The 45,482-nt window shown below is 73.5% G+C and carries 37 protein-coding genes; 22 read left to right on the forward strand and 15 right to left on the reverse strand.

Annotated elements, in window-relative coordinates:
* Nucleotides 1-206: 206 nt before the first annotated feature.
* Complete coding sequence (locus tag AB0D45_RS25895) at nucleotides 207-1,640, reverse strand: radical SAM protein (protein WP_361602059.1); 1,434 nt, start codon at nucleotides 1,638-1,640, stop codon at nucleotides 207-209.
* 996 nt (nucleotides 1,641-2,636) lie between these two features.
* Between AB0D45_RS25895 and pucD the strand changes: the two genes are divergently transcribed.
* The 9 genes from pucD to AB0D45_RS25940 all read left to right on the forward strand — a co-directional run bounded on the left by pucD (nucleotide 2,637) and on the right by AB0D45_RS25940 (nucleotide 14,910).
* Complete coding sequence (gene pucD / locus AB0D45_RS25900) at nucleotides 2,637-4,988, forward strand: xanthine dehydrogenase subunit D (protein ID WP_362463132.1); 2,352 nt, start codon at nucleotides 2,637-2,639, stop codon at nucleotides 4,986-4,988.
* Nucleotides 4,985-6,214: an ATP-grasp domain-containing protein gene (locus AB0D45_RS25905; RefSeq protein ID WP_362463135.1), complete on the forward strand. Its 1,230-nt coding sequence runs from the start codon at nucleotides 4,985-4,987 to the stop codon at nucleotides 6,212-6,214. Before pucD ends, AB0D45_RS25905 begins: the two co-directional genes overlap by 4 nt.
* The gene (locus tag AB0D45_RS25910) at nucleotides 6,211-7,515 is read left to right on the forward strand and encodes an ATP-grasp domain-containing protein (protein WP_362463138.1); all 1,305 of its coding nucleotides are present in this window, start codon (nucleotides 6,211-6,213) and stop codon (nucleotides 7,513-7,515) included. Before AB0D45_RS25905 ends, AB0D45_RS25910 begins: the two co-directional genes overlap by 4 nt.
* A 48-nt stretch (nucleotides 7,516-7,563) precedes the next feature.
* On the forward strand, nucleotides 7,564-8,292 hold the full coding sequence (locus tag AB0D45_RS25915) for a 2OG-Fe dioxygenase family protein (RefSeq protein WP_361602047.1): 729 nt from the start codon (nucleotides 7,564-7,566) through the stop codon (nucleotides 8,290-8,292).
* 118 nt (nucleotides 8,293-8,410) lie between these two features.
* Nucleotides 8,411-9,763: a hypothetical protein gene (locus tag AB0D45_RS25920; protein ID WP_362463142.1), complete on the forward strand. Its 1,353-nt coding sequence runs from the start codon at nucleotides 8,411-8,413 to the stop codon at nucleotides 9,761-9,763.
* A complete protein-coding gene (locus AB0D45_RS25925) occupies nucleotides 9,760-11,079 on the forward strand; it encodes an MFS transporter (protein WP_362463144.1) in 1,320 nt (439 codons plus the stop codon). Before AB0D45_RS25920 ends, AB0D45_RS25925 begins: the two co-directional genes overlap by 4 nt.
* Entirely contained in the window at nucleotides 11,076-12,425 is a 1,350-nt protein-coding gene (locus tag AB0D45_RS25930) for a PLP-dependent aminotransferase family protein (RefSeq protein ID WP_362463147.1), read from the forward strand. The genes AB0D45_RS25925 and AB0D45_RS25930 overlap by 4 nt, the downstream gene beginning before the upstream one ends.
* Before the next feature lie 7 nt (nucleotides 12,426-12,432).
* Entirely contained in the window at nucleotides 12,433-13,662 is a 1,230-nt protein-coding gene (metK, locus tag AB0D45_RS25935; RefSeq protein ID WP_362463149.1) for a methionine adenosyltransferase, read from the forward strand.
* Nucleotides 13,663-13,707: 45 nt separating this feature from the next.
* On the forward strand, nucleotides 13,708-14,910 hold the full coding sequence (locus AB0D45_RS25940) for an MFS transporter (protein WP_361608815.1): 1,203 nt from the start codon (nucleotides 13,708-13,710) through the stop codon (nucleotides 14,908-14,910).
* A gap of 36 nt (nucleotides 14,911-14,946) precedes the next feature.
* Here the strand turns inward: AB0D45_RS25940 and AB0D45_RS25945 are convergent, their stop codons facing one another.
* On the reverse strand, nucleotides 14,947-16,008 hold the full coding sequence (locus AB0D45_RS25945; protein WP_362463152.1) for a GNAT family N-acetyltransferase: 1,062 nt from the start codon (nucleotides 16,006-16,008) through the stop codon (nucleotides 14,947-14,949).
* Nucleotides 16,009-16,308: 300 nt separating this feature from the next.
* Between AB0D45_RS25945 and AB0D45_RS25950 the strand changes: the two genes are divergently transcribed.
* Together AB0D45_RS25950 and AB0D45_RS25955 are read left to right on the forward strand one after the other, a co-directional pair.
* Nucleotides 16,309-17,553 carry an ATP-grasp domain-containing protein gene (locus AB0D45_RS25950; protein WP_362463155.1) on the forward strand — a complete coding sequence of 415 codons (1,245 nt, stop codon included), beginning with the start codon at nucleotides 16,309-16,311 and terminating at the stop codon, nucleotides 17,551-17,553.
* Nucleotides 17,553-18,917, forward strand: coding sequence for a hypothetical protein (locus AB0D45_RS25955; RefSeq protein ID WP_362463158.1), 1,365 nt, complete (start codon nucleotides 17,553-17,555; stop codon nucleotides 18,915-18,917). Before AB0D45_RS25950 ends, AB0D45_RS25955 begins: the two co-directional genes overlap by 1 nt.
* 33 nt (nucleotides 18,918-18,950) lie before the next feature.
* Here AB0D45_RS25955 and AB0D45_RS25960 read toward each other — a convergent pair whose 3' ends face one another.
* From AB0D45_RS25960 to AB0D45_RS25970, 3 genes are read right to left on the reverse strand one after another with little or no spacing between them, the layout of a single operon-like run.
* A complete protein-coding gene (locus tag AB0D45_RS25960; RefSeq protein ID WP_362463161.1) occupies nucleotides 18,951-20,150 on the reverse strand; it encodes an FAD-dependent oxidoreductase in 1,200 nt (399 codons plus the stop codon).
* Nucleotides 20,147-21,544 carry an FAD-dependent oxidoreductase gene (locus AB0D45_RS25965; protein ID WP_362463164.1) on the reverse strand — a complete coding sequence of 466 codons (1,398 nt, stop codon included), beginning with the start codon at nucleotides 21,542-21,544 and terminating at the stop codon, nucleotides 20,147-20,149. Before AB0D45_RS25965 ends, AB0D45_RS25960 begins: the two co-directional genes overlap by 4 nt.
* Nucleotides 21,541-22,977 (reverse strand): FGGY family carbohydrate kinase, encoded by a 1,437-nt coding sequence (locus tag AB0D45_RS25970; RefSeq protein ID WP_362463167.1) that lies wholly within the window; start codon nucleotides 22,975-22,977, stop codon nucleotides 21,541-21,543. The genes AB0D45_RS25965 and AB0D45_RS25970 overlap by 4 nt, the downstream gene beginning before the upstream one ends.
* Before the next feature lie 407 nt (nucleotides 22,978-23,384).
* Here AB0D45_RS25970 and AB0D45_RS25975 point away from each other — a divergent pair, with 407 nt between their 5' ends.
* The gene (locus tag AB0D45_RS25975) at nucleotides 23,385-24,356 is read left to right on the forward strand and encodes a hypothetical protein (RefSeq protein WP_362463170.1); all 972 of its coding nucleotides are present in this window, start codon (nucleotides 23,385-23,387) and stop codon (nucleotides 24,354-24,356) included.
* A 103-nt stretch (nucleotides 24,357-24,459) separates the two neighbouring features.
* On the forward strand, nucleotides 24,460-25,995 hold the full coding sequence (locus AB0D45_RS25980) for an amino acid permease (RefSeq protein ID WP_362463173.1): 1,536 nt from the start codon (nucleotides 24,460-24,462) through the stop codon (nucleotides 25,993-25,995).
* A 37-nt stretch (nucleotides 25,996-26,032) separates the two neighbouring features.
* Here AB0D45_RS25980 and AB0D45_RS25985 read toward each other — a convergent pair whose 3' ends face one another.
* The 4 genes from AB0D45_RS25985 to AB0D45_RS26000 form a co-directional block, all read right to left on the reverse strand.
* Nucleotides 26,033-27,322, reverse strand: coding sequence for an NAD(P)/FAD-dependent oxidoreductase (locus AB0D45_RS25985; RefSeq protein WP_362463176.1), 1,290 nt, complete (start codon nucleotides 27,320-27,322; stop codon nucleotides 26,033-26,035).
* Between the two features lie 100 nt (nucleotides 27,323-27,422).
* Complete coding sequence (locus tag AB0D45_RS25990) at nucleotides 27,423-28,793, reverse strand: MFS transporter (protein WP_362463179.1); 1,371 nt, start codon at nucleotides 28,791-28,793, stop codon at nucleotides 27,423-27,425.
* A gap of 106 nt (nucleotides 28,794-28,899) precedes the next feature.
* A complete protein-coding gene (locus tag AB0D45_RS25995) occupies nucleotides 28,900-29,214 on the reverse strand; it encodes a metal-sensitive transcriptional regulator (protein WP_362463182.1) in 315 nt (104 codons plus the stop codon).
* Between the two features lie 75 nt (nucleotides 29,215-29,289).
* Nucleotides 29,290-30,252: a hypothetical protein gene (locus tag AB0D45_RS26000; RefSeq protein WP_362463184.1), complete on the reverse strand. Its 963-nt coding sequence runs from the start codon at nucleotides 30,250-30,252 to the stop codon at nucleotides 29,290-29,292.
* 193 nt (nucleotides 30,253-30,445) lie between these two features.
* On the opposite strand from AB0D45_RS26000, the gene AB0D45_RS26005 reads away from it, so the two are divergent.
* The 8 genes from AB0D45_RS26005 (at nucleotide 30,446) to AB0D45_RS26040 (ending at nucleotide 38,187) form a co-directional block, all read left to right on the forward strand.
* Entirely contained in the window at nucleotides 30,446-30,733 is a 288-nt protein-coding gene (locus tag AB0D45_RS26005) for a cation transporter (RefSeq protein ID WP_362463187.1), read from the forward strand.
* A 95-nt stretch (nucleotides 30,734-30,828) separates the two neighbouring features.
* On the forward strand, nucleotides 30,829-33,087 hold the full coding sequence (locus AB0D45_RS26010) for a heavy metal translocating P-type ATPase (protein WP_362463190.1): 2,259 nt from the start codon (nucleotides 30,829-30,831) through the stop codon (nucleotides 33,085-33,087).
* A 245-nt stretch (nucleotides 33,088-33,332) separates the two neighbouring features.
* On the forward strand, nucleotides 33,333-33,722 hold the full coding sequence (locus tag AB0D45_RS26015; protein ID WP_361608622.1) for a BlaI/MecI/CopY family transcriptional regulator: 390 nt from the start codon (nucleotides 33,333-33,335) through the stop codon (nucleotides 33,720-33,722).
* A complete protein-coding gene (locus AB0D45_RS26020) occupies nucleotides 33,719-34,627 on the forward strand; it encodes a M56 family metallopeptidase (protein ID WP_362463193.1) in 909 nt (302 codons plus the stop codon). Before AB0D45_RS26015 ends, AB0D45_RS26020 begins: the two co-directional genes overlap by 4 nt.
* A gap of 162 nt (nucleotides 34,628-34,789) precedes the next feature.
* Nucleotides 34,790-35,269: a GNAT family N-acetyltransferase gene (locus tag AB0D45_RS26025; RefSeq protein ID WP_362463196.1), complete on the forward strand. Its 480-nt coding sequence runs from the start codon at nucleotides 34,790-34,792 to the stop codon at nucleotides 35,267-35,269.
* A gap of 202 nt (nucleotides 35,270-35,471) precedes the next feature.
* Nucleotides 35,472-36,380 (forward strand): class I SAM-dependent methyltransferase, encoded by a 909-nt coding sequence (locus AB0D45_RS26030; RefSeq protein WP_362463199.1) that lies wholly within the window; start codon nucleotides 35,472-35,474, stop codon nucleotides 36,378-36,380.
* A gap of 59 nt (nucleotides 36,381-36,439) precedes the next feature.
* A complete protein-coding gene (locus tag AB0D45_RS26035; protein WP_362463202.1) occupies nucleotides 36,440-36,910 on the forward strand; it encodes a transcriptional repressor in 471 nt (156 codons plus the stop codon).
* A 224-nt stretch (nucleotides 36,911-37,134) separates the two neighbouring features.
* The gene (locus AB0D45_RS26040; protein WP_362463205.1) at nucleotides 37,135-38,187 is read left to right on the forward strand and encodes a helix-turn-helix transcriptional regulator; all 1,053 of its coding nucleotides are present in this window, start codon (nucleotides 37,135-37,137) and stop codon (nucleotides 38,185-38,187) included.
* Nucleotides 38,188-38,370: 183 nt separating this feature from the next.
* Here AB0D45_RS26040 and AB0D45_RS26045 read toward each other — a convergent pair whose 3' ends face one another.
* The 4 genes from AB0D45_RS26045 to AB0D45_RS26060 form a co-directional block, all read right to left on the reverse strand.
* Nucleotides 38,371-38,496: a hypothetical protein gene (locus AB0D45_RS26045; protein ID WP_362463208.1), complete on the reverse strand. Its 126-nt coding sequence runs from the start codon at nucleotides 38,494-38,496 to the stop codon at nucleotides 38,371-38,373.
* 171 nt (nucleotides 38,497-38,667) lie between these two features.
* The gene (gene mshA / locus AB0D45_RS26050; protein ID WP_362463220.1) at nucleotides 38,668-39,984 is read right to left on the reverse strand and encodes a D-inositol-3-phosphate glycosyltransferase; all 1,317 of its coding nucleotides are present in this window, start codon (nucleotides 39,982-39,984) and stop codon (nucleotides 38,668-38,670) included.
* 169 nt (nucleotides 39,985-40,153) lie between these two features.
* Nucleotides 40,154-41,728 carry a class I tRNA ligase family protein gene (locus AB0D45_RS26055; RefSeq protein WP_362463211.1) on the reverse strand — a complete coding sequence of 525 codons (1,575 nt, stop codon included), beginning with the start codon at nucleotides 41,726-41,728 and terminating at the stop codon, nucleotides 40,154-40,156.
* A gap of 173 nt (nucleotides 41,729-41,901) precedes the next feature.
* On the reverse strand, nucleotides 41,902-43,698 hold the full coding sequence (locus AB0D45_RS26060) for an asparagine synthase-related protein (protein WP_362463214.1): 1,797 nt from the start codon (nucleotides 43,696-43,698) through the stop codon (nucleotides 41,902-41,904).
* Between the two features lie 145 nt (nucleotides 43,699-43,843).
* Between AB0D45_RS26060 and AB0D45_RS26065 the strand changes: the two genes are divergently transcribed.
* Nucleotides 43,844-44,587 carry a PIG-L deacetylase family protein gene (locus AB0D45_RS26065; RefSeq protein WP_361608640.1) on the forward strand — a complete coding sequence of 248 codons (744 nt, stop codon included), beginning with the start codon at nucleotides 43,844-43,846 and terminating at the stop codon, nucleotides 44,585-44,587.
* Between the two features lie 78 nt (nucleotides 44,588-44,665).
* Here AB0D45_RS26065 and AB0D45_RS26070 read toward each other — a convergent pair whose 3' ends face one another.
* Both AB0D45_RS26070 and AB0D45_RS26075 read right to left on the reverse strand, forming a co-directional pair.
* Nucleotides 44,666-45,382, reverse strand: a complete 717-nt coding sequence (locus tag AB0D45_RS26070) for a maleylpyruvate isomerase family mycothiol-dependent enzyme (RefSeq protein WP_362463217.1) — start codon at nucleotides 45,380-45,382, stop codon at nucleotides 44,666-44,668.
* Between the two features lie 5 nt (nucleotides 45,383-45,387).
* Nucleotides 45,388-45,482: adenosylhomocysteinase (locus AB0D45_RS26075; protein WP_361608646.1), on the reverse strand; the 95-nt coding region annotated here is incomplete at its 5' end.

Raw genomic sequence — 45,482 nt, forward strand, 5'->3', positions numbered from 1 at the left:
CCCTTTTTTAATCACCCGGCCACCCCCTATATAAACACCACCACAAACACACTCTGCCCCTCCCCGCCGCTCTCCCTATCTCCGGGGGGGTGGTGTGGGGGGGGGGCCCGAAGCGGGCACGCCGCCACCGCCCCGGCGCACCTGTAGCGCGAATGAGGGGGTGCGCCGGGGGCGGTGGAGAGGGCCGGTGTTTCCGGAAGGGACCGTCAGGCGCCGGCCGTCTTGAGACCGGAGATGCGGATCGGCTCGCCGCCCATGTGCTTCTGGGCGCGCTTGTTCTGCTGGTGCAGCCCCTCGTAGTACGTGCGGTCGAGTTCGATGACGTTCTTCGAGAAGAACATCCAGGACAGGACGTCGCGGTACTTGAACCCGTCCGCGGTCAGCTGGATCCGGTCGGTGGGCAGCCGGCGCAGCAGGCCCAGCTCCTCGCCGGCGGCCAGGACGGGCTCGAAGAGGTGGGCCTTCTCCCGGTAGCCGAACCGGTCCAGCTCGTTCAGGTCCAGGTCGAAGGTGTCGAGGACCAGGCGCTTGCGGATGATCTCCTCGTCGTCGAGGACGAAGCCCGTCTGCGGGGTGAGCTCGTGGTTGCGGGCCTGCTTGATGTAGTCCGCCACCTCCCCGAGGCTCGGCTTGACGTTGCCGACCATGTAGTCCACGGAGCTCGTGTAGCTGCGCGCGCCGGCGCCCAGGCCCAGCAGCGGAACGCCGTGGAAGGTGAGCACCTTCTGCTGGTAGCCGCCGCGGCCGAGCTTCTTGTAGCGGACGTTCGACTCCTGCACGTAGCCGGCCTCGCGGAAGGCCGCGTTCGCGTAGTCGTAGCGCTCGTAGAGGTCCGGGTTCCACATGTACTGGTAGGCGCCGGTCTTGGAGAACCACGCGTCCGGGCGGACGGTGAGGAAGTACGTGCTGATCGTCTCGGGGGCCAGCGCCACGAGCTCGTCGACGGAGTGCCGCCAGCTCTGCGGGGTCTGTCCGGCGAAGCCCATGATCAGGTCGGTGCTGAGGTTGGGCAGCTGCTTCTCGCGGGTGATCTCGATGGCCTCGCGGATGACCTTCTCGTTGGCCTGGCCGCGGCCGGCCTCGCGGATCTCGGCCGGCACCAGCGACTGGATGCCGATGTTCGCGCGGGTCAGACCCATCGCGATCAGCCCCTCGAGCGTGCCGGGCTCCTTCACGATGGAGTCCGGCGTGGCTTCGATGGCCACCTCCTCGACCGTGCTGCGCCAGTTCGGGTAGACCTCGTCGAAGGTCGCGAAGAGCTGCTCGAAGTGACGCGGGCTCAGCAGGCTGGGCGTTCCGCCGCCGATGTAGATGGTGCGCAGCCGGCGGGCCTGGATGATCTCCGCGTGGTCCCGGATCTGGGTGCACAGCGCGTCCATGTACGCGTCGTAGACGTCCATGTCCTCGGAGATGACGGTGTACAGGTTGCAGAAGCCGCACTTGTAGCGGCAGAACGGAACGTGCAGGTAGAGGTTGAGTTCCGGAACGCCGTGGCGTTTCAGGTCTTCATCCCATATGTCTTTGATGTTCCAGGAGCCGTTGAGAGGACGGTAGGCACTACGCGAGGGGTAGGCGTAGTTGAAAGGCGGAATAACTCCTTGCTTGATGTGGTGGGCGAGCTCGTCGCGAATTTCACTCATGGTGATTTCCCTCAATCCGTTTGCGGGACCTGGGCAGCAGTGGACAACCCCATGGGGCCGCCGGGCCGATGGGCCGACGAATGCCGCTACGAGGCGGTGCGACGGGGGCCGAAGGGCGAGTCCGGATGAAAGGAAACGGAGGGTGCATTGCCCCCCTGGTATGTACAGCTCCCCCGCTGCGACGCGATCCGCCGAGAACTCCTGGCCGTTCGCTCACTCAGAGCGCAGAAACAAGGCCGGGCAGACGCTCCAATAAGTAGATGGGTAATTCCACGCCGAGCGACAGGACCGTATCCTCCAAAGCCGGAGGGTGGTTTCCGACACGCACCTGGGTGATCGTCCAAGACCGTCTTGGTGGGTGAGATGTTTCGGCTGGGTTACGGATTCCTCCAGCGGTCCTCTATTAGCGTCACCCACTCATGCACCAGAACGGGGGTTCAGATGAGGCATGAGTTCCGGTTAACGCTGTCCCGCGGGGATTTGACGGGACGTCAGTCCCGCGACGGACAAGAGAAGCCGCCACCGGCCGTCACGGGTGCCGACGCGACGGCCGTCTCCTTCGCGAACGTACGGTCCACCCGCCCGGAAGCGGCCGGGTCCGCCAGCACCGGGACGCCCGTCGAGGCAGACGTCCTCCGGGCGCCGGAGTCCTGCGCACCACAGCGGACGACGTCACGGCCCACGTGGCGGCGGACCGGCCCGCGCGCCACCTCTCCATCGCCGCTCGCCCGGTCGGCGGCGACCACGTGCCGGACGCCGCGTCCGGCGTCATCGACGGCGGACCCCTCGACGGGGCCAACTCCATTGCGCGGCACGCCGCATCCACGCGTCCGCCACACCCAGCCGATCACCATGCGGTAGCGGACCGGCAGCGTCCGGCAGATCGCCCCCCAACACCAGCTCTGGCCTCGAAGGCTCCGAGGCACCTTTGGCGCGCCCCTGGCCGACTCGGCCCTGCGCTCGCTCGAGCCGGCCAACTTCGTGGATAGGTTTTCCTTGAGTACCACTCCATCGGGCGCCCCTGAGGCGGTCGACCTGCACCAGGCCATCGGGATCGGTGGCACACCCCCGCGCCCGGACGGCGCACAGAAGGTCCAGGGCTCGTTCGCGTACGCGTCGGACCTGCGCGCCGAGGACATGCTGTGGGGCGCGACGCTGCGCAGCCCGCACCCCAGTGCGCGCATCCGCTCGCTGGACACCAGCAGGGCCCGCGCCCTCCCCGGCGTCGCCGCGGTCCTCACCCACGAAGACCTGCCGGGCCGGAAGCTGTACGGCCTCGAACGCCGCGACCAGCCCGTTCTCGCCGTGGACGAGGTCCGCTACCAGGGCGAGCCCATCGCACTGGTGGCGGCCGACCACCCCGAGACCGCCCGGCGGGCGCTGGCCCTGATCCGGGTGGACTTCGAGGTGCGCGAGCCGCTCACGGATCCCGCTCTGGCGGCCTTCGATCCCGACCAGCCTGCCGTGCACCCGCAGGGAAACCTCGTACGCCACCAGCCGATACGGTCCGGTGACGTGGAGGCCGCCCGGCGCCGCGCCGATCTCGTGGTCGAGCGGGCCGAGTTCGAGATCGGCATGCAGGACCAGGCGTTCCTGGGACCGGAGTCGGGGATGGCCGTTCCCGACGGGGACGGCGGCCTCGACCTGTACGTGTCGACGCAGTGGATGCACCACGACAAGCGCCAGATCGTCCCCGTGCTGGGCCTGCCCGAAGAGCGGGTCAGACTGACCCTCTCGGGAGTCGGCGGGGCGTTCGGCGGCCGCGAGGACATCTCCGTGCAGATCCACATGGCGCTGCTGGCCCTGGCCACCGGTCTGCCGGTGAAGATGTCCTACAGCCGCGACGAGTCCTTCCTGGGACACGTCCACCGCCACCCCGCCAGGATGCGGTACGAGTACGGCGCCACCCGGGACGGCCGGCTCGTGTACGCGGACGTCAGGATCGTCTTCGACGGCGGCGCCTACACCTCCGCGACACCCGGCGTGGTGGGCATCGGCTCCTCCCTCTGTCTCGGGCCGTACGAGGTCCCGCACGTCTCGGTCGACGTGTACGGCGTGTTCACCAACAACCCCCCCTGCGGGGCGATGCGCGGCTTCGGCGGCGTCCAGGGCTGCTTCGCCTACGAGTCCATGATGGACCGGCTCGCCGCCCGGGTCGGCCTGACACCGCTGGAGATCCGCCGGCGCAACGCGATCCGGCCGGGTTCCAGGATCGCCAACGGCCAGGCGGTGGACGCCCCGCAGCCGTTCCTCTCGCTGCTCGACGAGATCGAGGCCATGCCCCTCCCGGCGGCCCTCCCCGCGGTCACCGATCCCCGGGACATGCCGGGAGGCCTGTCCGGCAGCACCCGCGCCGAGAGCGTGGTGCGCGGCGTGGGCTACGGGGCGGGGATGAAGAACGCCTGCTTCTCCGGAGGCGACGACGACTACTCCACCGCCCGGGTCGTCCTCGCCGTGGCCGACGGCGAGCCCACCGCATACCTCCACACGGCCGCCGCGGAGGTCGGCCAGGGCCTGGTCACCGTGGAGGCCCAGATCGCCCGCACCGAACTCGGCTTCGAGCGCGTGGTGCTGCTCCCCCCGGACACCTCGATCGGCGACTCCGGCGGGAGCTCGGCCTCCCGGCAGACCTACATGACCGGCGGCGCCGTGAGGACCGCCTGCGAGGCGGCGCGGGAGGAGCTCTTCCAGCTCGCCGCCCGACGCATGGCACTGTCGGAGCGGCCGGCCGGCGACCTCTGCGTCAGCGGGGGCAAACTCGTCTCGCGCCGGGACGGGGTCCTCGCCGACGTCCTGGACGTACTGGGCGCGGACACCGTCGACGTCACCCGCGAGTACCACCACCGGGCGACCAGCGCCGTCGACCCGCTGACCGGTCTCGGCGACTCCCACGTCCAGCTCATCATGTGCGTCCACCGCGCCGTGGTCGACGTCGACGTGGAGCTGGGGCTGGTGCGGGTGGTCGCGCTGGACGCCGTGCAGGACGTCGGCCGCACCATCAACCGCGGCGGCCTGGAGGGCCAGATCCACGGCGGTTCCGCGCAGGGACTCGGGCTCGCCCTGATGGAGGAGCTCGTGGTCGAGGGCGGCAAGGTCCAGAACGCCTCGTTCACGGACTACCTGATCCCGACGGCCCTCGACGTCCCGCGGATGAACCTCACCATCGTGGAGCACCCGGACCCGCACGCGCCCTACGGCGTACGCGGGGCGGGAGAGGCACCGACCCTCTCGGCGACCCCCGCCATCGTCGCCGCCGTCCGCGACGCCACCGGCCTCGCGCTGACCCGCGTCCCCCTGCGCCCGCACGACATCGCTCTCGGCGCACGATCCACAGGAGTACGGACATGAAGAGGGTTCTGCTGATCGAAGCCATGGGGTCCGCCGAGGACCTGCTCGACGCGGGCCGCGACCTCGGCGTGCGGATGGTGGTCGCCACCCACCCGGAGATCTACGACTCCTACGCGCCGGCCGTCAGGGAGAAGATCCCCGAGGTGGTCTTCACCGACTTCTCCGACCCCGCCAAGGCCCTGGACGACCTCACCGAGTACGCCAGGACCGAAGGCGTGGACGCGGTGGTGGGCTGCTGGGAGTTCCTCACCCCCACGGCGGCCCGGCTCGCCGCCCGGCTCGGACTGCCCGGCAACGACCCCGAGCGGGCGGACGGCTGCCGCAACAAGCGGATCATGGCCGGGCTGTTCGAGGAGTACGGGGTCCCGGCCCCCGTCACGATCCTCGCGCAGGACCACGGCCAGGCCGCCGCCCGGCTGGCGGCCGGCGGTCTGCGCTACCCCCTGGTCGTCAAGCCGGCCGAACAGGCCGGCTCGTGGGGCGTGTCGGTGATCCAGGGCGAGGACGAGCTGGCCGACGCGTTCGCCGCGGCCCAGGCCTGGCCGTACGAGTCTCCGCACGGCTTCCCCCTCGACACCACCGTGCTCATCCAGGAGTACGTCGACGGCGTCGAGTACAGCGTCGAGAGCGTCGTCTTCGAGGGGCGGGTCTCGCCGCTCACCGTGGTGCAGAAGTTCACCACCGACGGTGTGTTCCGGGCCGAGACCGGCCAGACCGTGCCGGCCGCGCTCGGCGAGGACGACACCGCGACGCTCTTCGAGACCACGGTCGCGGCGGTCCGCGCGCTGGGCATCACCAACGGCGTCGCCCACACCGAGCTGAAACTGCTGCCCGGGGGCGGCGCAAAGATCATCGAGGTGGGGGCGCGGCTGCCCGGCGACCGGGTGCCCGAGCTGATCCGCCTCGCCCGCGGCATCGACGAGGCCCGCGCCTTCATCCAGGTGGCCCTGGGCATCGAGCCCGACCTCACGCCGCGCGCCGAACGGGCCGCGGCCATCCGGTTCTTCGTCCCGCCCCGGGCGGGCCGCTTCCGCAGCATCGACGGAGTCGTCCGTTCCCCGCAGGTCCACCGCATCGCGGTCTACCCCGAGCCCGACGACGAGGTCCGCGGCCCGGGCGACAACGACGGCCGGGTCGGCTACGTGATGCTCACGGCGGCGACCCCCGAGAAGGTCAACACCGCGGCGGACGCCGCCATCGCCAAACTCACGATCGAAGTGGAGTGACCACCGTGACAGAGTCGGACATCAAGCGCATCGCCTACATCCGGTCCATCCCGATCTCACGGGCCGGACCGTACATCCCGGAGCTGGCGCGCACCGTCACCGCCCAGGGCATCGAGGCCCGCATCTTCTTCACCGACGGCGAGTGCGGCCCCGGCGACTTCCCCGGCGGAACCTGGGAGAAGCTGCCCGAGGACGCACGGCCCGACCTCATCGCCGAGCGGATCCTGGCGTGGGGGGCCGACGGCGCGGTCTCCCTGTCCTTCCCCGACGAGGCGGGCCTGCGGGACGCGGTCGTCAAGGAGAAGCTGGCCGCGCACGGCATCCCCGTCGTCACCAACGGCCTGGAGCCCAGCCGCCTGCTCGCCGACAAGTGGGAGACGAAGAAGATCCTGGCCGACTACGGCCTGGAGACCCCCCGCGGCATGCTCGTCGACGGCACCCTGCTCAAGAACGGCGGCGCGGACGTCCCCGTCTACGCGGACATCATCCGCTGGAAGGCCGAGGAGATCGGCTACCCGCTGCTGAGCAAGGCCGTGTGGGGCAGCTCCGGCAACGGCATGCGCTTCATCCGCGACCGGGAGGAGCTGGAGGCGTACCTCGCCACCCCCGACGAGGGCAACTTCGTCCTGGAGGAGTGCATCACCGGCGAGCTGTGCACCGTCGAGCTCGTCGGCTCCGACGGGGAGTACGCCGTCCAGCCGCTGTGCTTCACCGGCCCGACCGGCGGCGAGCCGACCTTCGCCTTCTGGGAGCTGCGGTCCTCCGCCCCGCGCGCCGCCGACGACGAGGCGTTCCTGCCGGTGGCGGAGAAGCTCAAGAAGCTGTGCGCCGGCCTGCGGATCACCGGCGTGATCAACCTCGACATCATCTACAGCGGTGGCACGTACCACGTGCTGGAGATCAATCCCCGGGTCTCCGGGGCCACCGCCCTGGGCGTGGCCGCGTCCGGGCGCAACACCTACCTCTGCATGACCGAGATCCTCCTCGGCCGGTGGCAGCCCCAGCCCGAGCCCGTCCTGGAGCGCCGCCGCTGGTCCCTGGAGTTCCCGGTGAACGGCGTGACCGACGCCTTCACCGAGGCTGCCGGGAAGCTGCTCGACGTGGTCCAGGTGACGCCGACCCTGGTGGTCGACGGCAAGGAGTACGGCGGGCTGCTGATCGCCACCTGCGAATTCGGCGCCGAGGCCGCGTTCCTGGAGGCCATCACCGCCCTGGACGCCGAGCACGGCGTGCTCTCCGCGGACATGGCCGTACAGCTGAAGCAGTTGCTGACCCGCCCGGAGGCACAGGCCGTCCGCTGACGCTCCGCCACGATCTCGTTCCCTCAGAAGTGAAAGGTCACCCGCACCATGTCCCAGCCGTACGTCCACATCACCGCAGCGGAACTGCTCGGCTCCCTCGCCGGACACACCGAGGCCGAGGTGAAGCTGCTGCGTGAGTCCTGGAACGGCATGCCGGTCGACGCCTACCTCCACGACGGTGCCGACTACCGCCGCCGCCGCTACAGCGAGTTCCGGCTGACGGCCACGGGGCTGGAGCGGGCCCCCCACGGCGCCTTCCACCAGTCCGTCGACGTGAACCCCCTGCACGGCGGCGTCGCCCGGGAGTTCGAGCCGATCGAGGACGAGATCGCGGACTCCCCCCTGCTGGCGACCCTGGTCCGGGCCCTGGTGGCGCGCCTCCCCGGCACCTTCGACGCCACGCGGGCCGCCATCGGCATCCACCAGATACGCATCACCGCCACCAGGGGCGCGGCCGGACAGCCGGCGCCGGAAGGCATCCACGAGGACGGACACCATTTCGTCGCCCAGGTGCTCATCCGCCGCGACAACGTCGAGGGCGGCCGCTCCCAGCTCTACGACCGCAACCGGGAGGCGATCTTCAGCACCCTGCTGACGGAGCCGTTCGAGACGGTCATCATCGACGACCGGCGGGTGTTCCACGGTGTGTCGGCCATCGAGCCCGGCCCCGACCACCCCTTCGCCGTCCGGGACATGCTGCTCGTCGACGTCTTCCCCGTGCCGGCCGCGGCGTCCGCCGCCCCGGCCGGCGCCGAGCGGGGCCCGGTGGCCGCATGAGCGGGGCCCTGCGGCCGGCAGCCGCGGACGGCACCGGACCGTACCCGCGGCCCGGAACCGGGCCGGAGGACCACCGGGCCGCTGCCGTCACCGTGCCCGTCGAGACGGAGCCCGGCCGATGACCAACGCCCTGACCCTCGCGTACCTCGCGGGCTCCCGCCCGGGCACCGCCCTGGCCCGGGCCTGCGCGGACTCCGAACTCCTGCGCACGGCACTGGGCGAGCGGTTCCTCAGCCGCCCCGTGTTCCTGGAGGCCGACCAGGTCCAGGACGTGGGAAGCCGCCTCAGCGACCTCTTCGACCTGCTCCTCTCGCTGCCGCACCGGCTCCACGGCGGGGACGTACGGGCCTTCGCCCGCGCCGTGGGCTGGTCACCGCTCCAGATCGCGACGGCGCTCGGCGAGGACGGCATCCCGCGCGAGGTGCCGCGGTTCGCCCGTTCCGACCTCTACCAGGAGGAGAGCGGACGCTTCCGGATCCTCGAACTCAACGTCGGCAGTCCGCTGGGCGGTTTCGACACCCCGCTGATCGACGACGTGCTGCTCGCCGACCCGTACGTGTCCTCCTTCGCCCAGGAGCACGGCGTCGACACGACGGACACCACCTGGATGCTGACCAAGGTGCTCGGGGAAGCGCTCCCCGGCCTGGACCTCGGCACCGGGCCGGTGATCGGTCTCGTCGACTGGCCCGCCAGCTTCACCTTCCTGGAGCCGCGGCTGCGCGTGATGGCCGAACTGCTCAGGCCCTACGGGATCGAGGCGGTCCCCTGTCACGCGGGCCAGGTCGAGTCCCGCCACGACGGCCTGTACGTACACGGGCGCAGACTGGACGCCGTCCACCGCTTCTACGTCATCGACGACGTGGTCGCCCCGCAGGACGCCGAGCTCCTGAGGCCGATCCACGAGGCGGCGCGGGACGGGAAGACCGGCCTCTTCACCCCGCTGGAGCCGGAGGTCTACGGCAGCAAGGGGTGCTTCGCCGTCCTCAGTGACGAACGCAGCCGCCACGCCTTCACGGACGGGGAACTGGAGGTCATCGACTCCTTCCTGCCGTGGAGCAGGACGCTGCGGGACGAGAAGGTCCACGTCCAGGGGGAGGTCGTCGACCTCCTGCCCTACGTCCGCGCACACCGCGAGGACCTGGTCGTCAAGGCGACGGGCTCGCACGGCGGCCTGGACGTGGTACCGGGCTGGTCCACGGACCAGCGGGAGTGGGAGCGGATCGTGGACTCCTTCGCGGGGGGCCCGTACATCGTCCAGCGGCGGGTACGGCCCGTGGCCGAGCAGTTCCCCGTCGGCGACGGCACCCGGGACACCGAGTCCCTCGTCCTGAACTGGGGCGTCTTCCTGGTGGGACACGGCTACGGAGGCGCGTACATCCGGGGCACCGCAGACCTGGACGGCGGCGTGATCAGCCAGGCGAACGGGGCCCTGATGGGGACCTGCTTCCACGCCGGCACGGGGCGGCCGTGAAGGGCCGGGGCCTGTTGGCCCGCTGGGGCATGCCGGACCTGACCGGGAACGGACGCTTCGTCGGTGCGAACGTTCTCGACAGCCTCGGCAACGGGCTCGTCCTCGCCTTCACCGTCGTCTACTTCAGCGCGACCACCACGCTCTCGCTCGGCAGCATCGGTGCGGCGCTCTCCCTGGCGCAGCTCCTCGCGCTGCCCTCCCCCGTCGTCGCGGGCCCCCTCATCGACCGGCTCGGCCCCCGCAAGGTGGTGGTGGTCGCCAACCTGATCTCCGCGGTCGGCTTCGCCGGGTTCCTGTTCGCCGACAGCGCCTGGAAGATCGTCCTGGTCCAAGTCGTCGCCCAGGCGGGCTCCAGCATCTACTGGACGTCCAGCCGGGCCCTGGTGATGCTCGCGGCGGCCCGCCAGGGCGACCGCGCCCGGTGGTTCGGCTTCATCGGAGCACTGCGCAACACAGGCGCCGGCTTCGGCACGGCCGTCGCGTCCGTGGCGATCGCCCTGGGCAGTGTCACCGGTGTCCGGGCGCTCGTCCTGGCCAACGCGCTGACCTTCGTCGTCGCGGCCTGGCTGGTCGGCACCTGGCGGCCGGCCGAGGCGGCCGGCGCCGAGCAGCCGGCCGAGGCCCCGGCCCCGCGGGGTGCGGCGGACCGGCCACCGGGAGGCTACGCCCAGGTCCTGCGCGACCGCCGCTACCTGCGGCTGACCCTCGCGAACCTCGCCTTCGTCCTCGCCGCCAGTGCGGTTCCCGTCCTGCTGGCCGTGTACACCACCGAGGTGCTGGGCGGCGCAGCCTGGCTCGTCGGGGTGTGCGTCGTCGGCAACATGGTCCTCGTCGCCGGGACGCAGACCCTGGTCGCGAGCTGGACCGAACGCCACCGGCCCGCCAGGGTCCTGGCGCTCGCCGCCGTGGTCAACGCCCTCGCGTTCGCGGTCTTCGGCCTCCTGCTCGCCGTGCCCGGATGGGCGGTGGCGGCAGGCCTGGTGGCGGGGATGGTCGTCTTCACCGCCGCCGAGATGCTCAGCCTGCCGCCCAGCGGGGAACTGAGCGTCTCCCTGGCCCCCGAGCACATCCGCGGACGCTACCTGGCCGCCTTCCAGCTCTCCTGGACCCTGGGCAACGCCCTGGCTCCCGTCCTGCTCACCGCCCTTCTCACCCAGGGGCCCGCCTGGCCCTGGATCGTTCTGGGAGGACTGAACGTGATCGCCGTGCCCCTGGTGCTCGGCCTGGACCGGGCCGGCCCGCAGACCGGGCCCCCGGCCGGTGCCGGGCCGACCGCCCCGCCCGTCCAGCTCCCCGCGGACGAGGCCGCCTCATGACGGCCACCGCCCTGCCCGAAATGCGGCCGTACCCACAGGCACCGAGCGACCCGCTGCGCCTGGACACACTGCACGGCTCCCTCTCCGACCCGGTGCTCGGCTCGATGACCCTGCTCAACGAGATCACCGGGCGCTACCCCGAGGCGATCTCGTTCGCCGCGGGCCGTCCGTACGAGGACTTCTACGATCCCGGCCAGCTGCACTCCCACATCACCCGGTTCACCCGCCACCTGGCGCAGGACCTCGGGCAGACCCCGGCCCAGGTGCGCACCACCCTCTTCCAGTACGGACACACCAAGGGGATCCTGACCGACCTGCTCGTCCAGAACCTCGCCGTGGACGAGGGCATCACGGCCGACCCGGACGCGATCGTGGTCACCACCGGCTGCCAGGAGGCGATGGTCCTGCTGCTGCGCGCCCTGCGCACCGACGAGCGGGACGTCGTCCTGGCCCCCGCCCCCACCTACGTCGGATTCCTGGGTGCGGCCCGGCTCATGGACATGCCGGTACACCCGGTGAAGGAGGGCACGGGAGGCATCGACGTCGACGACTTCGTCGACCGGGTACGCGCCTGCCGTACGGCCGGGCTGCGTCCGCGCGCCTGCTACGTCGTGCCGGACTTCGCCAATCCCAGTGGTCTGAGCATGAACCTGGCCGACCGTGAGCGGCTGCTCGAAGCCGCCGCCTCGGAAGGCGTCCTCGTCATCGAGGACAATCCGTACTCCCTCTTCAACGCGGGAGCGCAGCGCCGGCCCACCCTCAAGTCCCTCGACCGGCACCGCAACGTCGTCTACGTCGGCTCCTTCGCCAAGACGGCGTTCCCCGGCGCGCGCGTCGGATACGTCGTCGCGGACCAGCCGGTCGAGGGGGCCGGGGCGGCGGAGGGAGGGCTGCTCGCGGACCAGCTCGCGAAGCTCAAGAGCATGCTGACGCTGAACACCTCGACGGTCTCGCAGGCCGTCATCGGCGGCAAGCTCCTGGAGAACGGGGGCAGCATGGCCGCCGCGACGCGGCGCGAGAGCGAGGTCTACGCCCGCAACCTCCGGGCCGTCCTCGACGGACTGCGGCGGCATTTCCCGGGCCCCGGGACGCAGGTCAGCTGGAACGTGCCGGGCGGCGGCATGTTCGCGGTGGTCACCCTGCCCTTCGAGGCCGACGACGCGGTGCTCGAGTACTCCGCGGCCCGGTTCGGTGTCCTGTGGACGCCGATGCGGCACTTCTACGCGGGGGCCGGCGGCACCCACCAGATCCGGCTGTCCTTCAGCGTCCTGACCCCCGAACGCATCGACGTGGGCCTCGCCCGCCTCGCCGACCTGGTCCGCGACCGGACCACCAGCAAAGGATGAGCCACACATGACGAAGCGCCTGTTCACCTCGGAGTCCGTGACCGAGGGGCACCCCGACAAGATGGCCGACCAGATCAGCGACGCCGTCCTCGACGCGCTCCTCGCCGAGGACCCGGCCTCGCGGGTGGCCGTGGAGACCCTGGTGACCACCGGCCTGGTCCACATCGCGGGCGAGGTGACGACGCGGGCGTGCGCGCCGATCGCCCGGATCGCGCGCGAGAAGGTCCTCGCCATCGGCTACGACTCGTCGAAGAAGGGCTTCGACGGCGCCTCCTGCGGCGTGTCGGTGTCCATCGGCGCGCAGTCCCCCGACATCGCCCGCGGTGTGGACGTGTCGGGCGGCGACGGCGAGGACGCCCTCGACCGGCAGGGCGCGGGCGACCAGGGGCTGATGTTCGGCTACGCCTGCGACGAGACGCCCGAGCTGATGCCGCTGCCGATCCACCTCGCGCACCGGCTCTCCCGCCGGCTGACGGAGGTCCGCAAGGACGGCACCGTCCCCTACCTGCGTCCGGACGGCAAGACGCAGGTCACCATCGAGTACGACGGGGACAAGGCGGTGCGCCTGGACACGGTGGTCGTCTCCGCCCAGCACGTCGGCGCCGACGAACTGGAACTCCTCCTGGGCGCCGGCGCCGACCTGGAGAGCATGCTGGGTTCCGACATCCGGCAGTTCGTGGTCGAGCACGTGCTGGCGCAGCTGGCGCAGGACGGCATCAAGCTGGACACCGAGGGCTACCGGCTGCTGGTGAACCCGACCGGCCGCTTCGAGATCGGCGGCCCGATGGGCGACGCCGGCCTGACCGGCCGCAAGATCATCATAGACACCTACGGCGGCATGGCCCGCCACGGCGGCGGCGCCTTCTCCGGCAAGGACCCCTCCAAGGTCGACCGCAGTGCCGCGTACGCGATGCGCTGGGTCGCCAAGAACGTCGTCGCCGCAGGCCTGGCCACACGCTGCGAAGTGCAGGTCGCCTACGCCATCGGCAAGGCCGAACCCGTCGGCCTCTTCGTCGAGACCTTCGGCACCGGCGTCCTCCCCAACGAGCGCATCCAGGAAGCCGTCTCCGCCGTCTTCGACCTCCGCCCCGCCGCCATCATCCGCGACCTCGACCTCCTGCGCCCGATCTACGCCCAGACCGCCGCCTACGGCCACTTCGGCCGCGAACTCCCGGACTTCACCTGGGAGCGCACCAACCGCGTGCCCGAGCTCCGCAGGGCCGCCGGCCTGGCGTGATCCCACGCCCCTCCCCCACTCACCCCCCTCGCCAAGGAATCCCCGTTGTCCGCTGCCACCAGCCTTCGCTCGTTCGTCTCCATAGCGGGGCCCGCCCTGCCCACCATGTCCTTCCTCGCTCGGCTGCCCGCCGCGATCTGCCCCATCGGAACCCTGCTGATGCTCACGGAGCTCAACGGCATCGGCCGCGCGGGCCTCGCCGCCGGGATGCTGTGGACCGGGCAGGCCCTGGGCGGACCCCCGATCGGCAGGATGGCGGACCGGCTCGGACACCGGGTCGTCGTCCTGAGCGCCTCCCTCGCCAACGGCGCCGCCATCGCGGCCTTCGTCGCGGCCGTTCTCGCCGATGTCCCGGCCGCCGTGGAAGCCGTACTGGCGTTGCTGGTGGGGCTGACCGTTCCGCAGATCGGGCCCCTGTCGCGCACCCGCTGGATCGCCCTCACCGCGGGCAAGTCCGATCTCACCGGCCGGGCCCTGTCCGCCGACACCACCATCGACGAGATCGGCTTCATGGCGGGACCGGCCCTCGCAGGGCTCGCGGTGACCCTGGTCCACCCGGTCGCCGGACTGCTGCTGGCCGGAAGCCTGATCGTCGTGTTCGGCACGCTGTTCGCCGTCCATCCGACGGCGCCCGGCGGTAGCCGGTCCCGCCCGGGCACGGGCACCACCGAACGCCTGCTGACCCCTCCCCTCGTGGTGCTCCTGGTCATGGCGCTGCTCCAGGGGATGATCTGGGGCAGCGCCAACGCCGGGGTCAGCGCCCTGGCCCAGCAGCTCGGAGATCCCGGAATGGCCGGCTTCGTCTGGGGCGCGATGGCGGTCACCAGCGCCCTGGCCGGGATCGCGGTCACCCTCCGCCCCGGAAAGCGGGACCTGACCGTCAGGCTGCGCATCGCGATCGCCGCCCAGGCGCTGCTGCTGCTCCCCCTGCTGGCCGTGGACGGCTTCCTCGGCGCGGCGGCGGCCGTCGCCGGCATCGGGGCGGCCGTGGCCCCTCACCTCATCGCCGTCTTCGGCCTGGCCGAGCGTGTGGCACCCCAGACCCGTATGGGCGAGGCCATGTCGCTCCTGGGCAGCGGACTGATCGTCGGGCAGGGGATCTCGGCGCTCGTCGCCGGCCAGCTCGCCGAACGCTCCGGTCACCAGACGGCCTTCACCCTGACCTGCGCCTCGGGCCTGGCCGCCGTCCTCGCGGCCGTCGTCCTGGTCCGTACGGCGCCCTTCGCCCAAAGGGTCCGCACGGCGTGATCCGGGGGGGGAGCGCCGGGCCGTGCGTCCGCGGGCTCAGAGGGCCGGCGTGCAGGCCCCGCGGGCCGGCTCCCCGCAGGTGGCTCCTGCGGGGGCCGCAGGCCCTCCTATCGCCCACAGGGGTGAAGCGACCGCACCCCGGAGGGTCTTGGCGTGCAGGGACTCCATGCCGAGGTGGAGGGAGGCGGCGCCGTGGGCGTAGGCGTACTCGATGGGGAGGTAGTAGGCGAGATTGAAGTACTCGTGCGCGCCCCGCAGCCGTGCGTAGTCGTATCCGGTGGAGCGGAGCCAGACGGTACCCATGTGGCAGTAGAAGAGGCTGAAGGCGACCATGCGTCCTTCGGCGTACGCCGCGAGGACGATGCCGCTGTCGGCCATGCCGACGGCCTGGTCGTGCAGCAGCCGGGCCATGAAGGCCGGGTCGGCCGGGTGGCCGTGGCGCTCCTGGAGCCGGGCGGCCAGTGCGCCGGCGTCGCCGGCGCACTCGGAGAGCCGCAGGGTGCGGAGCTCGTAGCCGGCTTCGGTGAAGGCCCGGCGTTCCCGGCGGACGGCACTGCGCCGCTTGTGGGGCAGCCCCGCCACGTAATCGTCGAACGTACTGCCGGGCAGTGGGATGCGCGCGTCCTGGTTCAGCTGGACGGGCTCGGTGCCGCAGGCCTCGGCGAGTTCGGCAGCCGCCGCGTCGGTGACGTAGAGCCACCACGGCTCCGCCTCCCGGGCGGCGGCGAGGGTTGCGGCGGCCGTCACGAGCCGGCCCAGCGCCTCGCGCCGCCGCTCGGGGGTGAGGCGGGGGTGGAGGAGCGGTGCGTTGAGGTAGCCGCGGCGGGCTCCCGCGAGCAGGGTCCTGGCCGGTGCGCGACCGGGGACGACCTCGTGGACGCGGTACAGGTCGTTGGGTTCGGTGTCGACCAGGTACAGCGGTGCCGCGGCGATCAGAGCGCCGTCGTCGTGGACCAGGGCGTAGCCGACCGATGCGGTGGGGTCGTACTGCTGGGCGGCGAGCCACTGGTGGGAGAGGTAGAAGCCGGCCTCCGCCGCGAGGGCGTCCCACTCCGTTGCGCGGACGTCCACGATGTCGTGGATGAAGGTGACGTTCACGGCCGGATTCCTCCTGTGCGGGTGGTTGAGGTGTTCGCGCTTTCGTCCCAACTCGGCAGCCCTTGGGGTTGATTCGTTTCGCCGAACCTAACCGGGCGTTGTCCGGCCGACGCTTCGCACAACAGGCCGTCTCAGAGTCCGGGCAAATTCGGAGGAGTCGACGAATTCCACCGGACGGCACGGGGAGATCGTCATCTGTTCTGTCCCTGTCGTGCTTCTCGCGGCGGCCGTCTACTGGCATGACCTCGGTCGCGGCCGCACATCCATCACGTCATCAACTCCCCTGGGGGACCACCACACATGCCCAAGCTGCTATTGATCGAAGCGATGGGGAACACCGGCGAATACGTCTTCGACGCCGCTCTGGACCTGGGCGTCGAAGTCATCGTCGTCACCCACGAAGACGTCTACGAGAAGTGGTACTCCCCCGCGCTCAAGGAAAAGATCCGGAAGGACGGGAAACTCGTCTTCACGGACTTCTCCGACGGCGAAGGCGCACTGCGGCAGCTCAGGGAGCTCGCCAGGGCCGAGGACGTCAACGGCGTGGTGGCCTGCTGGGAGTTCCTGACCCCGCTGGTCGCGCGGCTCGCCGCCGATCTGGGGCTTCCCGGCAACGACCCCTCGCGGGCGCTCAGCTGTCGCAACAAGCGCATCATGGCGCGTGCCTTCGCCGAGCAGGGCGTTCCCGCCCCGCTGACCGTGGCCGCGCGGACGGTCGAGGAGGCGTACGACCTGGTCAGGACGGCAGGCCTGACGTACCCGATCGTCGTGAAGCCCGCCGAGCAGTCCGGCTCCTGGGGCGTCTCGGTCGTCCGCGGCGAGGACGAGCTGGCGGCGGCCTTCACCGCGGCGCAGGCCCACCTGTTCCAGATGCCGCACGGCGTCCCGCTGGACGCGCACGTGGTCATCCAGGAGTACGTCGGCGGCGTCGAGTTCAGCATCGAGACCGTGGTGGCCCGCGGCGTGGCGACCCCACTGTTCCCGTACGACAAGTTCACCACGGAAGGGGCCAAGCGGGCCGAGTTCGGGCACACGGTCCCCGCGGAGCTGGACGAGGCGTCGGTACGGACCGTGCAGCGGGCCGCGGTGGCGGCCGCTCACGCCCTCGGCATCACCAACGGCGTCGCCCACACCGAGCTCAAGCTGCTCCCGGACGGCACCACCCGGATCATCGAGCTCGGCGCCCGGCTGCCCGGTGACCACGTGGTCGCCCTGATGCGGCAGGCCCGGGGCATCGACGAGGCGAGGATCTACGTCCAGGTCGCGCTCGGCCTGGAGCCGTCCCTCGCTCCCACCGCCGACAGCGCGGCGGGCATCCGGTTCCTGACCCCGCCGCGCGGGGGAACCCTTCGCTCGGTCAGCGGGATCGGCGAGTCGGGCGCGGTGGCCGAGAGCAGGCTCACGGTCCAGCCGGGCGGCCGGGTGCGCGCCCCGGGGGACAACGACTCGCGGGTCGGCTACGTGATCCTGCACGCCGGGACCGCCGCCGAGGTGAACGCGGCCGCGGCAGAGGTCCTCGCGGACGTCGTCATCGAGGTCGAGTGATGTCCACCGCGGCCCGGCTGACCCGGGACTACCTGACGGGGCTGCCGGACGGGTGCGCACCGGAACGGTCCTGCGCGGACTCCGCCCTGGCCGGAGACATCTACGGGAGTGCCTTCCTGACCCGCCCCGTCTTCTTCGACCGCGGCGAGAGCCGTGACGTGGGGACCCGGCTCAGCCGGCTGTACGACCTCCTCCTGTCGCTGCCCGAGCGGCTGTACGGGGGAGACCTGCGCTCCTTCACCGCCGCCCTCGGCTGGCCGCCGGAGCAGATCGGCGCCGCGCTCCGGGCCGACGGCAGGGCGCGCGAGCTTCCCCGGTGCGCCCGGGCCGACCTGTACCGCGAGGAGGACGGCTTCCGCCTGCTCGAACTCAACGGCGGCAGCCCACTGGGCGGCTGGGACATCGTCCTGCTCAATCACGCCCTGCTCCAGGACCCCTACGTCGCCTCCTTCGCGCGGGAGCACGGCCTCGGTTTCACCGACGGGATCGAGGTCCTGACGGACCTCTGGCGGGAGTCCTTCCCCGCCGTCGACCTCTCCGCGAACCCGGTCGTCGCGCTGCTCGAATGGCCTGACAACTATGCCGCGCTCGAACCGCACCTGCACCGCATGGCCGGTCTGCTCGCCTCGCACGGCATCGATGCGGTGCCCTGCCACCTGGGACAGCTGGAGTACCGCGCGGACGGGGTCCACGTCTTCGGGCGCCGGGTCGACCTGGTGCACCGCTGGTTCGTCATCAACGACGTCGTCACCGCCGGGGACGCGGCCTTGCTCGCGCCCCTCGACCGGGCCGCCGAGCGGGGGCTGGTCGGCCTGTTCACTCCGCTCGAGAACGAGGTCTACGGCAGCAAGGCCGCCTTGGCCCTGCTCAGCGACGAGCGCAACCGGTCCCTGTTCGACCGGGCCGAGCTCGACGTCATCGACGGTCTGCTCCCGTGGACCCGGCTGGTCCGGGACGAGCGGGTCGAGCTCGCCGGGGAGCGCGTGGACCTGCTCCGCTACGCGCTGGCGAACCGGAGCGACCTGGTGCTCAAGGCGAGCAGCTCGCACAGCGGCCTGGACGTGCTGGCGGGATGGGAGGCATCCGCCGACGAGTGGGCCGCCGGCGTCCGCGCCGCCGTGGACGGCCCGTTCATCCTCCAACGCCGGGTCCGCCCGGTGGCGGAGGACTTCCCCGCCCCGGGCGGCGGCCCGGCCGAGCCCACGGTGCTCACGTGGGGCGTCTTCCTGGCCGGCCGGGGCTACGGCGGGGCGTACCTGCGGGGCACACCCGATGTCGACAAGGGAGTGATCAGTTCCGGGAAGGGCGGCCGCCTCGGCACCGTCTTCCTGTGCGAGGGCGGCCGGGGGTCGGCCGCCGCGTGAGGGCGCCGGCCCGTCGGCCACGGCACCCGGCCGTCAGGCGGTGCCCACCTCCACCGGGCCGCCCGCGCGGTCGACCCGCGTCGTCCACCCCGGCGGCAGGCGCAGGGAGCGGTACGGCGACACGCGCGTCGGGAAGCGGTGGCGCCACAGCGGGCGGCCGTCCTGGGTCACCTCCACGACCGGGGCCGTCAGCGGCTCGGCGGAGCGCAGGAGGAGGGGGCCGGCGGCGGGAGCCGTGAGGTGGTTCGGCGTCACCCACGCGAGCGGGGGCCGGACGAGGAGGGCCGGTCCGCGGCCCGGCCAGGGGGTGCCCGCGAGGTGGGCCAGGAGCGGGGGCGCGGCGGCGGCGCCCTCGGCGGCGGCGGTCGCCGCGGGCTCGATGCCGCGGAGGGCGTTGCCGACCGCGAACACCCCCGGCTGCGTCGTGCGGAAGGCGGGGTCCACGGACGGCCCCCGGGTGCCCGGGTCCAGGGGGACGCCGCCGCGGCGGGCCAGTTCGTGGTCGGGGATCCAGTCGCCGGTGAAGACCACCGTGTCGCAGGCGATGACCCCCGACCGGCCGTCCTCGTGGCGGACGGCCACGCCCGTCAGCCGGCCCCGGCCGCGCAGCTCCGTCACCGTCGTCGCCGTGAGCAGCGCGACCCCGGGAACTGCGGTGCCGCGCGGGTGCTCCGTGAGCATCGCCGCCACCTCCGTTCCCGCCCGTCGCAGGGTGCGTACCGCGTGGCGGGCCACGGGCTCGGCGCCGACCACCACGGCCCGGCGGCCGACGGGCCGGCCGTGCGGGTGCACGGACCGCTGGAGTTCCCCGGTGGTGAAGACGCCCGCCGGGCGGCTGCCCGGCACCAGGCGGGCGCTGCGGGGGCGTTCCCGGGCGCCGGTGGCGAGGACGACGGCCCGGGCGGTGATCCGTTCCAGGCCCGCGGGGCTCGTGGTCTCCAGCGTCAGCGGGCCGGACCAGCCGGTGGCGGTGACGCCGGTGCGGAGCACGGCGCCGGCGCCCACCGCAGCGGCCACCGCACGCCGTGCGTACGCCGGCCCGGACAGCCCGGGCAGCGGCGGCCGTCCGAAGCCCCGGTGGTGGCAGTGGCGCGGGGCGCCGCCCGCTGCGTCCTCGCGTTCCAGGACCTCGACCCGGCCCGCGCCCGCCGCCGCGAGGCGGGCGGCCAGGGCCAGCCCGGCCGGGCCCGCTCCCACGACCAGGACGTCCACCAGGCGGTCCCTGCGGTTCACCGGCGGGCGTCCTCAAACAGGGCGCGGACGGCTGCGCCGCAGTGGAATCCCTGGCAGCGGCCGGCCCGGGCGCGGGTGCGCCGCCGCAGCCCGTCGAGCGAGCCGGGCGGGACGGTCGCCGCGAGCGCGTCGCGGATCTCCCCGCGGGTGACGCGTTCGCAGTGGCAGACGATGCGGCCGTACTCCGGGTCCGCGGCGATCATCTCCGCGTCGCGGTAGGGGCGCGGGAACGCCTCGCCCAGGTTCGGCACGCGCACCGGTTCCGGTTCCACGGCGCCGGAGGTCGCCAGGCCGCCGTCCGCGAGCAGCTCCACCACGTGGGCCGCGATCGCCATCGACGCCGTCAGGCCGGTCGAGCGGATCCCGCCCACGGTGACGTACCGCTGCGCGGGGTGGGCGCGGACGGCGTAGTCCTCGGAGCCCGTGGCGGTGCGCAGCCCCGCGTACACGGCGGTGACCTCCTCCTCCAGGAGCGCGGGCAGGATGCGCCGGCCCTTCTCCCGCAGCAGCGCGATCCCGTCGGCGGTCGATCCGGTGGCCGTCTTGTCGTCCAGGTCCTCGGCGGTCGGCCCGAGCATCACCTTCCCGTGCACGGTCGGTGTCACCAGGACCCCCTTGCCGAGCGCGCCCGGTACCGGCAGCAGGATGTGCCGTACGAGGCCGCGGGCGAGCTCGTCGAAGACGATCAGCTGGCCGCGCCGGGGCGTCACGGTGAAGTCGGCGTGGCCGAGCAGCCGGTCGATCTCGTCGGCGTACAGGCCGGCCGCGTTGACGAGGTGGCGGGTGCGCAGCGGTCCCCGGCCGGTGGCCAGGAGGTGGGGGTCGCCGGACGTCACGGCCCGGACGCGGCAGTTGAGGTGGAGGTCGACGCCGGCCCGCACGGCCTGCGTCGCGTACGCGAGGGTGGTCGACCAGGGGCAGATGACGGACTCGCCGGGCACCTCGAGCGCCCCCAGCACGCCGGGGCCGAGTTCCGGTTCGCGGGCCCGCACCTCCCCGGCCGGCACGATCCGGGCCGCGCGGTAGCCGTTGCGGACGGCCTTCTCGGCGAGGCCCGGCAGCGCGGCCAGCTGTTCTTCGTCCCAGGCCACGAGGAGCGCCCCGAGCGGTTCGACCGGGATGCCGCTCTCGGCGGCGTACGTGGCGAGCCGCCGGCTCCCCTCGCGGACCAGCCGGGATTCGAGGGAGCCGGGCACCGCGTCGAAACCGGTGTGCAGGATGGCGGTGTTGGCCTTGGAGGTGCCGTCCCCGACGTCGTCGGACGCGTCGACCAGGGCGATCCGCAGCGGCAGCCGGGCCAGTTCGCGGGCGATGGCGGTGCCCACCACGCCGGCGCCGATGACCGTGACGTCGTACTCCCCGCCGGGCAGGGGGCCGCCGGTGGTGACGGTCATGCCGCGCCGTCGAGCAGCGCCGCGACCGCCGTGCGGAAGCGTGCGCGGCGCTCGGCCGCCTCGTCCGCGCCGGCCCTGGGCTCGTAGACGGCGGACGGCTGCCAGCGCGGGACGGCCTCGTGGACGGTGAGGGACGGGTCGAGCCCGAGCCGGGCGACCGCCCCGACGCCGAGGGCGGTGGCGTCCGGCAGCGCCGACACCTCGACGGGGATGCGGAGCAGGTCGGCCTGGGCCTGCATCAGCAGGGAGGACCGGGTGAGGCCGCCGTCGACGCGGAGGGTGGTGAGCGGCGCGCCCAGGTCGGCGGCGGCGGCGTCCGCGAGCTCGGCGACCTGGGCGGCGATGCCGTCGCACAGGGCGTGCACCAGGTGCCCGGCGGTGGTGCCGAGTCCGAGTCCGGTGACCGAGCCCCGCAGATCGCCCCGCCACCAGGGGGCGGCGAGCCCGGCGAGGGCGGGGACGAAGGTGACGCCGCCGGCGTCCGGGACGCCGGCGCCCACGGTGTCGATGTCCTCGGCGCCGGAGATCACGCCGAGGTCGGTGAGCCAGCGCACGGCGGACGCGGCGGTGTACACCTGGCCGTCGAGGCAGTAGCTGGTCCGTCCGGCGAGGCGCCAGGCCACGCAGCCGACCAGCCCGGAGGTGCTGCGGCGCGGCTGCGGGCCGGTCTGCGCGAGCAGGAACGCGCCCGTGCCGTAGGTGCACTTGGCGGTGCCGGGTTCGGTGACGCTCTGGGCGAGCAGCGCCGCCTGCTGGTCGACGAGCAGCCCGGTCAGCGGCAGTACGGGGCCGAAGGCGGAGGTGGTGCCGGCGGGGGCGTCGGCGTCGACGATCCGCGGCAGCGGCTCGCCGGTGAGGCCGAAGGCGTCGAGGGCCGCCTCCGACCAGGCGACGGTGTCGAGATCGAGCAGCTGGGTACGGCCCGCGGTCGCCGCGTCGGTCACGAACTCACCGGTGAGGCGGTGCACCAGCCACGCGTCGCTGGTCGTGACGACGCCCTCGCGCGTCAGGTGGCGGCGTATCCAGGCCATCTTGGGCGCGGCGAAGTACGGGTCGAGCGGCAGGCCGGTGCGCCGGCGCAACTCCTCGGCGTGCGGGGCCATTTCGGCGCAGAGGGACGCGGCGCGCCGGTCCTGCCAGACGATCGCGTCGGTCAGCGGTGCGCCGTCCGCCGGGTCCCAGGCCAGTACGGTCTCGCCCTGGTTGGCCAGGCCCACCGCCACCACCGGCTCACCGGCCGCCGCCAGCGCGGCCCGGCCGGCGCCGACGACGGAGTCCAGCAGCTCGCGGGGGTCGACCTCCACCCGGCCGTCCGGCAGGTACCGGGGCCGTACGGGGGCGGAGGCCGAGCCGATGACGCCGCGCTCCGGGCACAGCACGAGGGCCTTGGTTCCCGAGGTGCCCTGGTCCACTGCGAGCACCGGGCCCGTCATCACCACTCCGTCCGCGTTCCGGCAGGTCGTCGATCGTCGGTCGGAAGCCTTCACCAGCGGAGGGCGTCCGTCAAGATCCAACCGGGACGGCCGTGGTCGATATGACGCCACCTCACATGCCCTGCGTGGCTTGATACTTGCGTTCGACGAAGAACAGGGGTGCGAACGGCCGCACCCGCTCTATAGTGATCGCCGATCAACGGGCGGTGACGGCGCCGCACGTGACTCGACGGCCGGGGGTTCGCCGAACGGTTCGCGCAGGTTCACGCATCCCTGGTGCTGGCCCGACCGCAGTGCGGCCTCGGACGCCAGACGGACCCGACCGTCCCTCCAGCGATCCGAGGACCCATGACCACGATGACCGCAAGACGAGCCCGATCCGGCCGCACGTCGCCCGGGGCGAGGTGATGGCCGGCGATTTCCGGCCCGTCTACCATCCCGCCGGCCTGGACGACGACCTGCGCGCCGCCGTCCAGGACGTGCGCACCGGCCGCTGGCTGTCGATGGCGCGGCTGCTGGAACGCACGGACGGCTGGGGGCTGTGGACCCAGCGCACCCAGGTCCTCGCCGCGGTCGCCGCCGGCTCCGACGTGGTGCAGGCCTGGAGGACCGAGCAGCCCACGAGCGTCGCCGCGACGGTGATGCACACCCGGGTCACCGTCGAACGCGCCGTCCGGGCCCACCGCGCGGGGCACCCCCGTACGCACGAGCTGTGGCAGGAGGCCTGGCAGGCCTGCCGCAGCAGCGCCGGCCTCAGCCCGGCCGACCCCGTGCCCTGGGTCTGCCTGCTCGCCCTGGCCCTCCTCGACGAACACTGCCGGATGGACGAGCACCGGCAGCCGCCGCCCGGCCCGATGCTGCCCCCGGGACCCTGGGGCCTCCTCGGGCAGGCCGACGAGCGGGACCCGTACAACCGCGAGGCCTACCACCGGATGCTCCAGTTCGTGTACGCGGGCCGGCCTCCGGCCGAGGCCGTCACCTTCGCCCGCTGGGCGGCCGGCACGGCTCCGGCCGGCTCCCCCGTCCACCTGCTGCCGCTCTACGTCCACGTCGAGCGCTACCGCCGCGAAGGCGGCCAGGAACGGGCCCTCGACCTGCACTGGGTCGCGGAGGACGCCATCCGTGACGCCGTGCACGCCCTGGACGCCTGGTTCCCGTACGCCGACCCGGCGCACGCCTCCCCGCTCGACCTGAACCATCTCGCCCACGCCCTGTGGGGCGCCCACCGGTTCGAGGGGGCGGCCCGGGTCTTCGAGGCGATGGGCGGGTACTGGACCACCCTGCCGTGGGCCCAGCGGACCCGCGACCCGGCCGACCCGGCCCTGGCCGAGGAAGTGTTCCTGCTCGCCAGGTCCCGGAGCCTGGCCGAGCGGAACTGAACCTCCCCGCCCCTCCTCCCGCGGCGCCGGAACCACAGCCGCCCCTTCACTCCCCTCCCCGCTCCCCCGTCCCCCGTGCTCCACGCATCTCGGAGGTACCGCCATGTCGCGCACCACGCCGGCAGCCAGTCCGGACCGCAAGGCCGCCCCGCCCCTCAAGGACGAGGAGGAGCGGCTCAGAGAGCTCGGCTACCAGCCCGTCCTCGCCCGCCGGATGGGCGGCTTCGGCAACTTCGCCATCAGCTTCTCGGTCATATCCGTGCTGTCCGGCTGCATGACCCTGTACGGCTTCGGCCTCGGCACCGGCGGCCCGGCCGTGATGCTGTGGGGCTGGGCCGGCGTCGGCCTGTTCGTCCTCTGCGTGGGCCTCGCCCTGGCCGAGGTGACCAGCGCCTACCCGACCTCCGGCGCGCTCTACTACATGGCCGACCGGCTCGGCGGACGGCGCTGGGGCTGGTACACGGGCTGGCTCAACCTGCTCGGCCTCCTCGGCGCCATCGCCGGCATCGACTACGGCGCCGCCCTGTTCACCGGCGCCTTCCTCAACCTCCAGTTCGGGTTCGTGCCCACCCCGGGCTCGACCTTCCTGATCTTCCTGGCCATCCTGCTGCTGCACGCCGTCCTCAACCTGTTCGGCGTCCGTCTCGTCAGCGTGCTCAACTCGGTCAGCGTCTGGTGGCACCTGGGCGGCGTCGCGGTGATCGTCGGCGCCCTGGCCCTCGTCCCCGACCGCCACCAGTCGGTCTCGTTCGTCTTCACCGAGTTCGTCAACGACACCGGCTGGGCCAACCCGTTCTACGTGGCGGCGATCGGCCTCCTGCTCGCCCAGTACACCTTCTCCGGCTACGACGCCTCCGCGCACCTCTCGGAGGAGACCTCCAACGCCTCCGTCTCCGCGGCCAAGGGCATCGTCCGGGCCATCTGGGTCTCCTGGCTCGCCGGATTCGCCCTGCTCGCCGGGCTCACCTTCGCCATCCAGGACTACGCGGCCGTGCAGGGCAGCGCCACCGGCGTCCCGCCCGCCCAGATCTTCCTCGACGCCCTCGGCTCCGGCGGCGCCACCGCCCTGCTGCTCGTCGTCATCGTCGCGCAGCTCTTCTGCGGCAACGCCGAGGTGGCCGCCGCGAGCCGGATGGTCTTCGCCTTCAGCCGTGACAACGCGCTGCCCGGCTCCGCCCTGTGGCGCAGGGTGAGCGGCCGCACGCAGACGCCGGTACCGGCCGTCTGGCTCTCCGTCGTCGTCGCCGGCGTCCTCGCGCTGCCCTCGCTCTACTCCGCCACCGCGTACGGCGCCGTGACCGCCATCAACGTCATCGGCATCACTCCGGCGTACGCCATCCCGATCTACCTGCGGCTGCGCGCCGGCGACCGGTTCCGGCCCGGCCCGTGGAGCCTGGGGCGCTGGAGTCGGCCGATCGGATGGGTCGCCGTCGTCTGGGTGGCCCTCGTCACCGTCCTGTTCTGCCTGCCGCAGAAGTCCCCGGTCACGATCGACTCGATGAACTACGCGGTGATCGCCCTCGCGGTGGTGCTGGTCCTCGCGAGCGTGTGGTGGTACGCCGCCCGGCGCTCGTACGGAACCCCCTCCGCCTACGGCACCGCCCGCGAACAGGCGGACATCGCGGAGGGCATCGTCTGATCCGGCCCCCGTCCGGCCCGCCGGCGGTGCGGGCGCTTCAGCGCGCGCCCGGCCGCCCGCCGGCGGCAGGGTCCGGCGCGGCCGCCGCGCGGTGCCTGATGTTGACGGCCGCGGCCCTGGCCAGGGCCGCGGGGCTCAGGAAGCGCAGCGGGCCGATCAGGCGGGAGGCGAACAGGTGCATGTGCCGCGCCATCGCCTCGTCGCGCGCTGCCGCGGAGAACATCAGCCGCTCCCCCGGATTGAACGGACGGGCCCTGGCGTAGTCGGCGGCCAGGGACTGGTGGCCGCGCAGCCGGCGCCGGTGGGTGCGGGCGTACGCCGCGAGCGCGCGGTCGAGGTCGCCCCGGCCGGCCGCCGCCGGGGCGACCGCCTCGGCCAGCCAGTGCGCGGACTGCAGGGCCCATCCGCATCCCACCCCCCACAGGGGGTCGCCGGTGAGGGCGGCGTCGCCGATGAGCGCGACGCCCGGAGCGGTCGGCTCGCGGCTGAGGAGGGGGTAGTCGACCGTCCCGATGATCTTGCTGATGCGCTCGGCGGAGTCGATGGGCGGGGCTTCGGGCAGGGCGCGGACGAAGTCGAGGAAGCTGCCCTCCAGGTCCTCCCGGAAGGCCGGCAGCCGCTGCTTGTCCGGGAGCACCGCGAGGACCGTCACCCCGTCGTCGTTGGGGAACGCGTACGCCATGTCGGGTTCGAGGAACCAGGCCTGGCCGATCCCGCCGTGCAGCGGAAGGCCGCGGAAGTGCGCGAGGTAGCCGAACCGGGTGTTCTCGTACCGCCGGGCGGGCAGCGCGGCGGACCTCGCCACGGCCGAGTCCCGGCCGTCGGCGCCGACCACCAGGCGGGCCCGGATCTCGCGCTCTCCCCGCGGTGTCGACACGCGCACCCCGACGGTGCGCCCGGCTTCCCGGACGAGGCCGGTGACGCGGTGGCCGGGGAGCAGGTCGACGCCGGGGGTCTGCGCCGCACGGGACCTGATCAGCGGGTCGAGGGTGGCGCGGCGGATGTTGTACGCGTAGGGCAGTTCGGGGCCCGCCGGCGCCGCCCTCGGTTCGATCCATCCCCAACGCGTCCACCAGCGGGCCGTGTTGCGGACGGCGCCGGCCTCCTCCAGCGCGGGGACGAGGCCGAGTTCGTCCAGCACCGGGTAGGCGTTGGCCGTGAGGGAGTGGGTGCACAGCACCTTGTACGCCTCGGGGTCCGAGCGGCGCTCCAGCAGGGCGACGCGGGCACCGCGCCGGGCGAGCAGGATCGCCGCGGCGCTGCCGGCGAGGCTCGCCCCGCTGATGACGACGTCGTGGCCGTACCCCGGGCTCTCGGGCTTCGTCATGCGCTGACCCTTCGGGGTGCGGTTGCCGGTCGGGGGGGACGCGGTGCCAACTGCACTGGGAGCGGCGCCCGTTGTCAAGGCCTGCGCCGCGCGCGGTGCGCTACCTGAGGGCCGGTACGGGCAGCACGGCCGCCAGGCGGCGCAGGGCCCACCTGCGCTGGACCAGGGCCAGGCCGGCCACGCCGGTGCCGAGCGCCACCCAGCCGAGCGGGCCGGCCGCCATGACGGCGCCGGTCAGCAGGAGCGGCCCGACGGCCTTCTGAGTGGAGGGGGAGATCCCGGCCACCCCCAGGTACGAGGCCCTCGCCTGCGGCGGTGCGAGGGAGACGGCCAGCTCCCAGGAGCACACCGAGCGCACCAGCTCGGCGGCGGTGAGGAGGGCGGCCGCGGCCAGCAGGGTCGCGGTGGCCGTCCAGGGCCCGTGCTCGGGGGTGACGGCGACGAGGACGCAGGCGCCGAGCAGGAACAGCCCGTACCAGGCGACGGCGGCCGCCGCCCGGCGCGGCCCGCAGACCTTCGCGGACACGGTGAGCTGGAGGACGAGGACCAGGCCGGTGTTGAGCGCGAGGAGGGCGGGGACGACGGCGTGGGGCGCGTCGGTGTGGTGGACGAGCCACAGCGGGAGCCCGACGTTCAGGAGGGAGTCGTCCAGGTTCATAGGGATGTCGAGGAGCACGAAGCGGAGGTAGCCCCGGTCCCGCCAGGGGTTCGCGCCGGGCCCCTTCACCGCGGGCGCGGCGCCGTCCCGCGCGATGCCGTCCGGTGCGGTGCCGTCCGGTCCGATGCCGTGCGGTGCCGAGCCGTCCGGTGCGGCGGCCACCAGGCGGCCGTGGCCGCGCGGCTCCCGCGTCCGCCACACCAGCACGGCCGCCGCGAGGAAGGACAGCGCGTTGGCGAGGATGAGGACTTCGTACGCGCCGCGTGTGCCCACGGCGAGTCCCGCGGCGGCGATGCCGGCGCCGAGCGCGTACCCCGCGTTGGCGGCGCTGCGGGACAGGGCCTGGTAGGTGGCGCGCCGCTCGCCCGCGACCCGGGTGGCGAAGAGCATCTCGAGGGTCTTGGCCGCCCGGTCGCCGAGGTGGGTGGCGGCGACGATCGCCACGAGCAGGTCGAAGCGGGTGACGAAGAGCATCGCGCAGAGGGCGGCCAGGCGCAGCAGGTGGCAGGCGATCAGCAGGGGGCGTACGGGGATCCGGTCGGCCAGGTGGCCCGCGACCGGTGAGCCCGCGATGCCCGCGACCGCGCCGACGCCGAGCATCAGGCCGAGCCGTCCGGCGTCGAGGCCGACGACGAAGGTGAAGAAGAGGACGGAGGAGGCCGCCCAGACACCGGTGCCGGTGCGGTCGAGCAGCTGGGCGAGCATCATGATCCGGGCGTCACGGCCGCCGGGCGGCCGCCTGAGCTGTGCGATCAGGCCGCCCTCGGCGCCGTCGTGGTCCGTGTCGCGCCGTGCCGTGCTCCGCCGCCGCATGGCGGGCCTCCGTCTCCCCCGAGGAAGTATCTCGATATCGAGATACTTCACGGCAGCCTGCCCTCACATCCCTCTCGACGTCAAGAAGATTCCGCGGGCGGGCCGTTCAGGAGCGGACCATGCGGGCGATGGCCCGCGAGGCCTCCTCCACCTTGTCGCGCGCCCTGTCGCCGCCCTCGGCCACGGCGTCGGCGACGCAGGAGTGGAGGTGGTCCTCCAGCATGGCCAGCCCGAAGGACTGCAGGGCCTTGGTGGCGGCGCTGACCTGGGTGAGCACGTCGATGCAGTACGTCCCCTCCTCCACCATGCGCTGCAGGCCGCGCACTTGGCCCTCGATGCGGCGCAGCCGCTTGAGGACGTCGTCCTTGTGCGCCGCATAGGCGGGGGCGGTGTCAGCGGGGTGTGCGGTGTAAGCGGGCACGGCGATCCCTTCCCGTTCGTCCCTCTCGTCGCGGACCTTTCTACCCCTGGGGGGTATGCAGGCGATGGGCACGCCTCAGTGCGAGTGCTCGCCCGACTCCTCCACCGCGGCGCCGGCGGCCGGGCTCGCGGCCGGCTCCGCCACCGGCTCGGCCCCGCCGCCCGCGGTGACGGTGAAGGCCGCCGTACGCACCGTGCCCTGGTGCTGGAAGTCCAGGAAGAGCCGGTAGGTCCCCGCGCTCGGGGCGGTCGCGGTGAAGGAGACGTCGGGGCCGGGGCCGCCCTCGTTGGGGTGCACGTGAAGGTAGGCGAGGTCTCCGGCACGCAGGGCGACGAGGTGGCCGTACGCGCCGAGGTAGGGCTCGAGGTCGGTGACGGGCTTGCCGTCCTTGCTGACGGTGAGCTTGAGCTCGCCCGCCTTGCCGGGCTCCAGCGTCCCGCCCAGGGCGACCTGGTAGCCGTCGACCTCCGCCGTGCGCGCGGCCGGCGGCATCGGGTTCGGCGCGTACGCCCCGGGGACCGAGAGGTCCGCGCCGAGGGTGACGTTCTTCGCGCCCCCGGCGGCGGGCGCGAAGTCGGCGAAGGCCTTGTACGCGCCCGGCGCGGGCAGGTCCACCGGTGCGGACCAGGTCCCGTCCCCGGCCCGCACCGGGTGCAGGTGGCGGTAGACCGTGAGGTCGCGCGAGGCCACGATGAAGTGCAGTTCCTTGCCGTGCTCGGTCTTGTACGCGGTGACCTTGCGGCCCTGCGCGTCCTTGACCGAGAACCGCAGCTCACCCTGGCCCGCCGCGACCTGGGGGGTGTCCAGGGTGAGGGTGTAGCCGCCCTCCGACACCTGGAGCCCGCCCGCGGCGGGGCCCTGGGCCGCCGCCTGGTCGTGGCCCCCGTGCCCCGCGGAGCCGGCGGGCGCCTGCGCCGCGTGCCGCCCCCCGTGCGCCGGCGCGCCCACCGGACCCACGCCCGCACCCACCCCGTAGGCGGTGCCGAAGGTCGCCGCCAGCGCGGCGGCGAAAACGGTGATCTTCACTCCGGTGTTCATGGCTGATCTCCCCTACGACGTACGTTCCACTGCCGCATCCAGCGGTTCCATGGACTTCACGATACCCCCCAGGGGTATCAAGTCAAGCCGGCTAGGCACTTGCGGTACATACCTCCGGGGGGTATATCTGGAGTCAGTCCGGGATACCCCCGACGGGTATCCCGGACGCAGAAGCCCGACCAAGGAGAAACACATGTCTTCCTGCTGCACCCCCGACGGCAGCTGCGGCACCGGCGCCGCCGAGACGACGACCGTGGCCGTCGTCGACACCACCGCCACCGTCTACCGCGTGACCGGCATGTCCTGCGGGCACTGCCGCACCGCCATCACCGCGTCCGTCGGCGCCCTCGACGGGGTCGTCTCCGTCGACGTGGACGTCGACGGAGGCGTGGTCACCGTGACCACCGCCGGCGAGCCCGACGACGCCGCGATCACCGCGGCGGTGGACGACGCCGGCTACGAGCTGACCGGCCGGGCCTGACACCCGGGCCCGTCCCCGACCCACCCGGCCGCCGGGGCCCCGTCCGTCCCACGGGCCCCGGCCCCCACCCCGCGCTCGAACGAGGAGCAGCACTCATGACCACCATCACCTCCGGCGCCGCCCAGGTCGAGCTCGCCATCGGCGGCATGACCTGCGCCTCGTGCGCGGCACGCATCGAGAAGAAGCTCAACCGCATGGACGGCGTCGAGGCCACCGTCAACTACGCCACCGAGAAGGCCAAGGTCACCTTCGACGCCGACGTCTCCGTCGCGGACCTGATCGCCACCGTGGAGGCCACCGGCTACACCGCGCAGGAGCCGGCGCCGGCGCGGACGGGCGGCACGCCGGGCGACGGGACGGAGCAGCAGGAGCCGGACGAGCTCGGTCCGCTGCGCCAGCGGCTCGTCACGGCCGTCTCGCTCGCGGTGCCCGTCATCGCGATGGCCATGGTCCCGGCCCTCCAGATCGAGTACTGGCAGTGGCTCTCGCTGACCCTGGCCGCGCCCGTCGTCACGTACGCGGCCTGGCCCTTCCACCGCGCCGCCTGGACGAACGCCAAGCACGGCGCGGCCACCATGGACACCCTGATCTCGGTGGGCACGATCGCGGCGTTCCTGTGGTCGCTGTGGGCGCTGTTCTTCGGCACCGCCGGCACGCCCGGCATGACCCACGCCTTCGAGTTCACCATCGCCCGCACCGACGGCGCCGGGAACATCTACCTGGAGGCCGCGGCGGGCGTCACCGCCTTCATCCTGGCCGGGCGGTACTTCGAGGCCAAGTCCAAGCGCAAGGCCGGCGCCGCCCTCAAGGCGCTGCTCGAACTGGGCGCCAAGGAGGTCACGGTGCTGCGCGGCGGCCGCGAGGTCACCGTGCCGACCGCCGACCTCCAGGTCGGCGACCGCTTCCTGGTGCGCCCCGGCGAGAAGATCGCCACCGACGGCACCGTGGTCGAGGGCTCCTCCGCCGTCGACGCCTCCATGCTGACCGGCGAGTCCGTCCCGGTCGAGGTCTCCGCCGGTGACGCGGTCACGGGCGCCACCCTCAACGCCGGCGGCCGCCTGGTCGTGGAGGCGACCCGGATCGGCTCCGACACCCAGCTGGCCCGGATGGCCAAGCTGGTCGAGGACGCCCAGAACGGCAAGGCCGCCGCCCAGCGGCTCGCCGACAAGATCTCCGCGGTGTTCGTCCCGGTCGTCATCGGACTGGCCCTGGCCACCCTCGGGTTCTGGCTCGGCACCGGGTCGGGCCTCGCGGCCGCCTTCACCGCCGCCGTCGCCGTACTGATCATCGCCTGCCCCTGCGCCCTGGGCCTGGCCACCCCCACCGCCCTGATGGTGGGCACCGGCCGCGGCGCCCAGCTCGGCATCCTCATCAAGGGCCCCGAGGTCCTCGAGAGCACCCGCAAGGTCGACACCATCGTCCTGGACAAGACCGGCACCGTCACCACCGGCCGGATGACCCTGCTGCACGTGCACACCGCCGACAACACCGACGAGGCCGAGGTGCTGCGCCTCGCGGGTGCCCTGGAGCACGCCTCCGAGCACCCGATCGCGCAGGCCGTCGCCGCCGGCGCCACCGCGAAGGCCGGCCCCCTCCCCGCCCCCGAGGACTTCGCCAACATCCCCGGCCTCGGCGTCCAGGGCGTCGTCGAGGGCCACGCCGTGCTCGTCGGACGCGGCAAGCTGCTCGCCGAGTGGGCGATGGAGCTGCCCGCGCACCTGGAGCGCGCCAAGGCCGAGGCGGAGGCCGCCGGCCGCACCGCGATCGCGGTGGCCTGGGACGGCGAGGCCCGCGCGGTCCTGGAGGTCGCCGACGCGGTCAAGGACACCAGTGCCGAGGCGATCCGGCGGCTGCGCGCCCTGGGCCTCACCCCGATCCTGCTGACCGGTGACAACAAGGCCGTTGCCGAGTCCGTCGCCGCCGAGGTGGGGATCGACGAGGTCATCGCGGAGGTCATGCCGCAGGACAAGGTCGACGTCGTCAAGCGGCTGCAGTCCGAGGGCCGCAGCGTCGCGATGGTCGGCGACGGCGTCAACGACGCGGCGGCGCTCGCCCAGGCCGACCTGGGCCTGGCCATGGGCACCGGCACCGACGCGGCCATCGAGGCCGGCGACCTGACCCTCGTACGCGGCGACCTGAGGGCCGCGGCGGACGCCATCCGGCTCGCCCGCAAGACGCTCGGCACCATCCGCTCGAACCTGTTCTGGGCCTTCGCCTACAACGTGGCCGCCCTGCCGCTCGCCGCGGCCGGGCTGCTCAACCCGATGATCGCCGGTGCGGCCATGGCCTTCTCCTCGGTCTTCGTCGTCGGCAACAGCCTCCGTCTGCGCGGCTTCCGGGCCGCCGCCGACTGAGGAGCCCCCGTGGCCGGTTACGCAGATCACGGGCGAAGGAGAAGGCCGGCGAGGCCACCAGGGCCGCCGCCCGCCTGATCCGCACCTGGCCACCGCCCTCCCGGCCGCCCCCGCCGCCCCTCCACCCGCACGACGCGGTGGAGGGGCGGCGGCCGTCCGGGGCCCGTCGTACGGGGCCGGGGTATGCCCCCGCGGGCGGGGCGGGCCGTACGATGAACCGCTCGCGAGGGGGAGGGCCGAGAGGGATGCGCGTACGCCGGCTGGGAGAGCTGGAGGCCGAGATCATGGACCGGGTGTGGCAGTGGGAACGCCCCGCCTCGGTCCGCGAGATCGTGGACGACATAAACCGGGGCCGCAAGGTCGCCTACACCACCGTCATGACCGTGGCCGACATCCTGTACCGCAAGGGCTGGCTGAGCCGGGAGAAGTCGGGCCGGGCCTGGATGTACGAGGCGGTGCGCAGCCGCGAGGAGTACACCGCGGCGCTGATGCAGGACGCGCTCGGCGACAGCCAGGACCGCAGGGCCGCGCTGCTGCGGTTCGTGGAGCGCATGTCGCACGAGGACGTGGAGGCGCTGGACGAGGCCCTGCGCGCCGCCCGTCCCGGCCGCCCCGCCGACGGGAACGGCCGGTGAACCACCACGTCCTGCCGCCCCTCGGACTCGCCCTGATCACCGGCCTGGTGCTGCCGTGGCTGCTGGTCCGCGCCCGCTGGGCCCAGCAGGTGCCCCGCATGGGTCTCGCCGCGTGGATCGCCTGCGGCGCCGTCTTCGCGCTGTCGACGGCCATGCTGCCGGCGCAGCTGCTGCTCCCGCCGGAGACCAGCCACCGGCTCGTCGACGCCGTCATGACGCTGGCGCCGCCCCCGCCCGCACGGCTGGCGGCGGCCACCGTGCGCGAGGCCCTCGCCGCGGCGTCGGCGCTCGCGGTGCTGACGGTGCCGGCCACCGGTTTCGTGACCGAGCTCGTGCGGGCGCGCCGGTCCCGCACCCGGCACGCCGAACTGCTGCGCCTCGTCGGCCGGTACGACGCCCGGCTGCGCGCGACCGTACTGGAGGACGGGCGCCCGGCGGTGTACTGCCTGCCGGGGCGCTCGCGCCGGGTCGTGGTCTCCTCGGGGGCCCTGGAGGTCCTGACGGAGCAGGAGCTGGCCGCCGCGCTCGCCCATGAGCGGGCCCACATCGGCGGGCGCCACCACCTGCTGGTCGCGGCGGCGAGCGCCTACTCGGCCGTCTTCCGCCGGCTGCCGCTGGCGCGGATCGGCGGGCGGACCGTGCCGCTGCTGCTGGAGATGGCCGCCGACGACCGTGCGCTGCGCGGCTGTTCGGGCGACGCCCTGGCCACGGCGCTGTACGCGCTGGCCTCGGGACACGCGCCGCGCAGGGCGTTCGCGGCGGGCGGCCCTTCGGCCGCGGTGCGGATGCGGCGCATCCTGGAGCCGCGGAGGGCGGGCCGCCCGGTGCTGCGCGGGACGCTGGCGGTGGCCGCGGCGGTGTCCACCGTGGTTCCGCTGGTCGTCGCCTGCTGCTGGACCACCTGATATGCGGATGCCGCTCTTCCTCCCGGCACTCCGCCTCTCCCGTCACAACCCGGTTATTTACTAAGCCAATTCGTAGATTTCCAGCCGGGCCCGGCCACTCGAATTGCCGCTATTCTGAGCGCGTGCGGGCTCAGGACCGGTACGGCGAGAGGTGCGGAAAGAATGCTGCTGGCTGACGTGCGGACGGCAGCGCCCGGTGACGCGACGGCGATTTCCCGGCTCCTCGCCGAAGCGATTCGCGACGGCTACGGCGAGGCCCTCGGGGAAATCCGGGCCGCCCGGCTGGTGTCGGACCATTGCGCCCTGCCCCGCATTAGAGCGGAAATTGAAATTCCCGGCGGGGCGCCGGGCTGGCTCGGCTGGCTGGTCGCGGCGGCCGCCGACGGCACCCTCGTGGGAGCGGTGTCAGGGGGTGTACCGGTGGCCTCCGAGGGCGAGATCTACGCCCTGTGCGTGACCCCGGGGCGCCGGCGCGAGGGCGTCGGTTCGGCGCTGCTGGAGGCGGCCACCGGCCGGATGCGGGCGCACGGGGCCGCGTCCCAGCGGATCACGCTGCCCGTCGAACGGGCCGCGGCGCTCCCCTTCTTCGCCCACCACGGCTTCGGCGAGCTCACCCCGGTCCGGCTCGGCCGCCCGCTCTGACGGCCGTCCGCTCTGACGGCCGTCCGCCGCGGCCCCTCCCGCCAGGGCGGGGCGTGGCGGATCCACGCCATCGCGTGTTCACGCAGCCCGCCGCTCTGGCCCCGCGCCTCCTGCGCGGGACAGGATTTCACCGGCGGCGCGGTCCCGGCGGCACGGGAGCCCCGCCCCGGACGGCTGGACCGAGCGACCCCCTGGAGGAGCGATGCACACCCCGAGCGGCATGTCCCTGCCCGTCCTGCCGGTCGTGCCCGCCCCGTTCACCGCGGCCCCGCCGGCCGCGCACCCGGCTGCCGGCGCCCCCGGGCCGTACGGCTCGACCGCCGTCCTGCCGCCCTCCGACTTCCTGCCGGGCCTGGAGTCGGCCGCGCCCGCCGACGAGGACGCGGGCTGGCTCCAGGACGCGCTGCTCGGCCCGCACAGCGCGGACATCGTCCGCTACCTGGGCCTGGCGCGCAGTTGCGGCGGCCCGGTCCTGGACCTGGGCTGCGGCGCGGGACGGCTCGCGGTGCCGTTCGCCCGCCAGGGCTTCCACGTCGAGGCCGTGGACCGGGACGCCGCCAGTCTGGAGCGGCTGCGGGCCTGGGGCCGGCGGATCGGGCCGCAGGTGTCGCGGCTGCTGGTGACCACCCGGGCTGATCTGGCGGAGCTGCGGCTGCGCGGCTCCTACCGGCTGGCCCTGCTGGCCGGGACGATGATCTCGGCCGTGCCGCCCCACGCCCGCCCCGGGCTGCTGCGCGAGATCGCCTCGCACCTGGAGCCGGGCGGCGCACTCGCCCTCGACTTCACCGCGCACCGGCTGCGCGGGCTGTCGCAGGACCCCCGGCGCACGTGGGCCTTCCAGGTGCCCCGGTTCGACGGCGTGGAGGAATGGACGGTGGCCCGCCAGGTGTTCGACCTGGACGACATGAGCGAGCACATCACCTACCACTCCGTCCGCACGGGCAAGCTGAGCACCGAGCGGGTGGCCCGGGACACCCGGAAGTGGATCGTCGACCCGGAACGCCTCACCGCCGAACTGCACGCGGCGGGGCTGCGCGTGGAGCGCCGGCGCCGGCACCGCCTCGACGAGCGCACCGAGAGCGTCCTGCTCGTCTGCCGGGCCGACGGCTGAGGGACCCCGCCACCGGTCCACGGGGCTGGGCAAGAGGTACGATGCCCACAAAGGTTTGAGTGGACCAGATCACGGATGGTGGCGGAGTGAGGGCTGTCGTGGAGGAGCCGACCGGCCGCGAGGCGGTGATCCAGCGCCTCCGCGACGTGGGGCTGCGCGTCACGGGGCCGCGCCTGGAGGTGCTGCAAGTCCTGGCGGCCGGCGGGCACATGGACGTCGAGTCCATCACGGCCACGGCCCGCGAGCGGCTCGGCACGCTGACCAGCCAGGCCGTCTACGAGATGCTGCGCCACTTCCTGGAGACCGGACTGGCGTCGAAGTTCGACCGCCCCGGCCTGCCCGCCGTCTTCGAGATCTCCGGCCCGCCCCACCAGCACGCCCTGTGCGTGCGCTGCGGCCGGGTGGAGAACGTCCAGGCCGACGTGCCCGAGCCGGCCGGCGAGGCGATCAGCGCCTGGCGGATGGGCGACGGCGCCGAGGTCATCTACAAGGGGCTGTGCCCCGACTGCGCGCACGAGCCGCAGGACTGACCGGTCCGCCTCCCCTTCTCGCGCTCCGCGCACGGGAGTCGGCTTCCCCACGCGGCCCGGGACCGCCCGCGCGACGCCGCGTCCGGGGCGGCCGGGAGCCGCGCCGCGCCCCTCAGAGGCCTCCTGTGACGCCCGTCACATCCCCTCCGCCGGGGCGGGAGGCCTCCCGTAGGTATGTGCCAAAGTGTGACTGTCGATTCGTAAGATGAGGGGGTCGCTTCGCGATGGCAACGGGCGACGGCAGGGACGGCATCCAGTCCGCCGACAGGGTGCTGGCCTTCTATCAGGAGCTGCGCCTGCGCGGGGTGTCCGACCTGAACGAGGTCTTCCGGGAGCTCGGGCTTGCCCCGGAGGAGTACGAGAAGTGGCGCGCGGAGCTGAGCTCCCTGGGCCTGATCGTGCCGACCGGCACCACCCACGCCACCCGCGCCGACCTCCAGTCCGGCGCCTGGGAACCGGGACCGGACGCGGTCACCGTGGTCGACCCCGAGATCGCCCTGCTGCGGATGCTCCAGCGCGAGCGCGAGCGGCTGCGCGAGCACCTGGACGAGTCCGACCGGGCCTACAGCGCGCTGGAGACCCTGGTCGGACGGTTCCTGCGGCCCGGTTCGCTGAACGGTTCCGCCGTCGAGGTGGAGATCCTCGAGGACTACGGCCGGATCCAGCAGGTGCTGGAGGACATCACGGACGTCATCCGGCACGACCTGGCGTCCATGCACGTGACGGCGCTGGTCCGGGAGGTGGCGGACCGCGTGCTCAGCCGCGACCGCCGCCAGATCGACAACGGCGTGCGCATCCGGGCCATTTACCACCAGCGCATCACCACCTCCCCGGAGGCCGTGGAGATGCTCCGGCGCCGGGTCGAGGCGGGCGTCGAGATCCGGCTGTCCCCCGCCGTCCCGATGAACATGATCATCGCGGACCAGCAGTTCGCCGTCCTGCCCGTGCACCCCGACGACCGCTCGGCGGGCGCGATCCTCGCCCGCGGCCCGGCCCTGGTCCGCTCCTACCTGGCGCTGTACGAGCACTGCTGGCACGCGGCCACCCCGTACGGCGACGACGTCACCCAGGAACTCGGCGGCGACGGATTATCCGAGCAGCAGCGGGCCGCCCTGAAAATGCTCGCCTCGGGCATGAAGGACGAGAAGGTCGCCCGAAATCTCGGGGTGTCCCTGCGGACGGTGAGCCGCATGCTCTCCGAGTTGATGCAGGAAATGGGTGCGTCGAGCCGTTTCGAGGCCGGCGTCCGCGCCCAGCGGCTCGGCTGGCTGGACTGACCGGCGCCCCGGCGGCGCTGTTCCAGTGCATCCGGACTGTTTTTCCGGCCGCCCTGAGCAGATGCGCTGAAATACCGCCGCAATACTCCGCAGCACCGAATGCGCCGGAACGGGATCGCGAAAAGCCCCGTGACCGCCCTAGGGCGGTCACGGGGCTTCATCCGCGGGAAAGGGCCGGGTCGTTCAGTCCCAGCCGTTGTCGTCGGCGCGGGAGGAGGACCGGCCGGTGCCGGCCGCGGTACAGAGCGGGCGAACGGGGGCGGTGGGGCGGACGTTCCCGAACATTCCGGTGGTGTGCGCGGCGGACATGATTCCTCCAGGGAGCTGGAATGGCGATTTCCGTCTCCGCGGATCCGTGCCGCCGGTATTCCGTCGAAGACATCTCCATTGTCTTATGGATTCCACGGCCGGGCCACTTTCCTGTAGCGCGTTTGAGGCGGATCTGGAGTTCACGCAGACGTTACACCTGCGCATCTTTGGTCAACTCAAAAGAGCTGTTAGGGTGGCCTTCCGGCCTTCTCGACCCTCCAGGGGAGAGGTGTCGGCGAGGCAGGGGCGTGCCGCCGCTCCTGCCTCACTCATCTCCGGCCCCCACCGCTCCTCCCCCAGCACGTCCCGGTAGACCTCCAGGGTCCGCGCCGCCGCGGCCTGCCAGCTCATCTCCCGGGCGTGACGCACCGCCGCCCGCCCCATCACGGCCGCCGCCTGCGGGTGCTCCGCGAACCAGCGCAGGTGCCGGGCGTACCGCACCGGGTCGTTGCCGCGTACGAGCAGCCCCGTCACCCCGTCCCGGACGGCGGTCGGCAGCCCGCCGACGGCCGAGGCCAGGACCGGGGTCCCGCACGCCTGCGCCTCCAGCGCAACCAGGCCGAAGGACTCGCTGCGCGAGGGCACCACCAGGACGTCCGCCGCCCGGTACCACCGGGCCAGCTCCGCCTGCGGGACCGGCGGACAGTGGCGCAGCACGTCCGACACCCCCAGTTCCCGCACCAGCTCCCAGGCTTCACCGCGCGGCCCGGCGCCGGAGTTCCCGCCCACCACCGGGACGATGGTCCGCCGCCGCAGCTCCGGTACCTCCCGCAGCAGTTCGGCGATGGCGCGCACCATCACGTCGGGGCCCTTGAGGGGCTGGATGCGGCCTGCGTACAGGGGGACGAAGGCGTCGGCCGGCAGTCCCAGCCGGGCCCGTGCCGCCGCCCGCCCCCGGCCCGGCCCGAAGGTGCGCAGGTCCACGCCCGGCCGGACGATCTCCGTACGCCGCGCGTCGGCCCCGTACAGCTCCCGCAACGCCTGCGCTTCGTCGGCGGTGTTGGCGATCAGCCGGTCGGCGGAGCCCACGACCTGGTGCTCGCCCCGGATCCGCAGCTCCGGCTCGGGGGCGTCGCCGTCGGCGAGGGCCGCGTTCTTCACCCGGGCCAGGGTGTGCGCGGTGTGCACCAGCGGGATCCGCCATCCTGCGGCGGCGATGCGGCCGGCCTGCCCGGAGAGCCAGTAGTGCGAGTGCACGAGGTCGTAGCGGCGCTGCTCCTTGAGGAGGGCCAGCGAGAAGGGCAGCACCAGGGCGGGCATGTCCTCCTTGGGGAGGGCGGCGCGCGGGCCCGCCTCCAGGTGGCGCACCCGCAGGCCGGGGCCGAGGGCCTCCCCGGCGGGGCGCTCCTCGCCGCGGCAGCGGGTGAACAGGTCGATCTCGATGCCCTGTTCGGCGAGGGCCCGGGAGAGCTGGACCATGTAGACGTTCATGCCGCCCGCGTCCCCGGTGCCGGGCTGGTGCAGCGGCGAGGTGTGGACGCTGAGCATGGCGACGCGCAGGGACACGTGGAGCTCCTACGGGCAGGGGCCGCGTCCGCCCTGCGCCGCCGGGCGACCGGCGCGCGGTCACGCGGCGAAGTGGGGATGCTGTCGTTTCTGTCGTCGTGCTGTCGTGCGGGTGGTACGGGACGCGCCGGGGAGGGGCTGACGAGAATCCCTAGAAGCCGAACACCGGTCCCGAGGGCGGCGCGAGCCGGGTCCCCGGTGCGGGCGGGACGAGGGCCGCGGCGGAGACCGGTCCGCCGGGTTCCGCCTTGAGGGCCGCGGCCAGCCGGTCCGCGCCCTCGGGCATCACCGGCCGCGCCCAGGCTCCCAGGGCGTGGGCCACGGCCAGCTGCGCCGCCAGCACGGGCAGGTGGCGGCCGCCGGCGGTGGGGCGGTGCGCCTCGTGCGCGTTGACGTGGCCGAAGTCGGCGGCCGAGCGGACCATCTCGTCGAGCAGGGCCACCGCCCTGCGCGGGTCGAACGCCTCCGGCGAGTAGGCCTCGCGCAGGTCCTCCAGGCCGCGCAGCAGCCGCCGTTCCAGCACCTCCCAGCCGGCGCCCCCGGGCAGGGCCGCCGGGACCAGCCCGGCGCACTCCTCGCGGACGGCGGTGAACAGCCGGCCGAGCCAGTTGTTCCAGCTCTCGTCCAGCTCCCGGCGGGCGGCGGCGAGCCGGTCGGCGTGGAACGCCGTGCGCCGGCCCAGCGGCCGGGCCTGGAGGACGTGCCGGCGCAGGGTGTCCGAGCCGTACTCGGTGATCAGGTCCAGGGCCCAGGCCTTCTGGCCGGAGCCCCACACGAGCGCCTCGTCCTCGATGACGTACGCCTCGTTCACGCAGAAGTGCTGCGGTAGCTCGACCCCCTGCGCGAACAGCAGGACCGGCAGCAGCACCGCGTGGCAGAAGGCGTGGCCGAAGCCGCAGAAGTGGACGGCCCGTTCGGGCAGCGGCTGGTCGCCGTGGCCGAAGAGGTGCATGGCGGCCGCCTCGAAGCAGCCGTCGATGCGGTGCTCGGGGAAGCCGTCGACCGGGACGGGCAGCCCCCACTCGGCGGGGTGGGACACCGCGATGTCGGGCAGGCCGTCCTCGACGAGCGACTCGCACAGCGCGGCCAGCCGGGGCGGCAGACCGGTGGCGGCCCAGTACTCGGCGAGCGCCTCCCGGTGCGGCTCCAGCGGGATGTACAGGCGCCGGCAGCGCCGCGGCACGGCCGGGGAGGCGCACTGGGCGCAGCGCGGTTCCAGCAGGTCGCCGCCGTCGTTGGGGCGGGCGCACTCGTGGCACATGCCGCCTTCGCTGACCGCCGCGCAGTGCGGGCAGGTGCCGGTGACGTGCGCTCCGTGGAGCCAGCGTCCGCAGGGTTCGCAGTACGGCGTGAGGCGGGTGCGGGCCGCGATGACCCCGTCCGCGTGGAGGCGCTGGAAGAGCTCCGCCAGCCGGCGCCCGTACCCCTTGTCCTGGCGGGGCCGCACGATGTGGTCGAACTCGACGCCCGAGCGCAGCCAGTCCGACGTGATCGCGGCGCGGTACCCCTCGGCGACCTCCTCCGGTTTGCGGCCGGCGCGCAGCGCGCGGACGTGGACGGAGCTGGCGTGGTCGGCGGTGCCGGTGGTGAACCGGACGGGTTCGCCCTCGGCCCGCAGGTAGCGGGCCAGTACGTCGGCGGCGACGTACGGTCCTGCGAGATGGCCGACGTGCAGTTCGCCGTGGGTGGCCGGCGGGGTCGCGGTGATCCAGACGGGGGTGCTCATGGGACCTCCTTGACGCTGTGGTGCTCAGGACGCAGCGAGGCTTGGAACGGAACGAGTGGGGTGCCCAGCCAAGCCTGACAGAGAAACGAACCGCACGGTCTGGTATTGGCTTGCGCATTCGCGCCGTTGCGTGGACACGCCAGCAGGGCCCCGGCCGAGGCCGGTGGGGGGCCTCAGGCGGCGCAGTCCACCGGTACGTGCATCCCCCGGACGACCTCGCTCCACAGCTCGTGCGTGGCCAGCGCCCACAGTGCGAGCGCGTCGTGGTCCGAGGGCCGCTCCAGCTGACGGGCGAGCAGGGTCCGCACCCGGTCGGGCCGGACCTGCCCGGCCCGCGCCAGCCGCTCCGCCGACAGCAGTTCGCGTACGGGCTCCAGGAGCGGGCCGCCGGGTACGAGCATCGCGGTGACGGGCAGGGCGAACGGCCGGCCGGGGCGTTTCAGCACCGCCCCGGGCAGCAGTTCCCGGCCCGCCTCGGCGAGGGCGCGCCGGTCCTGGAGGCGGCGGGGTGCGAGGGAGCGGGCGTGCTCGGCGACCGCGGGCCGACAGAACGGCATGCGGGCCTCGACGGCCGACGCCATCCCGAGGTGGTCGGTCCGGCGCAGGCGGCCGGGCAGTCGCCAGCGGGTCTCGAACGCGGTGATCGCGGTGAGCCGGTCGCCGCCCGCCGAGCGCAGCTCCCGCTCGACGCGGTCGGCGGCGGAGCCCTCCTCGGCGATGAAGTCCCGGTAGGCGGGCGTGTACAGGTACTCGCGGAGCAGCCGCGGCGCGGCCGCCAGCCCGTCGGTGTAGGCGGCGGCCCAGTCCGCGACGAAGGGCGCCGGGCCCGCGGGCCGGATCCGCGCGGAGGCGCCGAAGAGCTCGTCGGCGCCGTCCCCGGTCAGGGCCACGCTGTAGCCGGCCTGCCGTACGGCCCGGAAGAGGGCGTAGGTGCCGGGGGCGGCGGGGTCGGCGCTGGGCTGCCCCAGGTGGCGGACGGTGCGGGTCAGCAGCGAGCCCAGCTCGGCCGGGTCCAGGGCGACTTCGTGGTGGACGGTACGGGCGTGCCGGGCCGCGGCGCGGGCCTGCGCGGCCTCGGGGTCGGGCCGTCTGCCGCGGTGGGTGAGGTGGAAGGTGTGCGGGGCGGGTGCTCCGTCCTCCCGGGCGTACTCGGCCGCCAGCGCCGTGACCAGGCCCGAGGCGAGGCCGCCGCTCGTGAGGACGCACACCGGTACGTCGGCCCGCGCGAGGCGGCGCACCTCGCGGCGCAGCACGTCCGCGGTGGCCGGGCGGGGCCGCTCGGGGGCGTCCTGCCCGGGGGGCCGGCGCCGCAGCGCGGCCGGCCGGCCGGGGTGGACGACGGCGGTCGCGCCCGGGGGCAGGACGCTGATGCCCTCCAGGGCGGTCCGGGCGGAGATCGGCGTGCGCAGGGCGAGGACGGTGTCGAGGCTGTCCGCGCGCGGGGCGGTGCGGACCCCGTCGAAGGCCAGCAGCGCCGGGATCTCGGACGCGAAGCGGAACGCCCCGTCCGCTCCCTGGTGGTAGTGCAGGGGTTTGAGGCCCATGGGGTCGGCCGCCAGGACCAGCCGGGGGCTCGCGCGGACGTCGAGGACGGCGACGGCGAACATGCCGTCGAGCCGCCGTGCGAACCCCGTCCCGTACTCGGCGTACAGCGCGGGCAGCAGGGTGCCGTCGCACAGGTCGGGGAAGCGGTGGCCGCGGGCGGCGAGTTCGCGCCGCAGCTCGGCGTGGTTGTAGATCTGGCCGTCGAGCACGGCCGTGACCCCCGGCAGGTGGGCCAGCCGGTACGGCTGCCGCCCGCCGAGCGGATCGGTGACGGCGAGCCGGTCGCACCCCAGCGACCAGCCCGGCCCGCGCAGCACCTGGTGCTCGTCGGGGCCGCCGTGCCGCTGCCGGGCGGAGACCGCCGCGAGCTCGGCCGGGTCGGGGCGTGCCGCCCCGGCCGAGAGAGAGCCGAAAATCCTGCCCATGCCGGACGCCTCCGCTTCCCACGCACGCGTGGTTCCCTCAACGATCTGGAGCAGTGAAGTCTTCGAGTGGCGTAGAGGCGACATGTCGCGAGTACGCCAAAGGAGCCGCCTTGCGGGCCGCGCCCCCGCCGAACAGGCTGATCACATGGAACACTTCGCGACCGATCGCCCAGACCGCAGCGCGCCCGAATCCCTGCTGGTCGTGGCCGCGCACCCGGACGACATCGAGTTCTGCGTCAGCGGGACGGTCATGCGGTGGATCGAGCAGGGCACCACCCGGGTGACGTACTGCATCGTCACGGACGGCGGGGCGGGCGGGTACGACGAGCAGCTCCCCCGCCAGGCCATGGGGGACCTGCGCCGCGCCGAACAGGTGCACTCGGCCAAGCGCAGCGGCGTCGACGACGTCCGCTTCCTCGGCTACCCGGACAGCTACGTCGAGGCGAGCGTGGAGCTGCGCCGCGACCTGTGCCGGGTGATCCGGCAGGTCCGCCCGCAGCGTGCCGTCATCCCGAGCCCGGAGATCAACTGGGGCCGCATCGCCGACCTGCACCCCGACCACCGCGCGGTGGGTGACGCGGCCCTGCGGGCCGTCTACCCCGAGGCCCGCAACCCGTTCGCGCACCCCGAGCTCCTCAAGGAGGAGGGCCTGGAGCCGTGGATCGTGCCGGAGCTGTGGCTGATGACCGGGCCGACGCCGAACCAGTACATCGACGTCACCCCCGTCTTCGACCGCAAGGTCGAGGCCCTGCGCATCCACACCTCGCAGACCGCCCACTTCGACGATCTGGCGGGGCTGCTGCGGGAGTGGCTGGGCGAGCACGCCCGGGCGGCGGGGCTGCCCGCGGGCCGGATGGCGGAGGCCTTCCAGGTCGTCAGGATCGAGTGACCGGGCGGGGTTCCCGCCCGGGCCGGGTCCCGTTCGCCTCCTGGGGCGGAGGGGGCCCGGCCCGCGTTCCGTCCGGGGTCACCGGTAGACGAGCAGTTCCGCCTCGGTCGCGCCCGCCAGTTCGTAACGGGTCGCGACCAGCGGCCGGCCGGAGTAGAGGCGGATCAGCGTCGCCGCGTCCCCGCGGTAGCGGGCGGCGGGGCGGCCGGGCACCTCGTTGCCCAGGACCAGCGGCCCGTGGGGGCCGCCGATGTCGGCGAGCAGCCGGGGCGTCCCGCGCCTGCGGCTGGCGGTGCGCAGCAGGGGCAGGGCCAGCGGCAGGCTGTCGCCGGCGTACTCCCCCGGCTCACCGAGCGCCGCGCGGACGTCGCCCGCGTGGATCCACTCCCCGAGGGCCACCGTGTCCAGCGTGCCGTCGCCCGCGGCGATGGCCGGGCCGGCCTCGGTCAGCCCGCGTTCCAGCTCGTCCACGATCCGGCCCACGGGCCAGTCGGCGCGCTCGGCCACGTCCGCTGCGTTGGCGGCCGGCAGGAAGACCCCTTCCTCCAGCCGGCCCTCCACGATGCGCACCAGGGCCGCCCCGCAGTGGGCGAGGACCTCCCGGACGGTCCAGCCCGGGCAGGCGGTGCGGAGCCCGTAGAAGGCCTCGGGCGTCCGGCGCAGCAGCGGGACCAGCGCGTCCCGTTCGGTGCGCAACAGCCGGTCCGGGAGCCAGGGGTCACGCGCCCCGGCGGCGGCTTCCCCGGCGGTTTCGAGGGCGTCCGCAGCGGCTTCGACGGTGTCCACGGTGTCCATGGCCGTCAGTAGCGGTAGTGGTCGGGCTTGTACGGGCCTTCGACCTGGACGCCGATGTACGCGGCCTGCTCGGGGCGCAGGGTGGTGAGCTTGACGCCGA

The organism is Streptomyces sp. NPDC048352 (genome assembly GCF_040651895.1).
Classification (GTDB): Bacteria; Actinomycetota; Actinomycetes; order Streptomycetales; family Streptomycetaceae; genus Streptomyces.

Bases quoted from the DNA above. Each gene is read 5' to 3' on its own strand.
- AB0D45_RS25895 (WP_361602059.1), bottom strand. From the start codon at position 1,640: ATGAGTGAAATTCGCGACGAGCTCGCCCACCACATCAAGCAAGGAGTT.
- AB0D45_RS25905 (WP_362463135.1), top strand. From the start codon at position 4,985: ATGAAGAGGGTTCTGCTGATCGAAGCCATGGGGTCCGCCGAGGACCTG.
- AB0D45_RS25915 (WP_361602047.1), top strand. From the start codon at position 7,564: ATGTCCCAGCCGTACGTCCACATCACCGCAGCGGAACTGCTCGGCTCC.
- AB0D45_RS25920 (WP_362463142.1), top strand. From the start codon at position 8,411: ATGACCAACGCCCTGACCCTCGCGTACCTCGCGGGCTCCCGCCCGGGC.
- AB0D45_RS25930 (WP_362463147.1), top strand. From the start codon at position 11,076: ATGACGGCCACCGCCCTGCCCGAAATGCGGCCGTACCCACAGGCACCG.
- metK (WP_362463149.1), top strand. From the start codon at position 12,433: ATGACGAAGCGCCTGTTCACCTCGGAGTCCGTGACCGAGGGGCACCCC.
- AB0D45_RS25950 (WP_362463155.1), top strand. From the start codon at position 16,309: ATGCCCAAGCTGCTATTGATCGAAGCGATGGGGAACACCGGCGAATAC.
- AB0D45_RS25955 (WP_362463158.1), top strand. From the start codon at position 17,553: ATGTCCACCGCGGCCCGGCTGACCCGGGACTACCTGACGGGGCTGCCG.
- AB0D45_RS25965 (WP_362463164.1), bottom strand. From the start codon at position 21,544: ATGACCGTCACCACCGGCGGCCCCCTGCCCGGCGGGGAGTACGACGTC.
- AB0D45_RS25970 (WP_362463167.1), bottom strand. From the start codon at position 22,977: ATGACGGGCCCGGTGCTCGCAGTGGACCAGGGCACCTCGGGAACCAAG.
- AB0D45_RS25975 (WP_362463170.1), top strand. From the start codon at position 23,385: ATGGCCGGCGATTTCCGGCCCGTCTACCATCCCGCCGGCCTGGACGAC.
- AB0D45_RS25980 (WP_362463173.1), top strand. From the start codon at position 24,460: ATGTCGCGCACCACGCCGGCAGCCAGTCCGGACCGCAAGGCCGCCCCG.
- AB0D45_RS25985 (WP_362463176.1), bottom strand. From the start codon at position 27,322: ATGACGAAGCCCGAGAGCCCGGGGTACGGCCACGACGTCGTCATCAGC.
- AB0D45_RS25990 (WP_362463179.1), bottom strand. From the start codon at position 28,793: ATGCGGCGGCGGAGCACGGCACGGCGCGACACGGACCACGACGGCGCC.
- AB0D45_RS26000 (WP_362463184.1), bottom strand. From the start codon at position 30,252: ATGAACACCGGAGTGAAGATCACCGTTTTCGCCGCCGCGCTGGCGGCG.
- AB0D45_RS26005 (WP_362463187.1), top strand. From the start codon at position 30,446: ATGTCTTCCTGCTGCACCCCCGACGGCAGCTGCGGCACCGGCGCCGCC.
- AB0D45_RS26010 (WP_362463190.1), top strand. From the start codon at position 30,829: ATGACCACCATCACCTCCGGCGCCGCCCAGGTCGAGCTCGCCATCGGC.
- AB0D45_RS26015 (WP_361608622.1), top strand. From the start codon at position 33,333: ATGCGCGTACGCCGGCTGGGAGAGCTGGAGGCCGAGATCATGGACCGG.
- AB0D45_RS26025 (WP_362463196.1), top strand. From the start codon at position 34,790: ATGCTGCTGGCTGACGTGCGGACGGCAGCGCCCGGTGACGCGACGGCG.
- AB0D45_RS26030 (WP_362463199.1), top strand. From the start codon at position 35,472: ATGCACACCCCGAGCGGCATGTCCCTGCCCGTCCTGCCGGTCGTGCCC.
- AB0D45_RS26040 (WP_362463205.1), top strand. From the start codon at position 37,135: ATGGCAACGGGCGACGGCAGGGACGGCATCCAGTCCGCCGACAGGGTG.
- AB0D45_RS26045 (WP_362463208.1), bottom strand. From the start codon at position 38,496: ATGTCCGCCGCGCACACCACCGGAATGTTCGGGAACGTCCGCCCCACC.
- mshA (WP_362463220.1), bottom strand. From the start codon at position 39,984: ATGCTCAGCGTCCACACCTCGCCGCTGCACCAGCCCGGCACCGGGGAC.
- AB0D45_RS26055 (WP_362463211.1), bottom strand. From the start codon at position 41,728: ATGAGCACCCCCGTCTGGATCACCGCGACCCCGCCGGCCACCCACGGC.
- AB0D45_RS26060 (WP_362463214.1), bottom strand. From the start codon at position 43,698: ATGGGCAGGATTTTCGGCTCTCTCTCGGCCGGGGCGGCACGCCCCGAC.
- AB0D45_RS26065 (WP_361608640.1), top strand. From the start codon at position 43,844: ATGGAACACTTCGCGACCGATCGCCCAGACCGCAGCGCGCCCGAATCC.
- AB0D45_RS26070 (WP_362463217.1), bottom strand. From the start codon at position 45,382: ATGGACACCGTGGACACCGTCGAAGCCGCTGCGGACGCCCTCGAAACC.